Origin of the sequence: Acinetobacter sp. Colony158 (assembly GCF_019264745.1) — a bacterium.
GTDB lineage: Bacteria > Pseudomonadota > Gammaproteobacteria > Pseudomonadales > Moraxellaceae > Acinetobacter > Acinetobacter ursingii.
Genome location: NZ_CP078523.1, coordinates 1855271 through 1912632 on the forward strand (window position 1 = coordinate 1855271; position 57362 = coordinate 1912632).

The 57362-nt window shown below is 42.0% G+C and carries 61 protein-coding genes (1 of these 61 cut by a window edge); 40 read left to right on the forward strand and 21 right to left on the reverse strand.

Annotated features, from left to right (window positions below; all coding sequences use genetic code 11):
- Together JR005_RS14755 and gatC are read right to left on the reverse strand one after the other, a co-directional pair.
- Window positions 1–855: amidase (locus JR005_RS14755; RefSeq protein WP_267460104.1), on the reverse strand; the 855-nt coding region annotated here is incomplete at its 3' end.
- Between the two features lie 71 nt (window positions 856–926).
- A complete protein-coding gene (gatC, locus tag JR005_RS07665; RefSeq protein WP_004992579.1) occupies window positions 927–1238 on the reverse strand; it encodes an Asp-tRNA(Asn)/Glu-tRNA(Gln) amidotransferase subunit GatC in 312 nt (103 codons plus the stop codon).
- 131 nt (window positions 1239–1369) lie between these two features.
- On the opposite strand from gatC, the gene JR005_RS07670 reads away from it, so the two are divergent.
- The 6 genes from JR005_RS07670 to JR005_RS07695 all read left to right on the forward strand — a co-directional run bounded on the left by JR005_RS07670 (window position 1370) and on the right by JR005_RS07695 (window position 6179).
- Window positions 1370–2410, forward strand: coding sequence for a rod shape-determining protein (locus JR005_RS07670; RefSeq protein ID WP_004992581.1), 1041 nt, complete (start codon window positions 1370–1372; stop codon window positions 2408–2410).
- Window positions 2411–2430: 20 nt separating this feature from the next.
- Entirely contained in the window at window positions 2431–3288 is an 858-nt protein-coding gene (mreC, locus tag JR005_RS07675; RefSeq protein ID WP_004992584.1) for a rod shape-determining protein MreC, read from the forward strand.
- Complete coding sequence (mreD, locus tag JR005_RS07680) at window positions 3275–3766, forward strand: rod shape-determining protein MreD (RefSeq protein WP_004992586.1); 492 nt, start codon at window positions 3275–3277, stop codon at window positions 3764–3766. The genes mreC and mreD overlap by 14 nt, the downstream gene beginning before the upstream one ends.
- Entirely contained in the window at window positions 3754–4338 is a 585-nt protein-coding gene (locus JR005_RS07685) for a Maf-like protein (RefSeq protein ID WP_004992589.1), read from the forward strand. Before mreD ends, JR005_RS07685 begins: the two co-directional genes overlap by 13 nt.
- A gap of 70 nt (window positions 4339–4408) precedes the next feature.
- Window positions 4409–5863: a ribonuclease G gene (gene rng / locus JR005_RS07690; RefSeq protein ID WP_004992590.1), complete on the forward strand. Its 1455-nt coding sequence runs from the start codon at window positions 4409–4411 to the stop codon at window positions 5861–5863.
- Window positions 5864–6002: 139 nt separating this feature from the next.
- A complete protein-coding gene (locus JR005_RS07695; RefSeq protein WP_004992592.1) occupies window positions 6003–6179 on the forward strand; it encodes a PA1571 family protein in 177 nt (58 codons plus the stop codon).
- 38 nt (window positions 6180–6217) lie between these two features.
- Here the strand turns inward: JR005_RS07695 and JR005_RS07700 are convergent, their stop codons facing one another.
- Both JR005_RS07700 and JR005_RS07705 read right to left on the reverse strand, forming a co-directional pair.
- Window positions 6218–7615 (reverse strand): WS/DGAT/MGAT family O-acyltransferase, encoded by a 1398-nt coding sequence (locus JR005_RS07700; protein WP_218664826.1) that lies wholly within the window; start codon window positions 7613–7615, stop codon window positions 6218–6220.
- Between the two features lie 377 nt (window positions 7616–7992).
- Window positions 7993–8613, reverse strand: coding sequence for a phosphoadenosine phosphosulfate reductase family protein (locus JR005_RS07705; RefSeq protein ID WP_151832337.1), 621 nt, complete (start codon window positions 8611–8613; stop codon window positions 7993–7995).
- Between the two features lie 160 nt (window positions 8614–8773).
- Here JR005_RS07705 and thrH point away from each other — a divergent pair, with 160 nt between their 5' ends.
- Entirely contained in the window at window positions 8774–9391 is a 618-nt protein-coding gene (gene thrH, locus JR005_RS07710) for a bifunctional phosphoserine phosphatase/homoserine phosphotransferase ThrH (protein ID WP_004992598.1), read from the forward strand.
- Window positions 9392–9487: 96 nt separating this feature from the next.
- Here the strand turns inward: thrH and mnmC are convergent, their stop codons facing one another.
- The 4 genes from mnmC to JR005_RS07730 are packed head-to-tail and all read right to left on the reverse strand — an operon-like array spanning window position 9488 to window position 12831.
- The gene (mnmC, locus tag JR005_RS07715; RefSeq protein WP_218664827.1) at window positions 9488–11362 is read right to left on the reverse strand and encodes an FAD-dependent 5-carboxymethylaminomethyl-2-thiouridine(34) oxidoreductase MnmC; all 1875 of its coding nucleotides are present in this window, start codon (window positions 11360–11362) and stop codon (window positions 9488–9490) included.
- A 35-nt stretch (window positions 11363–11397) separates the two neighbouring features.
- Window positions 11398–11877 carry a hypothetical protein gene (locus tag JR005_RS07720; protein ID WP_218664828.1) on the reverse strand — a complete coding sequence of 160 codons (480 nt, stop codon included), beginning with the start codon at window positions 11875–11877 and terminating at the stop codon, window positions 11398–11400.
- Window positions 11878–11881: 4 nt separating this feature from the next.
- On the reverse strand, window positions 11882–12184 hold the full coding sequence (locus JR005_RS07725; RefSeq protein ID WP_004992606.1) for a YciI family protein: 303 nt from the start codon (window positions 12182–12184) through the stop codon (window positions 11882–11884).
- A 32-nt stretch (window positions 12185–12216) separates the two neighbouring features.
- Complete coding sequence (locus tag JR005_RS07730) at window positions 12217–12831, reverse strand: septation protein IspZ (RefSeq protein ID WP_004994898.1); 615 nt, start codon at window positions 12829–12831, stop codon at window positions 12217–12219.
- Between the two features lie 44 nt (window positions 12832–12875).
- Here JR005_RS07730 and JR005_RS07735 point away from each other — a divergent pair, with 44 nt between their 5' ends.
- Window positions 12876–13727 (forward strand): PHP domain-containing protein, encoded by an 852-nt coding sequence (locus tag JR005_RS07735; RefSeq protein ID WP_218664829.1) that lies wholly within the window; start codon window positions 12876–12878, stop codon window positions 13725–13727.
- A 4-nt stretch (window positions 13728–13731) separates the two neighbouring features.
- On the opposite strand, the gene JR005_RS07740 is transcribed toward JR005_RS07735, so the two are convergent.
- The gene (locus JR005_RS07740) at window positions 13732–14649 is read right to left on the reverse strand and encodes a LysR family transcriptional regulator (RefSeq protein WP_218664830.1); all 918 of its coding nucleotides are present in this window, start codon (window positions 14647–14649) and stop codon (window positions 13732–13734) included.
- Between the two features lie 105 nt (window positions 14650–14754).
- On the opposite strand from JR005_RS07740, the gene JR005_RS07745 reads away from it, so the two are divergent.
- The gene (locus tag JR005_RS07745; protein ID WP_218664831.1) at window positions 14755–15807 is read left to right on the forward strand and encodes an aldo/keto reductase; all 1053 of its coding nucleotides are present in this window, start codon (window positions 14755–14757) and stop codon (window positions 15805–15807) included.
- A gap of 54 nt (window positions 15808–15861) precedes the next feature.
- Here JR005_RS07745 and JR005_RS07750 read toward each other — a convergent pair whose 3' ends face one another.
- Window positions 15862–16773: a bestrophin family protein gene (locus JR005_RS07750; protein ID WP_004992618.1), complete on the reverse strand. Its 912-nt coding sequence runs from the start codon at window positions 16771–16773 to the stop codon at window positions 15862–15864.
- Window positions 16774–16847: 74 nt separating this feature from the next.
- The gene (radC, locus tag JR005_RS07755) at window positions 16848–17549 is read right to left on the reverse strand and encodes a RadC family protein (protein WP_218664832.1); all 702 of its coding nucleotides are present in this window, start codon (window positions 17547–17549) and stop codon (window positions 16848–16850) included.
- A 113-nt stretch (window positions 17550–17662) separates the two neighbouring features.
- On the opposite strand from radC, the gene coaBC reads away from it, so the two are divergent.
- Complete coding sequence (gene coaBC / locus JR005_RS07760) at window positions 17663–18919, forward strand: bifunctional phosphopantothenoylcysteine decarboxylase/phosphopantothenate--cysteine ligase CoaBC (protein ID WP_218664833.1); 1257 nt, start codon at window positions 17663–17665, stop codon at window positions 18917–18919.
- A gap of 119 nt (window positions 18920–19038) precedes the next feature.
- Complete coding sequence (gene cybC, locus JR005_RS07765) at window positions 19039–19425, forward strand: cytochrome b562 (protein WP_004994888.1); 387 nt, start codon at window positions 19039–19041, stop codon at window positions 19423–19425.
- Between the two features lie 60 nt (window positions 19426–19485).
- On the opposite strand, the gene secB is transcribed toward cybC, so the two are convergent.
- From secB to rsgA, 4 genes are all read right to left on the reverse strand, one after another.
- On the reverse strand, window positions 19486–19944 hold the full coding sequence (secB, locus tag JR005_RS07770; RefSeq protein ID WP_004992624.1) for a protein-export chaperone SecB: 459 nt from the start codon (window positions 19942–19944) through the stop codon (window positions 19486–19488).
- A 28-nt stretch (window positions 19945–19972) separates the two neighbouring features.
- Window positions 19973–20230 carry a glutaredoxin 3 gene (grxC, locus tag JR005_RS07775; protein WP_004992626.1) on the reverse strand — a complete coding sequence of 86 codons (258 nt, stop codon included), beginning with the start codon at window positions 20228–20230 and terminating at the stop codon, window positions 19973–19975.
- A gap of 10 nt (window positions 20231–20240) precedes the next feature.
- Entirely contained in the window at window positions 20241–20657 is a 417-nt protein-coding gene (locus JR005_RS07780; RefSeq protein WP_004992628.1) for a rhodanese-like domain-containing protein, read from the reverse strand.
- Window positions 20658–20749: 92 nt separating this feature from the next.
- Window positions 20750–21808, reverse strand: a complete 1059-nt coding sequence (rsgA, locus tag JR005_RS07785) for a ribosome small subunit-dependent GTPase A (protein WP_004992629.1) — start codon at window positions 21806–21808, stop codon at window positions 20750–20752.
- Window positions 21809–21929: 121 nt separating this feature from the next.
- Between rsgA and orn the strand changes: the two genes are divergently transcribed.
- A complete protein-coding gene (gene orn / locus JR005_RS07790) occupies window positions 21930–22481 on the forward strand; it encodes an oligoribonuclease (protein WP_004992630.1) in 552 nt (183 codons plus the stop codon).
- 108 nt (window positions 22482–22589) lie between these two features.
- Here orn and JR005_RS07795 read toward each other — a convergent pair whose 3' ends face one another.
- Window positions 22590–24116 carry a fumarate hydratase gene (locus JR005_RS07795; protein WP_004992634.1) on the reverse strand — a complete coding sequence of 509 codons (1527 nt, stop codon included), beginning with the start codon at window positions 24114–24116 and terminating at the stop codon, window positions 22590–22592.
- Window positions 24117–24273: 157 nt separating this feature from the next.
- Here JR005_RS07795 and JR005_RS07800 point away from each other — a divergent pair, with 157 nt between their 5' ends.
- Together JR005_RS07800 and JR005_RS07805 are read left to right on the forward strand one after the other, a co-directional pair.
- A complete protein-coding gene (locus JR005_RS07800) occupies window positions 24274–24882 on the forward strand; it encodes a class I SAM-dependent methyltransferase (protein WP_218664834.1) in 609 nt (202 codons plus the stop codon).
- 190 nt (window positions 24883–25072) lie between these two features.
- Window positions 25073–25699: a hydrolase gene (locus JR005_RS07805; RefSeq protein WP_228731796.1), complete on the forward strand. Its 627-nt coding sequence runs from the start codon at window positions 25073–25075 to the stop codon at window positions 25697–25699.
- Window positions 25700–25754: 55 nt separating this feature from the next.
- Here the strand turns inward: JR005_RS07805 and pta are convergent, their stop codons facing one another.
- The 3 genes from pta to JR005_RS07820 all read right to left on the reverse strand — a co-directional run bounded on the left by pta (window position 25755) and on the right by JR005_RS07820 (window position 30877).
- Entirely contained in the window at window positions 25755–27947 is a 2193-nt protein-coding gene (pta, locus tag JR005_RS07810) for a phosphate acetyltransferase (RefSeq protein ID WP_218664835.1), read from the reverse strand.
- Window positions 27948–28028: 81 nt separating this feature from the next.
- The gene (locus tag JR005_RS07815) at window positions 28029–29228 is read right to left on the reverse strand and encodes an acetate/propionate family kinase (protein WP_004992644.1); all 1200 of its coding nucleotides are present in this window, start codon (window positions 29226–29228) and stop codon (window positions 28029–28031) included.
- Between the two features lie 383 nt (window positions 29229–29611).
- Window positions 29612–30877, reverse strand: coding sequence for a glutamate-5-semialdehyde dehydrogenase (locus JR005_RS07820; RefSeq protein ID WP_004992646.1), 1266 nt, complete (start codon window positions 30875–30877; stop codon window positions 29612–29614).
- 340 nt (window positions 30878–31217) lie between these two features.
- Here JR005_RS07820 and JR005_RS07825 point away from each other — a divergent pair, with 340 nt between their 5' ends.
- Complete coding sequence (locus JR005_RS07825) at window positions 31218–32552, forward strand: alpha/beta fold hydrolase (RefSeq protein ID WP_004992654.1); 1335 nt, start codon at window positions 31218–31220, stop codon at window positions 32550–32552.
- Window positions 32553–32661: 109 nt separating this feature from the next.
- Here the strand turns inward: JR005_RS07825 and JR005_RS07830 are convergent, their stop codons facing one another.
- Window positions 32662–33519 carry a class I SAM-dependent methyltransferase gene (locus JR005_RS07830; protein ID WP_004992658.1) on the reverse strand — a complete coding sequence of 286 codons (858 nt, stop codon included), beginning with the start codon at window positions 33517–33519 and terminating at the stop codon, window positions 32662–32664.
- Between the two features lie 107 nt (window positions 33520–33626).
- A complete protein-coding gene (gene nagZ / locus JR005_RS07835; RefSeq protein WP_218664836.1) occupies window positions 33627–34646 on the reverse strand; it encodes a beta-N-acetylhexosaminidase in 1020 nt (339 codons plus the stop codon).
- A 194-nt stretch (window positions 34647–34840) separates the two neighbouring features.
- Here nagZ and JR005_RS07840 point away from each other — a divergent pair, with 194 nt between their 5' ends.
- The 25 genes from JR005_RS07840 to JR005_RS07960 form a co-directional block, all read left to right on the forward strand.
- Window positions 34841–37030 carry a carboxy terminal-processing peptidase gene (locus JR005_RS07840; RefSeq protein ID WP_151721107.1) on the forward strand — a complete coding sequence of 730 codons (2190 nt, stop codon included), beginning with the start codon at window positions 34841–34843 and terminating at the stop codon, window positions 37028–37030.
- A gap of 135 nt (window positions 37031–37165) precedes the next feature.
- Window positions 37166–38443 (forward strand): glycosyltransferase family 4 protein, encoded by a 1278-nt coding sequence (locus JR005_RS07845; RefSeq protein ID WP_218664837.1) that lies wholly within the window; start codon window positions 37166–37168, stop codon window positions 38441–38443.
- Window positions 38444–38472: 29 nt separating this feature from the next.
- Window positions 38473–39024, forward strand: a complete 552-nt coding sequence (locus tag JR005_RS07850) for a phosphatase PAP2 family protein (RefSeq protein ID WP_049174902.1) — start codon at window positions 38473–38475, stop codon at window positions 39022–39024.
- 104 nt (window positions 39025–39128) lie between these two features.
- Window positions 39129–39329 carry a Fe-S cluster assembly protein IscX gene (iscX, locus tag JR005_RS07855; RefSeq protein WP_049174904.1) on the forward strand — a complete coding sequence of 67 codons (201 nt, stop codon included), beginning with the start codon at window positions 39129–39131 and terminating at the stop codon, window positions 39327–39329.
- Window positions 39330–39440: 111 nt separating this feature from the next.
- Window positions 39441–39872 carry a nucleoside-diphosphate kinase gene (gene ndk, locus JR005_RS07860; protein ID WP_004994861.1) on the forward strand — a complete coding sequence of 144 codons (432 nt, stop codon included), beginning with the start codon at window positions 39441–39443 and terminating at the stop codon, window positions 39870–39872.
- A gap of 121 nt (window positions 39873–39993) precedes the next feature.
- Window positions 39994–41220 carry a 23S rRNA (adenine(2503)-C(2))-methyltransferase RlmN gene (gene rlmN, locus JR005_RS07865; RefSeq protein ID WP_049174906.1) on the forward strand — a complete coding sequence of 409 codons (1227 nt, stop codon included), beginning with the start codon at window positions 39994–39996 and terminating at the stop codon, window positions 41218–41220.
- A gap of 67 nt (window positions 41221–41287) precedes the next feature.
- Window positions 41288–42040, forward strand: coding sequence for a type IV pilus biogenesis/stability protein PilW (gene pilW / locus JR005_RS07870; RefSeq protein ID WP_004994852.1), 753 nt, complete (start codon window positions 41288–41290; stop codon window positions 42038–42040).
- Window positions 42031–42813 carry a helix-turn-helix domain-containing protein gene (locus tag JR005_RS07875; protein WP_004994849.1) on the forward strand — a complete coding sequence of 261 codons (783 nt, stop codon included), beginning with the start codon at window positions 42031–42033 and terminating at the stop codon, window positions 42811–42813. The genes pilW and JR005_RS07875 overlap by 10 nt, the downstream gene beginning before the upstream one ends.
- 24 nt (window positions 42814–42837) lie before the next feature.
- On the forward strand, window positions 42838–43956 hold the full coding sequence (gene ispG, locus JR005_RS07880) for a flavodoxin-dependent (E)-4-hydroxy-3-methylbut-2-enyl-diphosphate synthase (protein WP_004992682.1): 1119 nt from the start codon (window positions 42838–42840) through the stop codon (window positions 43954–43956).
- 3 nt (window positions 43957–43959) lie between these two features.
- The gene (hisS, locus tag JR005_RS07885; protein WP_218664838.1) at window positions 43960–45252 is read left to right on the forward strand and encodes a histidine--tRNA ligase; all 1293 of its coding nucleotides are present in this window, start codon (window positions 43960–43962) and stop codon (window positions 45250–45252) included.
- A 29-nt stretch (window positions 45253–45281) separates the two neighbouring features.
- Entirely contained in the window at window positions 45282–45983 is a 702-nt protein-coding gene (locus JR005_RS07890; RefSeq protein WP_004992686.1) for a YfgM family protein, read from the forward strand.
- Complete coding sequence (bamB, locus tag JR005_RS07895) at window positions 45983–47131, forward strand: outer membrane protein assembly factor BamB (protein ID WP_005002275.1); 1149 nt, start codon at window positions 45983–45985, stop codon at window positions 47129–47131. Before JR005_RS07890 ends, bamB begins: the two co-directional genes overlap by 1 nt.
- A 178-nt stretch (window positions 47132–47309) precedes the next feature.
- Window positions 47310–48719, forward strand: coding sequence for a ribosome biogenesis GTPase Der (gene der / locus JR005_RS07900; RefSeq protein ID WP_049174914.1), 1410 nt, complete (start codon window positions 47310–47312; stop codon window positions 48717–48719).
- A gap of 164 nt (window positions 48720–48883) precedes the next feature.
- Window positions 48884–49495: a beta-ketoacyl synthase chain length factor gene (locus tag JR005_RS07905; RefSeq protein ID WP_218664839.1), complete on the forward strand. Its 612-nt coding sequence runs from the start codon at window positions 48884–48886 to the stop codon at window positions 49493–49495.
- Window positions 49489–50286: a lysophospholipid acyltransferase family protein gene (locus JR005_RS07910; protein WP_005002279.1), complete on the forward strand. Its 798-nt coding sequence runs from the start codon at window positions 49489–49491 to the stop codon at window positions 50284–50286. The genes JR005_RS07905 and JR005_RS07910 overlap by 7 nt, the downstream gene beginning before the upstream one ends.
- Window positions 50283–50543: a phosphopantetheine-binding protein gene (locus JR005_RS07915; RefSeq protein WP_004992697.1), complete on the forward strand. Its 261-nt coding sequence runs from the start codon at window positions 50283–50285 to the stop codon at window positions 50541–50543. Before JR005_RS07910 ends, JR005_RS07915 begins: the two co-directional genes overlap by 4 nt.
- A gap of 9 nt (window positions 50544–50552) precedes the next feature.
- Window positions 50553–50798, forward strand: coding sequence for an acyl carrier protein (locus tag JR005_RS07920; protein ID WP_218664840.1), 246 nt, complete (start codon window positions 50553–50555; stop codon window positions 50796–50798).
- Complete coding sequence (locus JR005_RS07925) at window positions 50798–51361, forward strand: septation protein IspZ (RefSeq protein WP_218664841.1); 564 nt, start codon at window positions 50798–50800, stop codon at window positions 51359–51361. The genes JR005_RS07920 and JR005_RS07925 overlap by 1 nt, the downstream gene beginning before the upstream one ends.
- Window positions 51342–53018, forward strand: a complete 1677-nt coding sequence (locus tag JR005_RS07930) for an AMP-binding protein (RefSeq protein ID WP_218664842.1) — start codon at window positions 51342–51344, stop codon at window positions 53016–53018. Before JR005_RS07925 ends, JR005_RS07930 begins: the two co-directional genes overlap by 20 nt.
- The gene (locus JR005_RS07935; RefSeq protein ID WP_228731668.1) at window positions 53015–53755 is read left to right on the forward strand and encodes a glycosyltransferase family 2 protein; all 741 of its coding nucleotides are present in this window, start codon (window positions 53015–53017) and stop codon (window positions 53753–53755) included. The genes JR005_RS07930 and JR005_RS07935 overlap by 4 nt, the downstream gene beginning before the upstream one ends.
- 2 nt (window positions 53756–53757) lie before the next feature.
- Entirely contained in the window at window positions 53758–54681 is a 924-nt protein-coding gene (locus JR005_RS07940) for an acyltransferase (protein ID WP_218664843.1), read from the forward strand.
- Window position 54682: 1 nt separating this feature from the next.
- On the forward strand, window positions 54683–56269 hold the full coding sequence (locus JR005_RS07945; RefSeq protein WP_228731797.1) for an HAL/PAL/TAL family ammonia-lyase: 1587 nt from the start codon (window positions 54683–54685) through the stop codon (window positions 56267–56269).
- The gene (locus tag JR005_RS07950) at window positions 56259–56693 is read left to right on the forward strand and encodes an acyl-CoA thioesterase (RefSeq protein WP_004992712.1); all 435 of its coding nucleotides are present in this window, start codon (window positions 56259–56261) and stop codon (window positions 56691–56693) included. The genes JR005_RS07945 and JR005_RS07950 overlap by 11 nt, the downstream gene beginning before the upstream one ends.
- Window positions 56690–57349 (forward strand): LolA family protein, encoded by a 660-nt coding sequence (locus JR005_RS07955; RefSeq protein ID WP_218664844.1) that lies wholly within the window; start codon window positions 56690–56692, stop codon window positions 57347–57349. Before JR005_RS07950 ends, JR005_RS07955 begins: the two co-directional genes overlap by 4 nt.
- Window positions 57318–57362: the start of an MMPL family transporter gene (locus tag JR005_RS07960; RefSeq protein ID WP_218664845.1), read on the forward strand. It continues 2286 nt past the right edge of the window; the window shows 45 of its 2331 coding nt (coding positions 1–45); it begins with the start codon at window positions 57318–57320; its stop codon lies off the right edge, out of view. Before JR005_RS07955 ends, JR005_RS07960 begins: the two co-directional genes overlap by 32 nt.

A 57362-nucleotide genomic window follows, 5' to 3' on the forward strand; every position in this document is an offset into this window, starting at 1 on the left:
TGATTCTTCAACACGTGCTTTAACGTCAGCATCTAAACCTGCCACATTGAAGTATTGTTTTGGAATCCCAATACGCAAGCCTTTCAACGAGGTTGCATTTAGATTCGCAACGTAATCATCGACTTCTTTATCGACCGATGTGGAATCTTTGGCATCATGTCCTGCAATCACATTCATCAAATAGGCACAATCTTCAGCCGAACGTGCCATTGGCCCGCCTTGATCCAGTGAAGATGCATAGGCGATCATACCGAAGCGAGAGACACGACCATAAGTCGGTTTTAAGCCCGTTAAGCCGCAGAATGAAGCAGGTTGACGAATCGACCCGCCTGTATCTGTCCCTGTAGCAAAAGGTGCAAGATCAGCCGCCACTGCTGCTGCTGAACCGCCAGACGAACCACCAGGAACTCGATCCACCGCCCACGGGTTTTTGGTCGCACCGAAATAGGAGCTTTCTGAGGTTGAGCCCATGGCAAACTCATCCATATTCACTTTACCCAAAGTGACCAGACCTGCTGCTTTGGCTTTGGCAACCACAGTAGCATCATAAGGAGAGATAAAGTTATCCAGCATTTTTGAACCCGCAGTGGTTTTAATGCCTTGGGTACAGAAAATATCTTTATGTGCTAACGGAATGCCTGTTAATACGGTGGCATGACCTGCTTTGAATGCGGCATCCGCGGCATCGGCTTCAGCCAGTGCTTGTTCAGGTGTAACAGTCACATAACTTTGAATCTTTGTGTCAAGCTTGGCAATACGATCCAGATAATGTTGAGTCAATTCGCGTGAGGAAAATTTCGTCTGGCTTAAGCCTTCGGAAAGTTCACGAATAGATAAGCGATGTAAATCTGTCATAAGTAAAAATTCTATATCGTCAAATTCTAAAATTTAGGGAGATAAATCACAAAGAATTTATCTGTTTTTAACTATTCAATGACGCGTGGAACCAGATAAAGTCCGTCCTGCGTTTCAGGTGCAACTGCTTGATATTCATCGCGATGATTGCTTTCAGTGACCACATCGGCACGCAAGGGCTGCGGGTTGTCAAACGGACTTTTCAGAGGTTCAACACCCTCAGTATCAATGCTTTTTAGGCTGTCCATCATGTCTAAAATTTTATTTAGACTTTGAGCATAGTCGCTAGATTGCGTATCATTAAGCGACAATCGAGCAAGATTGGCGATTTGAGATACGGTTTGTGCATTTAAATCTGAATGCTGAGCATCCGATGTAGACATAACATCACCTAAGTCAGTATTAAAAATTTGCAAATAATGTGGCTTATAATAAGCGATTGACTTGTTCAAAGCATCACATTTAGTTAAAGTTGCCAACTTGCGTCCATATAAAGTTTAACTGAGAACGACCCGTGATTCTAAAACGACTAATTGGCTTGTTTTCGCCAGATCTAGCCATTGATTTAGGTACAGCAAATACACTGATTTATGCACCAGGCCGAGGTATTATATTAAATGAGCCGACTGTTGTGGCGATTCGTCACAGTGGTTCGCAGAAAATTGTAGCTGCGGTAGGTCTCGATGCTAAACAAATGTTAGGTCGTACACCAGCCAATATTTCCGCGATTCGTCCAATGAAAGACGGTGTGATTGCTGATTTCGAAGTCACCGAAACCATGTTGAACCAATTTATTGGTAAAGTACATGAAAAACGCTTATTTCCACCCGCACCACGTGTGGTGGTGTGTGTGCCATGCAAATCAACTTTAGTTGAACGCCGTGCCATCCGTGAGGCTGTATTTAATGCAGGTGCGCGTGATGTGCGTTTAATTGAAGAGCCGATGGCCGCTGCGATTGGTGCAGGTATGCCAGTTGAACAAGCGTGTGGTTCGATGGTGGTTGATGTGGGTGGCGGTACCACCGAGATTGCGATTATCTCACTACAAGGCTGTGTATATGCCGATTCACTACGTATTGGTGGTGATGTGTTCGATGAACAGATTATTCATTATGTGCGTAAGGCGCATGGCTGTGTGATTGGTGAAACGACGGCTGAAATTATCAAAAAAGAAGTGGGCATGGCTGTTTCAGATGGTCAGACCTTGGAAATAGAAGTTCGTGGTCGTAATTTGGCAGAAGGTGTACCTCGCTCAATTACCGTGACTTCTGATGAAGTCATGCAAGCGATTTCTGATCCACTTCAAAGCATTGTCAGTGCGGTGAAATCAGCACTTGAACAAACGCCACCTGAACTCTCTTCTGATATCGCAGAGCGCGGAATTGTCTTAACAGGCGGCGGTGCTTTATTGCGTAATCTGGATAAGTTACTTGCTCAGGAAACAGGCTTACCTGTGGTCGTTGCAGAAGATCCTCTGACTTGTGTGACACGTGGTGGCGGTAAAGTACTGGAGTTCTTTGATAACCCAAATCATGACATGCTCTTTGTTGGTTAATACTTTTTAAGGACGAGGCGGTGCAACCGAATCTTTTTTCAAGACAACCGCCATCTTTTCGCTCGTTTGTCATCGCGGTTATTACATGTCTGGTGTTGCTGTTTATTAACTGGCGTATGCCTCATGTTATCAAGCCTGCGAGGGATGTGACCTATGCTGCATATAACCCGATTTATGCACTAGCCAGCTATCCTGTACTGTCGCGAGAATGGCTCAACCAACAAACCAAGTCTGAAACCCAGTTACGTCGTGAAAATACAGCGATGCAGGCTGAGTTGCTTCAGGCACAGGTGCGCCTACAAAAATTATCTGAACTCTCTGCGGAAAATACCCGTTTGCGAGGGTTATTGGATACGCCTTTAATTATTGATGGGCGTATGGAAATTGCAGAAGTGATCGGGACAGATGCAGATCCATTGCGTCATATCATTATTATCAACCGCGGCGAGACCAATCAGATTAAAGTCGGTCAAACAGTTTTGGATGATAAGGGGATTATGGGGCAGGTCATTAATGTCTATCCACATAGTTCACGTATCATGCTGCTTTCAGATAAAGAACATTCACTTTCTGTGCGTCTGGAACGGACTGGGATGCGCGCCATCGTGTCTGGAACTGGCGATCTTGGACGTTTAAAAATGGAATATGTTCCCACAAGTGCCAATGTACAGATTGGGGATAAAGTCTATAGTTCGGGATTGGGCGAACATTTCCCCGCAGGTTATCTGGTGGGAACAGTCTCGTTGGTCCGTCGACATAATTCGGGTGAGTTCTCTGAAATTGATGTGACTCCTGCGGCGCAGTTGGCCAGTGGACATCATGTTGTGGTGTTATTTTCTGAATCCCTAGCGATGGAGCAACCGTATGCCAATCGCTAAGTTAAAATATGAAAAGCGTAAAGATCCTCTGATCATTATTATTATTTCAATAGTCATCAGTTCGATTTTAATGATTTATCCATTGTCCTATGATGTTTCGGGCTGGCGACCATTGGTGATGTTGATGGTCATGCTGTTCTGGGTGCTGTGTCAGCCAACGTGGTGTGGCGTCTGGTTCGCCTTTGCCACTGGATTATTTACCGATTTATTAATCGATTCGCCATTAGGACTCAATGCGCTGAGTTTTGTTCTGATCACGTTTATTGTGCGTTATTTCACTCGTGAAAGACGGATTTTAACGTTTATGAACTTATGGACGATTGTGATTTTAGCCTTGATTGCGCATTTGGTTTTTATGTGGATGGCGCAAATCATGGGAGGCTTCCATTTTTCCATTGCTCGCCATTGGCAACCGTTGATGACCAGTATTTTATGTTGGCCGATCATTTATTATTGTTTACATAAATGGCGCATTTAATTTTGGCGTCAAGCTCGGCCAGACGACAAGAGCTGCTTAGACAACTTGGTTTGAACTTTGATATTGTTCGTCCAGATATTGATGAATCTATACAGGACAATGAATCCGTTTCGAGTTATGTTGAACGTCTGGCACGAGAAAAAGCTCAAGTCATTTTTAGCCAGTGTCCAGATGCAGTGATATTAGCAGCGGATACAAGTTTGGGACTTGATGGTAAGATCATTGGAAAGCCAGAATCTAAAGCGCATGCTTTTGAAATCTGGACCGCATTGTCCGGTCGTCAGCACGATGTTTTTTCTGGAATTTGTGTAGCCACTGCAAGTGATTTTTTGAGTCAAGTTGTACAGACTCGAGTTGAATTTCAGCATTTAACTCAAGCAGATATGGAAAATTATTGGGCAACAGGGGAACCTGTGGGTAAAGCAGGCGCATATGCCATACAGGGAGCAGCTGCCCAATTTATTCCTCGAATTGAAGGCAGTTATAGCAATGTAGTGGGCTTGCCTTTATTCGAGACAATACAGTTATTAAAAAGAGTTAAGTTTATAGGGGAAAACGGCGGCTTTAATTAATCGATTAGATTGGACGCTTGATCTTCTTTAACTCTGGAACAAGAATTTTTATAACATTTTGAGTTTGAGTATGTCAGAAGAACTACTGATTAATGTCACGCCTATGGAGTGTCGGGTGGCATTAATCCAAAACGGAACAGTCAACGAATTATTTGTTGAGCGGACAGTCAAACGTGGCTTGGTCGGCAATATCTATACAGGAAAAGTGGTTCGTGTATTGCCGGGTATGCAGGCGGCTTTTGTCGATATTGGATTATCCCGAACTGCATTTCTACATATCAATGACATGGTTTGGCCACGTTCGCAGCCAATGCCAAATGTTTTTGAGCTTTTACATCCGGGGCAAATTCTCACTGTGCAAGTGATGAAAGATATGCTTGGTACTAAAGGCGCGCGTTTAAGTACTGATCTCTCCATTCCTTCACGCTATCTGGTTCTGATGCCTTATGGTAATCATATTGGGGTGTCACAGCGGATTGAATCGGAAGAAGAACGAGATCGTCTGCGTAGCATGATTGAGCGTATTCAAAAAGAACACAATTTGCCGGGGAGTGTGATTGTTCGAACGGCGGCTGATGGGATTGATGAAGCATCGATTGCGCAGGATATGTGTTATTTGGCGAAGCTATGGGAGTTTATTCAACGTAAGCAAAAAGGTGGTGTCGTTCCAAATCTAATTTTTGAAGAATTACCTTTACCACAGCGGGTAATCCGAGACTTAGCCAATGAAGAAACCTCAAAGGTATATGTAGATTCACGTGAAATTCATGCAAAACTGGTGGAATTTATCGATGAATTTGTCCCCAATATCAAAGATCGATTGATTCATTATCCCGGCGAGCGTCCATTATTCGATTTATATAATGTCGAAGAAGATATTCAAAAGGCTTTACAGACTCGGGTTGCCTTAAAGTCTGGCGGTTATTTGATGATCGATCAAACCGAAGCGATGACCACCATTGATGTTAATACCGGCTCTTATGTAGGCGGTCGTAGTCTCGAAGACACGGTTTTTAAAACCAATATGGAAGCGACACAGGTCATTGCACGTCAGTTACGACTTCGTAATCTGGGCGGTATTATTATCATTGATTTCATCGATATGCAAGAGGCCTTGCATCGTGAAGAAGTGATGCGTCAGCTCGAAAAAATGCTGGAACGTGACCATGCCAAAACCAAAATTACACAAGTGTCTGAGCTTGGTTTGGTAGAAATGACGCGCAAGCGTACGCGCGAATCTTTGGAGCATTTGCTGTGTGAGTCCTGCCCGACTTGTCAGGGGCGGGGTTATGTGAAGACAGCAGAAACAGTGTGTTACGAGATATTTCGAGAAATTTTAAGATATACCCGAGCATTTGAATCCAAGAGTGGCTTTACTGTCGTTGCGCATCCTGCGGTGATCGATCGCTTATTGACTGCGGAAGCTACTGCTGTCGCGGATTTGGAGCATTTTGTGAATCGTGTCATAAAATTTCAGGTCGAAAATTTATACACGCAAGAGCAATATGACATCATTTTAAGCTGAAATTGTAACAGGATTTCGCTTAATCCTTGTTACAACTGAAATTTTACTTTCGCCTGCGAATTTTAAATACTAGACATATCCAGTAGCCAAAGACAAATTCTCCCTTTTTAGACGTCTTAGCAAGTCGAGGTTCTCTAGCATGAATGTAAGTGAAAGATTACTTGGTCAAGGTTTAAAACATGTCATGGACAGCAGCAATGTTGTGAATACATGTTATATGGTGGACGATCAAGGTAAAGAAGTACAAATTACCACCGCGATGATCCGCTCAGTGTGTCATCAATTACTCAAACAATGTCGTACCATTAAAAAATAAGGGGCATATCAAGCCCCTTATTTTATTCTTGTGATGGCTTAACTGACTGCACTGACTTGAGTTTGACGTTGTTGCATACTTTCTTTTTCTGCAATTAGTTGTTCAAAACGAAGAATTTCATCTTCCAGATGTGTCAATAAATTTTGCATACGTGGCAACGCATTACGGCAAGCGGTTAAACCCACTTCAAGTTTATCCAGATAACTGGTCATGGTGATGTTTAGCGCTTGTCCATCAAGGACAATAGAAGCAGGGTAAAGTGCATCTAGTTTAGCGCCATTCCAGTAAAGTGGCTCACGTGGGCCAGGAACATTGGAAATGACCAGATTAAATGCCTGATGTTTTGGCATCATGCCAGATAAGATATTCAGTCCAGCAGGACCATAGACCACAGCACTATAGTTTAAAATCTGATCACTGGTCATGCGTTTAAAGCGCTGTTTGGCATTTTGTACGCTACGACGAATCGTTTGTAAGCGTTCTAAAGGATCATCTTTATGGGTCGCCAGATTTGCCAGAATCATGGTAATTCGATTACTGACGTCAGAGTCATCACTGCGTAACGAAGCTGGCACCATCGCAATTAATGGTTTATTTGGCAAGCTTTGATGGCTAATTAGATACTCGCGTAATGCACCAGAACACACCGCCAAAACGATATCATTGATGGTGACATCGAGTGCTTTGGCAATATGACGAAAGCGATCTAGTTCAAATGACTGTGCCGCAAAACGGCGTGAAGAACTGACACGTTGATTCAATATTGAACTCGGTGCCTGAAAGCTTGAAACATAATCAGGATTACGCCCAAAGTCTTTTAACAGTGTTTGAGAAAGTTCCTGCATCACGCGTGGTGTAGCTTGCAGTTGATCTTTCAAGCCCATTAACACTTTTTTGATTCGTCCCGGCTTGGACTCTTTTAAACGTTTTGCGCGTTTGCCTTCGACACACCAAGGGGGAACGATACTTTTTTCTGTTGGATCATCTGATAGTGATTTTTCAATCAAATGCATCCCTGCAACGCCATCCACCATGGCATGATGAATTTTGAAGTACATGGCAAAACGGTTGCCTTCAATCCCTTCGATAATATTGCATGTCCAGAGTGGTTTTGCCCGATCAATGAGGGTGCTATGTTCCTGAGAAATATAAATCAGTAACTCGCGAATACGTCCCGGGTGGGGTAAGGAGACATGTCGAAAGTGATGGTCCAGATCGAACTCTTCATCTTCATCCCAAAAGAGGCCGCTCAGTCGATTGTTAAATGGCGGGACAGGAATGGTTTTAGATTTGCGAATATCGTTGACCAGATCTTGCATAAATGTATCTGGGGCATTTTCTGGAATTTCAAATAAAAACAGACCGCCTACATGCATAGGCTGTTGTCTTTTTTCTAAGGATAAGAATATAAAGTCAATTGGGTGTAATGGGCGCATAGCTTGGATTGCCTCACTGCAATTATATCAATAACCCTTGATGAGCTACGTTTTTAGAATTATAGAACACGTGTCTATTAGAAGTGTATGACTAGTATATAAGCAAAAATGTACATAAAGCCAATAAAATGTGATGAATGTTGAGATAACACAGAAGCATTGATTTTACTCAATACTTGTTGTTTATAAATAGACTTATTCGTCCATTTGAAAATGAAGTCTCTATGGGGCATTGATTCATCGCTGTTAAGGTTTTCTTTCATTATCTCCTTTAAAAAAGAGATAAACATGACCTTTGAAAGCCATTGTTTGATTGAATCATTTGATCAATAAAAAAGGTAGCCATTTTCATAAGCTACCTTTTCAAAACTAAGCCATTAATGACTTAAGTGTAAGCCACATTCACGATGTTCTTCACCCTTGGTCGGGTCAAAATAATCTTCATTATCAGGAAGATTATGTTTTTGCATATATTCCCACAGGTCTTTCGATGTCCATTTGAGTAATGGTGCAACCTTAATCAGTCCATCTGGATTGATACTGACTGCGTCCATTTCCGCACGAACTGCGGTATCGGTGGCACGTAAAGCCGTAAACCAGACTTTCGGTGCAGTTTCGCGTAAAGCACGTTCAAATGGTTCTAGTTTGACTTCTGCGGTGAAAGCTTCATGCTTTGGATCATCTAGTGCAGGTACTGGGCCTTCCAAAGCTTCACGATGGGCGCGAGAGCGTTTCGGTAGATAGGTGAGTAGATTGAGATTGAGTAATTGCGTAATTTCATCCACATATTTATAGGTGGTTTCGGTGTTGTAGCCATTATCCATCCACACGACTTGGATGTCTGGTTTAACACGGGTCAGCATATGCAAAATCACGGCTTCAAACGGACGGAAATTCGTCGTCACAATGGCTTTTTCATTCAGGCTCAGCGCCCATTCAATCAACTTTTCAGCATCATTGCCTAATTCTGCATTGATACGTTCTAAATCTAAACTCATTCCAGTGTGCCTTATTAGATATCAACTGATTTTGCAGATTATTATAATCTAATTTGAAGCGTCAACCTGAATAATCGCTCAATTTGAGTTTAAAAGATTGTGTGTGCAGAAAAGTCTACATGTTAAACTAATGCCATTTTTAAAATCCGCTGGAGTGAGCATGGAAATCGTTTGTTTAGACTTGGAAGGTGTTTTGGTTCCTGAAATCTGGATTAATTTTGCAAAAAAAACAGGCATCAAAGAGCTTGAAGCCACTACGCGTGATATTCCAGACTACGATGTGCTCATGACACAGCGCTTAAATATTTTAAAACAACATGGTTTAGGTTTAAACGACATTCAGGCGGTGATTGCGGATATGGGGCCATTGCCTGGGGCGAAAGAGTTTGTGGAATGGGTACGTACTCATTTTCAATTGATCATTCTTTCCGATACCTTCTATGAATTTGCACATCCTTTGATGCAACAACTAGGTTGGCCTACGATTTTCTGTCATAAATTGGAAACAGATGATAAAGGTATGATCACGGCTTATAAACTGCGCCAACCAGATCAAAAACGTGAAGCTGTGAAAGCTTTGCATGGTCTGAATTTTCGTGTAATTGCAGCAGGTGATTCGTATAACGATACCACCATGTTAGGCGAAGCGGATCATGGTTTCTTGTTTGATGCGCCAGATAATGTGATTGCTGAATTTCCTCAATTCCCTGCGATTCATGGATATGATGCGTTAAAAGAAGCGATTCGTTCAGTTTCACAACGTGATATTCCTGCTTAATCGCTAAGTTATTTAAACAAAAGGCGCTTTAAGCGCCTTTTGTTTTTCAAGCAAGAATCATCAAAAAGAGTTACACGGTTTACTGGGTAAAATGGATCAAGCATTAAAATAAGGTTTCTTGGTTTTAACTTTTTTGAAGAAACGGCGCGGATTTAATTTTTGTAATAATGATGCTGGCACGGGACAGGCTTCATACAACATCAAGGCTGCCAATATTTCACTACACAATGGCGCAAATAAAAACCCTTTAGAACCTAAACCTGCAAAGGTAAAGATACGCGAGTTTTCCTGAACTTGTCCGAGTAATGGGAAATAATCAGCCGTTTGCGCTCGGATAGAGGCGCGTCCTTGCCAAACGGCAGGATCTGGCAAGTGTTGTGCATAAGTTGGATAGACGCTGCGGATTAAATGAAAGTTATGCACATGGTCTTCTAGGAGAACATCTTCATCCTCCCGATTTGGGTAAAACGATGCACCTAAAATCAAATGTTGAGCATCCAGTTGCATACAATAACCGCCATAGCTATACGCTTGGTCTTGAGCTAAAGGGTGTTCGCTATTGTTTAGCCAACTGACCTGACCACGAATCGGCTTTAGGTCAGGGTACTGTTCAAATAAGTCTGAACTGGCTTTAGCGCAACACACGACGACTTGATCTGACTCCGCTAAAACATGTTGATCTTGTATGAGTTGAACTATCGACCCGATTTCGATCAATTGTGTGACTTTGCCAATTTTCAGGTCAATATTGCGGTGTTTCAGGATTTGATCACGAAGCTGATGCGGAGAAACCGCGCCAGCCTGCGTCAGCTTTAAACTGGACAAGGTCGTGGCAATTTGACTCTGTTCAGGCGTTTGCGTTTGTAATAATCCAACTGGATATTGTTCTGCAAGATCGAGTAAGTCTTGTGGATTTTTTTGTGCCATTTGGTTGACTTGAATGGCACGAAAAGCTTCAAATTTTGGATAAAAATTTAAAGCATATTGCCATGTCAGGGTCATTAAATGCTCATGCGCTTGTTCAATCGGACAGAGTTTTGGATTAAGCAAGGCCAACGGATTGCCTGATCCACCTGAGAGGGGTTGCTTCTGCTCATAGATGGTGATGTGGTGTCCACGTTGAGCCAATGCCCATGCCACATTTAAACCTGCGATTCCCGCCCCAATAACCGCAATATTTTGAGGTTTAAAGACTTGTGTAGGCTGATCTATAGCAGATGATTCAGTTTTTTCTTCAGTCTGTTGCCAGATTGCTTTGAGCATTTCACGTTTATGACCAAACCCTTTGGGTCTGGAAATGGCAATGCCATGTTTTTTAAGGCCGCGCTTGAGTACACCTGCCACACTAAACGATGCAAAAGTTGTCCCAATATCAGAAAGCCTGACGATGTGATTGAGCACCTGTTCTTCCCAAAGCTCTGGATTACATGAGGGTGCAAAGCCATCCAGAAACCATGCATCAACCGCTTTGGTTTTTTCAATCATAGGGAAAACATCATGTGCATCACCTAGCCATAGATCCAGACTAAATCGTTCTTCAGGAAAACTTAAACGATGACAGCCTGCGATTGGAAGTGGATACTGTGCAATAAGTTGGTCGGCAAGAGGTTTGAGTTCAGGCCAAGCATTCAATGCACGAATCAAATCGGTTTTGCTTAAAGGATATTTTTCAACGCTGATGGCGTGTAAATGGCTCTGATTAGCTGGACGTACCTGTTGCCAGAGTTGCCACAATGTTAAAATATTTAAGCCTGTACCAAACCCTGTTTCACCGACACAGAAATACTGAAAGGGCTGTAATTGAGCTAATCGTGAACTGAGATCGTTGCCATTTAAAAAGACATGTCGGGTTTCAAGTAAGCCATTGGCTTTAGAGAAATAAACATCGCCAAACTGTCTGGAAATGGGAATATCAATGCCATCGACAGATTCCCAATCCAGTTCAGCCGTTTCAATACCAGAGCTTGTCACTGAAAAACCTTTAAAATCGTTTTAAAGGATGAATTTTACCACTGACGACGACGTTTGGTGTGAATATAACTGGCAATCAGAAAGCCCAGAAATACACCTACGCCCATGACTGCACCGCCGTACAAAAACATTTGCGCACTGCGTTCACTTTGTAAGACTTGAACTTGAACCAACAAATTATCATTTTTGAGTTGTAACTCTTGATTCTGAGTTAAAGCATCCAGATTGGCTTGTTCCAGTTGTTTGAGTCGTCCTGCCTGATCTTTAACCAATGCCTTGATTTTATTGTCCTGATCAGCTTTGGCTTTTGCAATTTGTTCGGCTGTTAACGGTTTGGTTTCTGCATTTGGGTCAGCCACAACAGCGCTATTGGCAGGCGCTGGTTTTGCAGTTGYRGTTGTCGTGGCGCTTGCTGCCACTGATGTTGGAGCTGCTGCGTTGGGTACAGCTTCAACAGCCCATGCCGTCGAACATAATAGTGATAAACCAATAAGCACTTTGGAAATGGTTGACATAATTTTACTCTTTCGGAAATGCTTTATTGAATGGTTTAACTTCAATGTTTGCATAGATCCCTTCAAGCAGGAAAGGCTCATCTTTGAGCCATGTATCCAGTGCTTCGCGGCTGTCAAAGTCTACAATAATGGTACTGCCATAAAAACCCGCTTGTGGATTGGTCGGATCTTTAGGCATTGCACCTGCCACAATCAGACGACCTTCATCATCCAGTTTTTGTAATCGTTCAAGATGTTGAGGGCGAACAGCTAAACGTTTTTCTACAGTTCCGTCATTGTCGGTACAGGTGACTACAAATAATGGCATAGGTCAATCTCAGAGTTTGATTTTAAAGCAATTTAAGCATCAGGTGATTTAAAGTATTTACGCAATACAACAAACTGAATAATGATAAAGGAAAACATGACGATCATGTCACCAAAAGCTGTAAATTCACCCCAATATTTGCCATGCATAAAAATAAAGGCAAAAAAGCAATGTAACAGCGACATCACCACAAACATGGCCGCCCAGGCAAAGTTTAAGTTTTTCCAGCCTTGTTCACTCAGTTCAAAAATCGGGCCAAATAAACGTTGGATCAGTGGTTTCTTATCTTTACTGAACATCGGTGAAAGTAAAAATGCCCCTGCAAAAATCAGATTTAAAATCACTGCTTTTAAACGGATATAGAAATCATCACTGAGCATCAAGGTAATACCGCCAAAAATGACGGTCATAAACAGCACAATCCATTGCTGTTTTTCCAGACGGAACTTTTGGGTAATGAACAAACCACCATAAATAACCAACATGGAAATAATCAGACCCGTTGTCGCGACGAGAATATTATTGTTATCGACACCACCTGCTGATCCAATCAATTGTAATAAGGGATGATGCGTATCTTTGGGATCAACGGTTTTGTATAAATAAAAGAAAATAATGAGGGGCACAAAGTCTAAAAGTGCTTTCATGTTAGAGTATCTAAACTGGATCAACGAAGTGGCATAGTATAAAGATGCAAGGCATAGATTTACATACACATAGCAATATTTCTGATGGAACTTTGTCACCAGATGCATTGGTCAAATCGGCAGTTGAATGTGGTATTCATACACTGGCCTTGACTGATCACGATACGATGGATGGTGTAGAGTTTGTTAGAAAAACTGCTCAACAGTATGATATTCATATCATTTCTGGTGTTGAAATCTCCAGTCAATGGTCACGCCCAGCCACGAAAAAGAGCTATGGGGTGCATATTGTCGCCTTAGATATGCAACAGCCAGAACCTTTACAAGATGCACTTACGATACAAAAAAAGATTCGTGCAGAACGTGCCAAACAAATTTGCCATTTACTTAAAAGTTGTATCGGACAGGATATTTATGAAGATGTGCTGACTTTGGTCGATGGAGAAGCAGATCGAATCACGCGAACGCATATTGCCAAAACCCTCGTGAACAAGGGTATTGTTTCACGTCCGCAGCAGGCTTTTGATCGGTTTTTAAAAGAAGGTAAACGCGCTTTTGTAAAATTTGATGGTTTGAGTCTGCAAGAGACCATTCAGATCATTCATCAGAGTGAAGGTTATGCAATATTGGCGCATCCGACGCGCTATGATTTATCGGCGACCAATGTCCGTTATTTGATTGAACTGTTTGCACAACTCAAAGGCGATGCGGTGGAATTACCACCGAGTGGTGAGCCCTTATCTACTCGTCAAATGGTCGATCGAATGATCGAACTGTTGGAATTAAAAGTTTCAATTGGCAGTGATTTTCATGGCGATAATATGCCGTGGATCAAACTTGGGCATACACCTGTGCCTAAAGCGGATCAACAGGGGATTTGGAATGTGTTTAGATAAAAGTTTAATTGGTTTTATCGTCATACCACGGATATTGATATTGAAAGTAATGGCTTAAGTATTCTAAGAAGAATTGGATTTTGGGTGGAACAAGTTTTCGATTTGGCCATACAGCATAAATCGAAGTAGATTCGACGGGATAATTGTGAAGGATCTGAACAAGTCTACCTGAGGCTAAATCATCAGCGATATGCCAGATCGAATGATTGGATATGCCTAATCCAGATAAGGATGCCTGTCTGATTGCTCCACCAGAGTTCGTTGTAAAATATCCATTGACACGGATAGTTTGATATTCAGCATTTTCATCAAGCAACTGCCAATGATCCGTTAAACCATTTTCATGCTGTTGTAACAGACATCGGTGCAATGTCAATTCAGATGGGGTCTGAGGACAACCATATTTTTGCAGATAATCTGGAGATGCACACAATAAGCGTTTATTTAAAGTTAATGGTTTTGCAATTAAGCTCGAATCTCTCAACTGACCAATTCTAATCGCCAAATCCATACCATATTTGATGAGATCAATATTTTGGTCATTTAAATCCAGATAAATTTTTAGCTCAGGATGCAAAAGAGAAAACTCAGCAATAATAGCCGTTAAAATTTTCGTTCCAAAGGTTGAAGATGTTGTAATTCTGAGTGTTCCATTGAGAGTATGGTCTTTGACTTTTAACGACTGTTGTACATTTAAAAAATCAGAAATCCAAGGGCGACCGTGCTCAATGAGTATTTTTCCTTCTTCCGTCAGGTTTAATTTTCTTGTGCTTCGGTGAAATAAACGTAACTGTAGATTGTTTTCTAATCGCTGAATCCTTTGGCTGGCAACAGATACCGAAATATTGGCTTCTTGTGCAGCTTTACTGATGGAGCCAAGATCTGCAACCCGAATAAAAAATTGAAAATCTTCTGTATTCATGATCAATAAAATCAGAAAAGTATTTTCTCATTATCGTGGTTTTTTTGAAAATGTCATTGCGCTATTGTGAATTTAACAAGATAAAACACGAGGCTGGAGTGAGTAATGAATTATCATTTTTTAGGAAACTCAGGTTTAAAAGTCTCTGAGTTTGGTTTTGGTGCAGGGACTTTAGGCGGCAAAGGTCAACTTTTTTCTGCTTGGGGACAACCGAGTCAAACCGAAGCTAATCGTATGATCCAAATGTGTCTGGATGCTGGAATTAATTTTTTTGATACTGCTGATGTCTATTCCGATGGCGAGTCTGAGACAATGTTGGGCAAGGCTTTAGCCTTAGATAGAAAAGACACGATTATTTCTACCAAAATCGGTATTCGAAGCTCAGATGCGTTAAATGCGGCAGGTTTTAGCCGCAACTATTTGCAATATGCCGTAGAGCAGTCTTTAAAGCGCTTGGGTACAGATTATATTGATGTGTTGCAACTCCATCAGTTTGATAGCTTTACTTCATTGCATCAACTGATGAAAACACTGGATGAATTGGTTCGAAGTGGAAAAGTACGTTATATCGGCGTTTCAAATTTTTCAGGTTGGCAATTAATGAAGGCACAAGCGATTGCCGATCATTATGGTTATGAAAAGTTTGTGGTCAATCAGGTTTACTACTCATTGATCGGTCGGGATTATGAATGGGAGTTAATGCCTTTAAATGATGATCAACAAATTGCTGCTGTGGTCTGGAGTCCATTAGGCTGGGGGCGTTTGACAGGGAAATTTGATCGACAACATCCGATCCCTGCTGAAAGTCGCTTGCATGATACTGCCCAATTTGCTCCTCCTGTCAACGAAGATCATTTATACCAAGTGATTGATGCTTTGAAAGAAATTTCGGAACAAACAGGCTATACCATTCCTCAAATTTCTTTGCAGTGGTTATTACAAAGACCCACTGTGGCGAGTGTGCTGATTGGCGCTCGAAATGAAACACAACTTCAAGATAATCTAAAGGCCAAAGATATTTATTTATCCCATGAACATGTTGAAAAATTGAATCAAGCAAGTGCGATTTATCCAGCTTATCCTTATTATCCGTACTGGAATGGACAATTTACAGAGCGCTTTAAACCAATTGTTGACTCTCAATTTATTCGTCACTGATCTGAAGCATTTTCTATAAGATCTATGCGCGAGATTATAAGAAGAGGCTAGAGGTTATAACAAATTATGATCTTGTGCTTGAATAGGCGGTGGGGTTGGTCTGCCTAAAGTTCCTAATAACTCAATTTCGATGAGCCGCACCATCGAGTCGAGTGGAAGGTCATTACTTTGTGTGCCAAAGGGTTCTTCAATTTCAGAACTTAAAGCATCCAGCCCTAAAAAAGTATAGGTTAAAATCCCGACCAGTAATGGCGTCCCTAAACCCAGAATAGGCCCCACGCTAAAAGGCAACATAAAACAGAAAAAGAATACGGTACGATTCAGCAAAACCGAGTAAGCAAAAGGAATAGGAGTGTTGGCAATACGGTCGCAACCGGTCTGTACTAGACTGAGTTCGGTGACATAGCGATTTAACTGCGTGTAAATAATGTCACTGATCTCACCTTCTTTGAGCGATTGCATTAACTCCCATTGAATCAGGCTTAAAGTGTATTGTGGCGCATTATGTTGTTGATAGAGCTGCGTCAGGGCTTGTTGACTCATTCCTGTGGTTTCTGTCAGCTCAGTCGGATGGGCGGTTTGATGACGCAGGCGATCGCGAAGTGTATTGGCAAAAACAATCACATGTTGTATGACTTTTTCACGACGACCTTGTGGCAAAATACGACAGTCCCGATCAAAATGACGCGCATTGGCGATCAAAGCTCCCCAGAGTTTACGGCCTTCCCACCAGCGATCATAACAGGCACTATTTTTAAAGCCTAAAAAAATGGAAAGTACGACGCCAATGAGGGTAAAACCGACAAGGGGAAGTTCTGGGAAATGATAAATCTGAGTATATTCAAGCCCACCGACAATCGCAGAGAGCAGCATCACCACGCCGAGAGCAGGTAAAATTTTGGGTAAAATCGTTCCGCGCCAAGAAAACAGTAACTTTATGAGATCGGTTTGGTCGCGTACAATCATGATTCAACGGGCAAGGATTTTTTTATGATCTTTACCAGTTGGTCAGACTTTGTCAATACAATTGCCACATGATTTTATAAATTGAGCAGTCGCTGTTCAGCAAATGAAAAAGTTGCCTGTTTAGCCACAATAATATGATCAATCAACTTGATCTCGACACATTCACAAGCCTGTTTTAACTGTTGGGTCATTTCAATATCTTCGACCGAAGGCTGTACTTCACCAAAGGGATGGTTATGTGCAATCACGATAAAACTAGCATGTTGTTGAATGGCATAACGCAAGGTTTGTTTGATTGAAACACTGCAAAAATTGGTAGAGCCAAAAAACAGTTTCTTGAAATGTAACTTGCGTAACTGACTGTCCAGACACAGGACAGCAAATACTTCCTGCGTTTCACCTTGTAACTCATAACGTAAATAATCGAGTACCAGTTGAGATGAATCCAGATTTAAATGATCTTGATGAAAATGATTATTCAAATAACGCCTGCCTAACTCCTTGACTGCCATTAATTGTGAATATTTGGTCGCGCCCATTCCATGAAACTGACACAGCTCTTCCTGTGAAGCGTCAAATACAGGATTAAGTCCCCCAAAATGCTGAATCAGGAGTCTAGCCAGTTCAACCGCAGAGTGCTGTCTGGAGCCTGAACGTAAGAAAATCGCCAGTAATTCTGCATCTGATAAACTGCTTGCGCCTTGTTCTAGCAGGCGTTCACGTGGGCGTTCTTGTTGTGGCCACGCTTTGATCGATTGTTTAATAGAATGATTCATTATAAATATCACTTATTGCCATTATTTTAATTCTGATTTCATAGCCAATCACTTGGGTATGCGCGTATTTAATGCTATTGTGAGCGCCACTGCAACATAAAGGTAAGCTGTTTGTGAGCTTTGATTTAAGTGTTATTCCTCATAAAAACATCATCCTAGCGGTTACTGGCGGCATAGCAGCCTACAAAAGTGCGATTATCGTTCGTCGGCTAAAAGATTATGGATTTAATGTGCGTGTGGTGATGACCCACGGCGCACAAGCATTTATTACCCCCTTAACTTTTCAGGCACTTTCAGGTAATCCTGTACATACCGAATTACTAGATCCTGAAGCAGAAGCGGGCATGGGGCATATCGAGTTGGCGCGTTGGGCAGACTTGGTTTTGGTTGCGCCAGCAAGCTGCGATACTTTGGCAAAATTTGCGCACGGTTTAGCAGACGATTTACTCAGCACCTTGTATTTGGCGACTAAAGCGCCTATTTGGGTCGCGCCTGCCATGAATCAGCAAATGTGGGCAGCAAAAGCCACACAGCGTAATTTACAAACATTGGTGGAAGATGGCATTCATGTGATTATGCCTGATGCAGGTTCGCAGGCCTGTGGAGATGTTGGTCTAGGGCGTATGCCTGAACCTGAGCAATTGGCTTATCAGGTGCGCGAATATTTTCATAAAGCCCAACGTGCCATAGCAGAAAAATTTGGATTATTGGCGGGTAAGCATGTGGTGGTGACCGCAGGGCCTACACGCGAAGCGATTGATCCTGTGCGTTATATATCCAATCATAGTACGGGGAAAATGGGCTTTTCGCTTGCGGCGGCTTGCTATGCAGCAGGCGCTAAAGTGACCTTAATTGCAGGTCCTGTAACACTGGATACACCAAATGGTGTGCAACGTGTCAATGTTGCTTCAGCTGTGCAAATGCTGGATGCGAGTATGCAAACGCTAGATGAAGGCTGTGATATTTTTATCGCAACGGCAGCAGTGGCAGATTACCGCGTTGCTCAAGTGGCAGATCAAAAAATTAAAAAAGCAGGCGATGAGTTAGCAGTTTCTCTGATTAAAAATCCAGATATTGTTGCCACGATTGCACAGCAAGAACAGCGCCCATTTATGGTGGGTTTTGCCGCAGAAACACAAAATGTTGAAGAATATGCAGCAGGCAAACTGGTGGCGAAAAAACTGGATATGATCGCTTGTAACGATGTCTCACGTAAAGATATTGGTTTTGCTTCAGATGAAAATGCCATGACGGTGTTTTTTGCACAAAGTTATCATATGAAGAAACGTGAGCTGGAAAAAGCTTCTAAACAGGAAATTTCGCAGCAATTGGTCGAAGCTATTGCAGATGCTTTAAAACGCAAAATTTAAACCGCCTGTGTTTATACAGCTAAATTTGAGACAAAGCTCCAACAAAAGGCGCTTTTTCTTTTTTTGAAACTTGGTTATGTTTGAGCAGTCAAATGATTGACTAAACAGGGAATGCACCGATGAAGACAGTATGGTTCAGTGCATTGTTTCTAAGTTGTTTTGGATTGAGCCACCTTGCGACGGCAGCCACTTTACATGACAACATGGTAACAATTGCAACTGCTTATGCAGATTTTAATAAATCGACTAATGCCAACGATGCCAGTTCTGCACTGACAAAAATGCGAATGGCTGCGCTTGATTCTAAAGCATCGAAACCCAATAAATTAAAAAATCAGCCAGATCATAGCGCTGATGTTAAAGCCTATCGGGCTGGACTTGATCAATTGGTCGCTGAAATTGATAAGACGTCTGGATTGGTCAAAGCCAATCAATTGGCTCAGGCGAAAGTAGAAGGCAAAAACCTGCTTAATATTCGCAATGAAAATCATAAAAAATTTAAATAAAGCCTGACCGAATATTAGACATAAAAAAACCACCAAACGGTGGTTTTTTTATTTGGGCGATTAGGCCTGACCTTCAGCAACGGTTGCCTGAGCACGTTGCATATTGGCTTCAAATTCAGCATCAAAGTTGATAGGAGTCAACAGTAATTGAGGGAAACTGCCTTTTGTCACCATATCATTGACTGCTTCACGCAAAAACGGGAACAGAATGTTCGGGCAGTAAGCACCTAGAATGTATGGAAGGCGTTCTTCTTCAATATTTTCAATCAGGAAAATACCTGCTTGAGTGACATCTACAATAAACGCTGTCTCGCCATCATTATTGGCTTGAACCACTACTTTTAATGACACTTCAAAATGTGTTGGATCAACTTTTTCAGCAGCAGATGAGAGGTTGATATTCAACTCTGGTTGCCATTGTTTAGTAAAAACTTGCGCCCCAGGAACTTCAAATGAAATGTCTTTGGTATAAAGACGTTCTAAAGCGAGTTGTGGTTGAGTTTGTTGTTCTTCACTCATTCTTTTTTCCTTTACAATTTAAGCGAGTTTAGGCCAGTAACGGGTCGAGTTTACCATCACGCTCTAAAGCATAAAGCTGGTCAAAACCACCAATAAACTGATCATTAATAAAAATTTGAGGCACAGTGCGATGATTGGTGCGTTGCATCAATTCAACACGTACTTCTGGTGCTTCATTGGATAAATTAATTTCTTTATACTCAACGCCTTTACGCTCAAGAAGCTGTTTTGCACGCACACAATACGGACACATTGTGGTCGAGTAAATCGTGATATTTGCAGACATAAAGTTCTCCTTAAGCTTTGGTTTTGCTTTTCACCAGTGGCAGGTTTTGTGCTTTCCAGTTACTAATTCCGCCATCAAGACGATAACTGTCAGCATGACCAACTTTTTGCAGGGCACTACCTGCAACCTGACCTAAATTACAAATGAACACCAATGGGCGATCACTTGATTTTAACTCATCAATATGGCTAGTCAGTTGGCTGTATGGAATGTTACGACTACCGCTGATATGACCTTCACGAAAATCACCCGCATCACGTAGATCAATCAGTTGAGCATTTTTCGCTTTAACTAAAATACCAAGTGATTGTGGGGAAATCTTACGACCATTACGTTGCCCTTCAAAGACAAAGAACAGCACAATTAAAACAGCCAAGATTCCAAACAAAAAGGGGTGATTCCCCATAAACTCTAACCAGCGTTCCACAAGTCACCTAATTCAGCTTAAAATTGACGTAGAGTATAGCTCATATACATGGTGATCAAAATCACCAGTTCAAGGGTAATTTTGATAGAAAATTAACTTTTTTGTTGCGCATCCTGAATTTCTTCATTTAAACGCAAATAACTTTCAAGTCTGCGCGGTAAAATTTCACCCGCGACAACCGCATTTTTGAGTGCGCACTGTTTTTCATGCGTATGCGTACAATTACGGAATTGGCAATGTCCCAAGTGCGCTGCAATTTCTGGGAAGCCTTCACGAATTTTATCGGCATTTAAATGCCAAAGCCCAAATTCACGTATCCCAGGAGAATCAATCAACGCACCATTTTGACCAAAACTGATCAACCGAGTGGACGTGGTGGTGTGTTGTCCCAATGCCGAGTTCTCTGAAATGATATTGGTTTTTTGTTCTGCATCTGGCACGATGGCATTGATGAGTGAACTTTTACCCACACCAGACTGCCCAACAAATGCCACGGTTTCACCATCGAGTCGTTCACGTAACGCTGATAAATCACCTTTGGCCTGACAAATCAGACTTTCATAACCCAGCGCCTTATATTCATCGAGCAAGGTCAAAATTGGATCATGGTCTTGTAGTAAATCAGATTTATTGAGTACCAACAGCGCAGGGATATTGGCGTCTGCACAGGCGACTAAATATCGATCAATCAGACTCGGTGCAGGTTCTGGCAATGGCGCAAAGACAATCACAATCAGACTGATATTGGCCGCCACAGGTTTGACTTTATGGTAGCGATCAGGACGAGTGAGTAAGGATTGGCGTGGATGAATGGCAGTAATAATGCCTAAACCTGTATTGGGATCGGCCTGCCATTTGACTCGATCACCTGTGACCAAGAGTTCAAGATTGGTGCGCGTATGACAACGCCAGACACTGCCGATTTCTATGGGTTTCCAAAAAGGTTCTGGTTCACCCTCAGCAACTACGGGTTTTTCAGGATGAGGCTCGGGTACTGATAAAGCCTGTACTTCAAGTTGGCGACCATAGTGCTGCACAACCAAGCCTTCCAGATCATGAGAAGTCTCGATTTCCTCTTGGCGTGCCTTATGCTGTTTGTCTATGCGGCGTTGCTGTTGTTCAGTTAAACGCCGTTTACGAATTAGAGCCATTCATTCCTAAAACCCACTGTTTGAGGTGGCAAAAATAGCATGAACTGGCTATGGAATTACAGCCAAGATGTAATTAATTTGCTACTATTGATGTTTTTCAAGCCTTTAAGATTCCATATTCATGAGCAGCACATTAGATACACGGTTAATCTGGATTGACCTCGAAATGACTGGTTTAGATACAGACAATGACCAGATTATTGAAGTTGCAACGATTATTACAGATGATCATTTAAATATTTTGGCAGAAGGTCCAGTTTTGGCGGTGCATCAGCCAGATCGTATTTTAAATGCTATGGATGAATGGAATACACGTCAACATGGACAGTCCGGCTTGATTGAACGTGTGCGTCGTAGCAAATTAACCGCTCAGGATGCAGAGCAGCAAACGCTTGAATTTTTAAAAAAATGGGTCAGCCCAAAAAGCTCGCCCATGTGTGGTAATTCGATCTGTCAGGATCGCCGTTTCTTGCATCGTTTGATGCCTGAACTCGAACAATTTTTTCATTACCGTAATTTGGACGTGTCGAGTGTGAAAGAACTGGCTAAACGCTGGCGTCCAGAAATCATGAGCGGCTTGAAAAAGAATGCTTCGCATTTAGCGATGGATGATATTCGTGATTCGATCGCCGAGCTGAAATATTATCGTGAATACTTTTTTATTAAGAACTAATCAATTAGAAAATAAAACGATACGTTAATGATTTTGTATAGATTGGATAAAATTTACTGACAAAAAAAGCACCCCGAAAGGTGCTTTCTTTATATCTTAGATAAGTATTTAAACTGCCGCAGCATCAGTAACTGGAATTTTACCAATCTTGGCTTGCCAGATTTTAGGCGCAATCGCATGAATGGATGTACCATTCACATCAACAGCCACTGAAACAGGCATGTCTTCAACCACAAATTTGTAGATCGCTTCCATACCTAAGTCAGCAAAGGCAACCACTTCAGCTTCACGCACCGCTTTAGACACCAGATAAGCTGCACCACCGACTGCCATGAGGTAAGTCGCTTTATTGTCCTTAATGGCTTCAATCGCCGTTGGACCACGATCTGCTTTACCAATCATGCCGAACAGGCCAGTGTGTTCAAGTACTTTACGGGTGAACTTATCCATACGGGTTGCGGTTGTCGGACCAGCAGGGCCAACCACTTCATCGCCTACTGGATCAACTGGACCCACGTAATAGATAAATTTACCTTTAAGATCAACAGGTAATTCTTCGCCGTTGTCGATCATATCGACCATACGTTTATGTGCTGCATCACGACCTGTATACATGGTACCACTCAGCAATAAGGTATCACCCGGCTGCCATGAGTTCATTTCTTCCTGAGTAATGGTATCTAAATTCACACGTTTAGATTTAGATGAATCCCATGTTACAGCAGGATAATCTTCAAGTTTTGGTGCCTGAATATGAGCAACACCAGAACCATCTAGTTGGAAATGTGCATGACGAGTCGCCGCACAATTTGGAATCATACCGACAGGTTTGCTCGCAGCATGGCAAGGATAATCCTTGATTTTAATATCCAGTACTGTGGTTAAACCACCAAGACCTTGCGCGCCAATTCCGAGTGCATTGACTTTCTCAAAGATCTCGATACGAAGTTCTTCCATTTTGCTTTGAGGGCCGCGACGAAGCAATTCGTCCATGTTGATTTCTTCCATCAATGCTTCTTTGGCAAGCATCATGGCTTTTTCAGCAGTACCGCCAATCCCGATCCCGAGCATGCCCGGTGGACACCAGCCTGCACCCATGGTTGGAACAGTTTTCAGTACCCAATCCACAATCGAATCAGATGGATTTAACATCGCAAGTTTCGATTTATTTTCTGAACCGCCACCTTTGGCTGCAACCGTAATATCTACTTTATTACCCGGAACGAGTTTATAGTGGATCACCGCAGGGGTGTTGTCTTTGGTATTTTTACGACCAAAAGCAGGATCAGCTAAAACAGAAGCACGAAGTACATTAGAGTTCTCTAAATAACCCTGACGTACACCTTCATTAATGGCATCATCCAAGCTCATGCTAAGATCAAATTTAACGTCTAAGCCCACTTCAAGGAAAACGTTGACGATCCCCGTATCCTGACAGATTGGGCGATGACCCTCTGCGCACATACGCGAGTTAATCAGGATTTGTGCAATCGCGTCTTTAGCAGCTTGGTTTTCTTCACGATCATAGGCACGACTCATGGCTTGAATAAAGTCTTGCGGGTGATAGTAAGAAATGAATTGAAGGGCATCCTTGACCGAAGTGATCAAGTCATCTTGTTTGATAATTGTGGTCATATCAAAAATCTCTTGAGCGGGCAGTTAGCTAGCGGCAAAGATTATATGACAAAATGACACTGCTGTGGGCGGTTTTGCCGAGATTTTGGTCGAAGGTCTAAGCTTTTAAAATCAGATTAAAATACCCATCAAAATGATGAAAAAAGAGTGAAAATAAATGAATAATGAGCGTTTAGCCCAAAAAATCATTCAAATTTATCAAAAATATGGACGCGACTGGACAGAGCTTCGCGGTGATTATCTCTATGAAAAAGCTTGGCTAGATCGTTTTTTGGCATTATTACCATCCACTGATGCAAACGTATTGGATTTAGGTTGTGGTTCAGGTCAACCGATTGCAGCGTATCTCATCGAAAATGGCTGTCAGGTGACAGGGGTAGATCGCTCAGAGGTGATGTTGGAAATGGCGCGGGAATCTTTTCCTGAACAGACATGGATCAATGCCGATATGCGACATTTTCGTTTTGATCAACAGTTTGATGGCATTTTGGCATGGGATAGTTTTTTCCATCTCACTCCAGATGATCAACGTGAAATGTTTGCACAGTTTTCAGCGCATGCAAAGCACGGAGCCGCCCTGATGTTTACCAGTGGTCCGAGTCATGGTGAGGCGATTGGAGAGATGTTTGGAGAGCCTTTGTACCATGCCAGTTTGGATGCCGAAGAATACCGCGCATTATTGGCTCAATATGGTTTTGATGTAGTTAAAATGGTTGCAGAAGATGCTGAATGCACAGGGCATACCGTTTGGCTGGCAAAAAAATGAAATATATTCCATGATGAATTAATGACCATGTAGGCGAATATTGCATCCATAAAAATATAGTTTTATCTACATTACAAAATGAAAAACTATGTCCTAAAAATAGTCATATTCTTTACAGGGTTGTCGGCATAAGATGAGAATGATTTCTATCACAAAGATCAAAAAGGAATAAAAAATGACCAGTTAAGCCATTCGTGATCCAAAGCAAGATCATCTATTAACACCTCAAAATTCAGCTTTTATTTGTATCGATTATCAACCAGTACAAGTTAACTCGATTGCTTCGATGGATCGTCAACTTTTAATCAATAATATTGTCGGCAGTGCCAAAGCTGCGATTGTTTATGGCTTACCGATTATTCATTCAACGGTAAATGTCAAAACAGGTTTAAACAAACCACCGATTCCTCAGTTACGTAAAGTGTTGGCAGATTATCCAACTTATGACCGTACTTCTATTAACTCTTGGGAAGATGTCGAGTTTAAAGAAGCTGTTAAGGCTACGGGTCGCAAAAAACTGATTATGACTGCGCTTTGGACAGAAGCTTGTTTAACCTTTCCAGCACTCGATGCGCTACAGGAAGGCTACGAAGTCTATGTGGTTGCTGATGCAGTAGGTGGAACCTCATTGGCTGCTCACGAGGCTGCATTACGCCGTATTGAACAGGCGGGCGGTAAATTAATTAGTGTGGCGCAATTATTCTGTGAATTACAACGTGACTGGCAACGTAAAGAAACAGTGCCTGATTTTATCAAATTATTCATTGAAACTGGCGGTACAGCAGGTATCCAGTTCTCTTATGATGCCAGTGAATAAAGATCAATTAAACTAAAATCATAATTTGGTTTTCATAAAAAAAGTCCCTGAAATGTCAAGGGACTTTTTTTATAGGGTTATCAATTAAGATGCTTTTGTAGCTGCTTTTTGCTTCACCCTGTTGTTCAGCCTGAATGGCGGTGAGTGCAATGGTAAACACAATATCATCGACCAACGCACCACGTGACAAATCATTCACTGGTTTATTTAGACCCTGTAACATCGGGCCAACACTGACTACATTGGCAGAGCGTTGAACTGCTTTATAAGTGGTATTTCCTGTATTTAAATCAGGGAAAATAAAGACATTGGCTCGACCTGCAACTTGAGAATCTGGTGCTTTTTGACGTCCGACACTTTCGACCGATGCGGCATCATATTGTAATGGCCCATCAATCAATAAATCTGGACGACGTTGTTTTGCAATTTGAGTCGCTTCAGCTACTTTCTCAACATCTGCGCCTGTTCCAGAAGTGCCTGTTGAGTAACTGATCATGGCAATACGTGGTTCAATACCAAAAGCTTTCGCCGAGTCCGCAGACTGAATCGCAATTTCAGCCAATTGTTGCGCATCGGGATCAGGATTAATCGCGCAGTCACCATACACATAGACTTCATCGGGTAACAACATAAAGAAAATGGATGAAACCAGTGAATATTCGGGCGCAGTTTTAATCAACTGAAATGCAGGACGAACAGTATTGGCTGTGGTGTGAATGGCACCTGAAACCAAACCATCGACTTGATCTAATGCCAGCATCATCGTGCCAAGAACCACCGTATCTTGAAGTTGCTCTTTGGCTTGTAATTCGTTTAGTTTGCCTTTGCGTAATTCGACCATTGGTGTGACATATTGGTCTCGAATGGTATCTGGATCAATAATCTCCAGATCATCTGGAAGCTCAATGCCACGCGCTTTAGCCACATCCACCACAGATTCTGGCTTCGCGAGTAGGATACAATGTGCCAATCCACGTGACTGACAAATGGCAGCGGCCTGTACGGTACGCGGCTCATCGCCTTCGGGGAGTACAATTCGCTTTTTAGCCGCAATCGATTTTTGTACCAATTCATGACGAAAGGCAGAAGGGGATAAGCGAGGTCTGAGGTTACCATTGACTTGAGTTTTGAGCCATTCGGTATCGATATGGCTCGAAACGAAACGAGTGACTTGTTCGGCACGTTCAGTATCATCAACTGGAATTTCATTACCAAAATCTGCCAGACGTTGTGCGGTTTCCAGTGTGTTGAGTTGGGTATGTAAAATAGGTAAGCCGCGTTTAATCGCATGTTGGCAAAAATCCAGAATTTGGGTGGCTGGCGCTGTACGTTCGGTCAGCACCAGACCTGCCAAAGGAATCCCATTACTGGTTGCCAGACTACTTGCCAAAAGAACATCTGTACGTTCGGAAGCACTGATAATCAGTTCGCCGGCGACAAATTTATTGAGTTCATATTCAATGCTTGAAGCAATTAAACTGGAATGCAAAATGCGTCGTTGCTTGGCTTCACCCAAATGAACCCACTCACCATCAATCACCGAAGCAATATCTAATGTACGTGGCACACTTAAGGTATTGCTAAAAGGCACCATGCCGATAATCGGCAGTTCTTTGGTACCTAAATGACGATTATATTTTTGTAGTTCCAGACTAAATTTTTCAATTTCAGCACTCAGGCGCAGCGAAGGGTCGATGGTAAGTGGAATTTGAGCTGATTCTTCAGGCAAACCGCGTGTACGCATAAAGAGTACGCCAGCGGTGCGATTTGAATTGACGCCACCAAACTGACGTAAATGTGATTCGATTCTTTCCGCGGTTTTTCGTGGATTTTGAATATCTGCGGTACTGACCAAAATCACTTTGGCATCGAGTGCTTGTGCAAGCGCTGCATTCAATTCACTGGCAAAATGATCTTGTCCGTTGGGCAGTAAACCTTCAACAATAATTACATCCTGCTGAGCCGCAATGGTACGATGCAGGCTAACGGCTTCTTCAAGTAAATCATCCATTTCACCTGCTGAAATATATTGCAGCAGCTTTTCGTGAGAAATTGACTGGACAGTATCACGTTGAAATAAATGATGAAAGAGAGATGTAGTGCGATCAAACTGATTCTGATTTTCCTGAGAAAATGGTTTTAAAAACCCAGCCTTAATGCCGTTGCAATCCAACGCATACACCATCCCCAAACAGGCTGAGGTTAAACCAACACCTTCAGCGGTTGGAATCATTAAAATTGTATTCATAATGACCTTAAATAAAATTATATTTTTAACATTTGTATTTGGCTTATTGAGAGGACTGATCTCTCAATAAGCTCTGCACGATTAACCAATCACAACGTCAAGCTTTTTTGCCTGTTGCACCACTTGCTCAGTTTCTTTGGCAATACGTCCTTCTTCATCTGTAGGAATCACCCAGATTTGTGGTCCTTGACCTACATCAATCCGGCCCTCTGTACCACGTTGTAGTGTATTGTTTTGATCTTTATCTAGTTTAAAACCAAAATGAGGTAGATATATCATGGTTTTTTCGCGGATATAGGCTGAGTTTTCCCCAATCCCACCTGTAAAAATCAGACCATCGATTTTGGGTAAACCGCAGCTTAAACCAGCTAATGACTTGGCTAAACGGTAACTGAATACTTCAATGGCAAGTCTTGCATCTTCGTTGCCATTTTCTGAGGCTTCGATCAATGTGCGCATGTCATTAGATAAATTATCAGATAAACCTAACAACCCACTTTCTTTGTTGAGCATTTTATCAATCTTGTCGATATCCCAACCTAAGTTGTTGGCAATAAAACTATGAATACTTGGATCGACATCACCACTACGGGTTCCCATCACGATCCCTTCAAGTGGGGTTAAACCCATCGAGGTATCAATACTTTCACCATTCCAGATGGCACAGGTCGAGCTACCATTGCCTAAATGTGCACTTAACCAGCCGCCTTGTCGGAATTGTCCAGCCAGTTCACTGGCGCGATCAGATACATACGCATGGCTTGTACCATGAAAGCCATAGCGGCGGACATAGTGTTCCGTGTAAAAGAATTTCGGCAAGGCATAGCGATAAGCATGTTCAGGCATTGTTTGATGAAATGCGGTATCGAATACAGCCACTTGGGGTAATTCGGGAAACAAACGCATAGTGGCATCAATACCAACCAAATGTGCAGGGTTATGTAAGGGTGCTAATGGCGTTGCAGCAACAATACGTTCAATAATTTCTGGGGTGAGTAATTCCGCTTTGGTTAATGTTCCACCATGGACCACACGATGTCCTATTGCCTGCGGCTTATAGTTGGCTAAGCGTGCCAACAATGTTTCAAGTGCTTTTTCATGGTCAGCGTGTGGAATGGATAATTCAAGGGGCTCACCGCCGACGGTAATCCCTTTAATACGAGCTTCTGCTGTGCCTAGATTTTCAGCCAAACCGTAAATACGGTTTTCACGACGATCTGAAACCAAAGCATATTTGATAGAGGAAGAACCACAGTTAATCACTAAAACGGATGTAGACACGGTATTGCACCCAAAATATTTTAAATTGTTTCCTTAATATATTGATTTTCAAATCTGATTTTGTCAGTCCGAATATCAATATGACATGTTGTAACATGTGTCGTTTTTCTGTCCAAGCTAGACTTTAGCCGATTAGACTTAAGCACTATCGAACAATCTTTAATTTATCGTTAGCATTCATGGGTTAAAACCAACGAATAACCAACCTAAACGAATTTTCTTTTAAACCCAATATAACGTTGAACCGCTATTTTTTATAGTTTGATCATGTTGCAATTTATTTAATAAAAATGTTTCTATTTTTAAAAAATAACTTCATGATTCAATGCTGAATCATTTTCTGGCTCTGTCGACTGAACGACAAAACCAGAAGACATATTATTTTATTGACGAATTTGACCGTCACCAAATACGATCCATTTTTGTGAGGTCAAGCCTTCTAAACCCACTGGACCGCGCGCATGGATTTTATCGGTCGAGATGCCAATTTCGGCGCCTAAACCATATTCAAAACCATCGGCAAAGCGTGTAGAAGCATTAATCATCACAGAGCTTGAATCTACTTCAGCCAAAAACTTGCGAACTAATGAATAGTTTTCAGTAATGATTGCATCGGTATGGTGAGAACCATATTGGTTAATATGTTGAATCGCTTCCTCAATACCCGATACCACTTTAATCGCAAGGATGGGCGCTAGATATTCGGTATACCAGTCTTCTTCAGTGGCGACTTTGACGCTTTCACCGAGGATGCGGCGAGTTTGGTCACAACCTCGAAGCTCGACATGTTTTTCAGCATACAGTTCAGCAATACGCGGTAAAAACTCTTCTGCGATATTTTCATCGACCAACAACGTTTCCATGGCATTACAAACACCATAACGATGAGTCTTCGCATTAAGCGCAATTGGGAGAGCTTTATGTAGATCAGCTTCAGCTTCTACAAAAACATGACAATTGCCATCTAAATGTTTAATAACAGGAATACGTGCTTCAAGGGTAATTCGTTCTATCAGACCTTTACCGCCACGTGGAATAATCACATCGACATATTCGCTCATGGTAATCAGTTGACCAACTGCGGCACGATCAGAGGTTGCAATCACTTGGACGGCATGCTCAGGTAAGCCCACTTTTTTAAGCCCATACTGAATGGCTTCGGCGATGGCTTTATTGGACTCAAGCGCTTCTGAACCGCCACGTAAAATAATGGCATTGCCAGATTTTAGCGCTAAGGATGCTGCTTCAAGTGTGACATTTGGCCGTGATTCATAAATCATGCCGACAACGCCTAAAGGCACACGCATCTTACCGAGTTGAATACCTGTAGGGCGATATGACATATCAGTAATTTCACCGATTGGATCTTTAAGCGCAATCACATCTTTTAAGCCTTGTAACATGCCTTTAAAGCGTGAGGGGTTAAGTTCTAAACGATCAAGTAGAGCACTATCCAGGTTGTTTTCGTGCGCTTTTTGCATGTCAATCGCATTCGCCGCTAAAATTTGCGGTTGACGATCTTCTAGCGCAGTGAAAATGGCTGAAAGCGCATTGTTTTTCGTTAAGGTCGATGCGCTGGCCAACAAGCGGGAAGCCTGACGCGCATTTTGACCTACTGTTTGCATATAGTGTTCAATTGAATCGTGCATAGCAGTCTTTGATCGGTTAAAAATCCATAAAGGTACATTGCATAGTAACAGGCTATGACCAGATTGGTATAGTCATCATAATGCGGTAAAGATGAGCTAGTGCGTGATTTAGTAGAAAACTGTGAAATTGTTACGCGACTTTAAATATTTTGAAACTTGAAAAAGATCGAAACTAGATGAGTGGTTATAGAAAGGGTTGCTTAAAAAAGTCACATCTGTATAGAATGAAACAATAAGGCTATTGACGTTATACAAAAAAATTGAGTAAGGATGCATAGCCATTGTGTCGCATGGAACGGAGCCTGCATAGATAAAAAACAACGCAGGCAGGAGGCAGGAAATGAATTCCATTATCCAGATGGACGCGGATCTTCACCAAGCGGGTTCACCTTTTGGTTTTTTTGATCTTTATCATAAAGATATTTTTAAGCAATCTGCTCGTGAAACATGGATTGATGGCTGGAAAGTCGAATTCATGGCCATGGCTGATGTGCGTACAATTCATCAGACTCCCATAGTAATTGTGGGCGGGGCATTTCAAAATTTCAACTCTTATAAATATTGTGTTGAACAACTGTTTGCCTGCGGACCTGTCATTTTAATTGATTTACCTTCAATGGGTGCGAATCAGCAGATTACCAACCGTGATACAGGTGTTTCTGCGGGAATGCTTGAATTATCGGATTTATCCAGAATGCTTGGTATATGGCTGGATATCGTCGGTATTTCCAAAGTCTCTATGATGGGCATGTCATTAGGCTCAGTGGTTGCTTCTTCATTTGCGCACCAACGTCCTGAACTGGTTGACCGTATGGTCCTAATGGGAGTGATGCAAAAGACCCGTAAAAGCTGGCGCATGATCTTGGAAGAGTCACTGAAGTTGATGCAAGAAGATCGGATGGAAGAATTTGGTCAAGCCGTGATTTTGTATCTGGTAAATCATGCCAAACTTGACAAGACTCGCATGTCACCTACAGCTAAGCGTTTGTTCTTCCGTCAAATGGCTGAATTTACCAAAACTGAGCGTTTGCGTTATGAGATCAACTGTAATCGGCTATTGCGTTTAAAAGATGTGCCGATTCCACAGTGCAAAACGCTGGTTGCCGCTGGGCAGTATGATAGTTTCACCTTGCCTTTTGAAAATGCAAATTTTGCTTTGCAATGTCCTGATATGCAGTTTGCCTTGATCGCCAATGCGGATCATGTGCCGCAGCTTCAACGCCGTAAAGAAACCATGCATTTGTTTGCAACCTATTTAAATGGTGAATCGATTCAGGGTTTGGATGGCATTATTCCGATGACCCGTGAACAAATCAAACATATGGATCGTCGTGGTGAAGAGCGCATTGAAGTCATGCAACCACATACGCAACTGACCCATCGTTATTTGCCTGAGCAGTTCAAAGTAATGATTAGTGATTTAAGTTTCTTTGGTGTACTTTTACAACTGAATCAGCCGAATGAAGCGAATCGTGTCGAAAGTTATCCACGAGATTTGGCTCTTCATTTAGAAGATGAAGAAGGTATGTTTAGTATCGAATGTCTGATTTTTCAGGTCGATACAGCAGGGGTAAGAGCGATCTTTAAACACGGTAGTTTTGCGGTTGCAGATCGTTTGCTGCGCTATGTGGCGCGACAAAAAGAACATCAACTTCAGTACGCTGAGGTGGTGTAACGCGATTAAAGATATCTGAGAAGCCGTATCTTGCCGCGTTATTTGGGGATAAAAAACAGCATCTTTGATGCTGTTTTTTATTGTGTAAACTTTGCTTTATCTATCGATTCTAAGAGTGTTTCTTATTGATAGCATGAATCGTCCAAACTAGATCGCCTAAGTGTTCCTGTTTATTCTGCTGTTGTACGGTGTCTGAATCAAAATAATCTTTTGGTTGTGTCACTTTTACCTGATCAAAACCATTTTCCATAAAAAAAGTTTCAACATCGGCTGGGGTAGTAAAATGAAAGCTAAAGGCGCTGCGTGACATCCATTTGAGAAGTTTGCTGCTACTCCAGATAATATTTGCCAACTTGTTTTTGACTGGTTCTGGGTACAAGTCGGTGAGATAATGTAATTCTTTAAATGGCTGACCATATTCAGCAATCGACTGAATTAATTGAGCTAACAAAGGTTTATCAAAATAATTAATCAGCCCTTCACTGATCACCACCAGAGGAAACGAGGGGTCAAATAAGTCAAATGCTTGTTTAAATTCTGCGGTAAATAAATCAACAGACAGCATTTCGGGTGCATTGGCTTCAATCTGTTGCAATGCAGCTTGTTTGGTTTGTGCCATGTCTGGTAAATCTAGTTCACGGTAAGTGATCTCTGGATAATGTTGTCTAAACCACCAACCTCGCGGTGAAAGACCACTGGCGATTTCCAAAACCTGTAACTGAGGATGATGCTCAATGAGCGTCGTAAGCTGATCATCCAGTAAGGTGTGTCGTTGTTTGAGAGTACTTCGCATACTGCCACCGACATATTTCTCTGCCCAACTTTCCAATGGGTGAACCAGTGCAGCTAAAGACTTGCCCTTTTTGGTGGCAAAGACCTGATGTGAGATCCCCATTTGATACCAGATGTAACCTGTGTAATGAGCGGTAAAAGAGATATGTCGATGTTTTGAAAGTGGTTGGGTCATATTCCTGAGCCTGTTATTTTATTTATCATCCATGCATAATTTTAGACATCATGAATATACCCGTATATTCATGATGTAAAAGCGACTTTATTATAACCTTCAATGCCTTAAAAGCTATCTTTGAATTTTTCGATCTGTGTTTTATGAGATTGCCAGACATCTCCTAATTTAAGCGTATTGCCAATCTTTAATTCAGGAATCTTGCCTCGCATACGTTCCAAGCGTTGCTGATGTGGTAAAGCTAGATGTTCAATCGAATCGAGTGCCAAACAAGCCGATGAGCGGTCATTGCATACCAATCCCATGTCACAGCCTGCGGAAAGTGCCGCCTGTAAACGTGCATCAGCTCCACCAGCAACACAAGCTGCTTGCATGCTCAGGTCATCTGAAAATAACACGCCATCAAAACTTAACTGCTTACGCAAAATTTCCTGAACCCAAAATGGTGAAAACCCAGCAGGATTAGGATCGACCTGTTCATAAATCACATGGGCAGGCATGAGTGCATCCAGTTGTGGCATCAATTGGATAAATGTTTGCATGTCTTTTTGATAGATTTCATCGTAACTACGATGGTCAATCGCTGCGGCAACATGCGAGTCTGCCTGCACGGAGCCATGACCAGGGAAATGTTTGCCCGTATTCGCCATACCTGCTTGTTGCATACCTTTCATAAAGGCTGATGCTAATGGCACAATATCCTGCGGATTTTTGGCAAAACCACGATCACCAATCACATCACTTAGGTCATTGATATCCAAAACGGGTGCAAAGCTAAAATCAATACCAACCGCTAAAACCTCAGTTGCCATGAGCCAGCCACATTGCTCAGCCAATTGAATCGCTTGTTCTGGTTGGTGTTGATATAACTCACCAAAACGCCCCATTGCAGGTAATAAGGTAAATCCTGTTTTTAAACGCTGGACACGCCCACCTTCCTGATCGACAGCAATTAATATCTCTGGACGGATTTGGCGCATGTGATCTGTTAATGCACGCACTTGTTGTGGCGATTCAATATTTCGTGCAAATAAAATCACGCCACCGACTTGCGGAGCGCGTAAGAGTTCAATATCTTCTTGTGTAAGTTCTGTGCCAGCAATGTCTAGCATCAAAGCGCCGATCATAAAGGTTGCTCGTCTAATTTTTGGATAAAACAATAGCGGAATTTTGCAATGATTTGCTACATTCTGCCAGCATAGAATATGATAAAACTACACGACATACACAAATTAAGTTGGTTAAGATGTTGAATCTGTGACATTCGGGGTCGATGGCACAGCGGGTAATATTGGAAAATCCAAGGAAGTATTAAAAATTTATGAAACTTCAAACGATAGCTTGTGCAGTTGCAGTCGCGACTGGTGGATTGTTCTTCACACATGCGATAAACGAAGCAATTGCGGCAACTGATACTGCACCTGCGGCCATCTCTCAAACTATTCAACCGACTCAGGAACAAGCACTGGTTTCTCGCCAGTTAGCGACATTGGTCGACCGTCAGCATTATTTAAATATGCGTCTGGATGCCAATACCTCTAATCGTATCCTAGATATGTATCTGGATAGTCTGGATCCTGATCATTCATTATTCTTGGCGTCTGAAGTACAGGACTATAAAACAAAATATGGCTCGACTTTTGGTGCGGCGCTGAAAGCGGGCAATTTGACAGGTCCATATGCGATACATGATCAATATCGTAAACGCCTACGTGCCTTTTATGAGTACATGTTATCTGAACTGAAAAAGCCACAAAATTTGCATCAGCCGAATGTTTTCATTGATACTGATCGTGAGAAAGCAGCCTATTTTAAAAATACCGCTGAACAGCAAGATTACTGGCGTAAAATGTTGGTGTCGCAGCTGATTAACCTCACCATTAGCAAAGAAGAAGATCTGGCTAAACAAAAAGCCTTGAAAGACAATCCAGAGCTGGCGAATGGTCAGGATTTAACCAGTCCAGAAGATTTAACACCTGTTCAAACACTCACAAAACGTTATACCCGTCAGCTTGAGCGTATTAGTCGCGTGAAGAGTGATGATGTGTTAGACAAAACCTTAAACGCCATGATGGCAACTTATGATCCGCACAGTAATTATTATCCGCCGATTGATGCGATGGAGTTGAATCGCCAAACTACTTTACAGCTAGAAGGAATTGGAGTTTCGATCCGTCCTGAACGCGGTAATGAAGACTATATTAAAATCGAAACCATTGTAGAAGGTGGCCCAGCAAGTAAGTCAGGTCAGGTCAAATCTGGCGATCGCATTGTTGGGGTTGCTCAGGATGGCGACAAAATGGTCGATGTGGTCGGCTGGTCGAGTGCTGAGATTGTCGGGTTGATTCGTGGTAAACGCGGAACTAAAGTCACGATCAAGTTACTCGGGCCGGGTGCCTCCATGAGTCAGGCGCGAACTGTAAGTTTGGTGCGTGATGTGATTCAGGAAGAAGATGCAGGTGTTCGTTCACGTACCGTTGATATTATGCGTGATGGCAAAAAGCATACCTTTGGTGTGATTGAAATTCCTTCGTTCTACTTAAACTATCGTGCGCGCCGTGCGGGAACTGAATATCGTTCAGTGTCTGAAGATACCAACAATGCTTTAAAATCTCTTTCTGCTAAAAAAGTAGATGGTATTTTGATTGATTTGCGCAATAACCCAGGCGGTTCACTTGAAGAAGTGGCACGTATGCTCGGACAGGTCATCAAATCTGGGCCAGTCGTGCAAATTCGTGATGGTAATGGCAACGTGAGTGTGTTTGAAGATAACGATGGCGGTGCACAAACTTACGCAGGCCCATTGGCAATTTTAGTAAATCTGGCTTCAGCTTCTGCCAGCGAAATCTACTCGGCTGCCATTCAGGATTATGAGCGCGGGATCGTGATTGGAAGTACCACCACAGGTAAGGGGACAGCCCAAGTTCAACTTGATACCTTGGCACATGGTCAGGCGACTTTAACGCAACGTAAGTTCTATCGTATTACAGGTGGAAGTACTCAAAATAAAGGCGTTATTCCAGACATCAAGCTCGTGGATATTTATGATGAGGAGTTTGGTGAACGTAAAGCTAAAAATGCATTGAAGTGGGATACCATTCCAACGGCTCCATTTAAGCGTGAAGGTTCAATCCAGCCTTACGTAGAAAAGCTGTCTCAGGAATCTAAAGCCCGTGTTGCGGTTGATCCTCAATTTAAATATCTTGAGGCGCGCCGTGCGATCGCGGATGAAACCAAAGATCAAAAACGTATTGTGTTAGATATTGATCAGCGTAAGGCGGAAATTTTAAGACTGGAAAAACAAACACTTGATGCTGAAAATCAGCGTCGTGCAGCGACAGGATTAAAACCTTTTAGTAATTGGGAAAGTTATCAGGCATCACTGGATGCATTGAGCGAATCTCGTGCCAAAATGAAGATCAATGCACGTCCGCCGTTACCAGAGGAAGAAACCTTTGTGAATGAAGCGGCGAATGTATTATTAGATTATGCCAAATTACAAAAGCATTGATTGATTTTGAGTGAGCAAAAAAGCATATTTCGATATGCTTTTTTTGTGTCAAAAAACTGTCATCTGGATATCATCAAAATGTAAAAACGATTGTCTAATATTTGAGCTATGAAAATAAATCAAATGGATAGTTGTATGCAAGGTTCATTCGCTACAACGCTGCTAAAACAAGAAAATTTCCCAGACAGTTTTAAATTCTATTTTAAAAACAGACATGCGCAAATTCAACAAAATTGGCATGAACTGGATAAATTGGTACGTCCCAAACTCAAAATTGCCATTGTCACTGAGACATGGCCACCCGAAATTAATGGCGTGGCTTTGTCTTTATTGCAACTGTGTAAGGGTTTACAGCAGCAGGGACACAAAATTTTACTAGTACGACCACAGCAAAGTCTGAAATGCGAAGAATTTTCACCCAATAAAGAGTGTCTGGTGATCGCACAAACTTTACCCAAGTATCCTGGTTTGCAGTTTGGCTGGCCTCAATATTTGAAGGTAAGTAAGGCTTTAGCTGGATTTTCACCAGATGTGGTGCATATCGTGACAGAGGGACCGCTGGGTCTGACGGCACTGCAAGCAGCAAAGGCTCGAAATATTCCTGTGTCTAGCGGGTTTCATTCGCCTTTTCAGGATTTTAGTCGATTTTTTGATCTGGCCTTTTTGCTCAAACCGATTCAGGGCTATTTACGCTGGTTTCATAACAGCACGGATATGACCTGTGTGCCGAGTAAGGATACTGAAAAAGCCTTGCGTGGTTTCGGGATTACCTGTCCTTTAAGTATCGTAGGGCGGGGTGTGGATACTGAAAGATTTTCTCCGCAGTATCGTTGTCAGAAATTAAGAGAAAGTTGGCATGCTGGCGATGACACGACCGTCATGTTGTATGTCGGACGTTTATCTCCCGAAAAAGAAATCCAGCTATTAATTCAAAGTTATGCAGCCATGCAACGGATGCAGCATCTAAAATTTAAACTGGTGATTGTGGGGGACGGACCAGATCGCACACGTCTGGAACAGATGGCAGAGAATTGTGAGGTTGTTTTTACAGGAAGTTTAACTGGCAAGAATCTTGCAACTGCTTATGCAAGTGCTGATGTCTTTGTGTTTGCGAGTCAGGTAGAAACTTTTGGTAACGTGGTCCTTGAGGCAATGGCAAGTGGGTTGCCTGTAGTGGCTTATGATTATGCCTGTGCCAGTCAGTATGTAGAACATGGGGTAAGTGGTTGGCTGAGTCCCTTGGGTCAAGTCAATACATTTATTCAAACTTTATATCAATTGCCTGCAAGATCACAGTTAAAACAGATGGGAATACATGCACTTAAGCATGTTAAACAAAGCGGTTGGCAACAACCTGTATATCAAATGGAACAAGCCTTATATCAGGTGGTCAAAGAGTTCTACCGAGTATAAATCTCCGTTTAAGTGAGAGGAGTGTCACCATGAATTTTAAAAACGCTAAAATTAGAATACTAGATTTAGATTTAAAAGGTTGTTTGTACCTGAATCATTTTTCGCATTCACAGCGAATTGCGCATTTCTTTAAAATCATCAGTCGGCTGGGTGATGGTCTATTTTGGTACGTCATGCTGTTTATGGTTTGGCTATCTCAAGGGTTGTTTTATGGTCTACAAATCATTTACTTATTGTTAGGTGGTTCTGTAGGAACTGGAATTTATAAATTTCTAAAACATAAAACCACACGCCCGCGCCCTTATCAGGTGCATCAGGTCATTGTACTGGGTGAACGCCCACTGGATCATTTTAGTTTTCCATCAGGTCATACCTTACATGCGGTTATGGCGAGTATTGCATTAGGCTATATCCAGCCAATTTTGATCGTCATCATGTTGCCATTTACCATTTTGGTGGCTTTGTCTCGCATGGTATTGGGATTACATTATCCAAGTGATGTGATTGTGGGGGCTGTGATTGGGACTGTGGTTGGTTGCGGAATTATTTTTGCAGCACCTTTGATGAATATTCATTTATAAGTTTGCATGTGCATTGTCCTTTAATAAATCCAACAGTTCACATGTTCGCTTTGCCTGAAATTTGCTAAAGTAGCCTTTATTTGATTGATGCAACAGGACAGACCATGGGCTTACGCTGGACGGATACTATTGATATCGCAATTGAACTGAGTGACGCACACCCAGATGTAGATCCACAATGGATCCGTTTTACTGATTTACACGCATGGATTTGTGCTTTGCCAGATTTCTCTGATGATCCTGCAAAATCGACTGAAGGGTTGTTGGAAGCCATTCAAATGGCATGGATTGACGAAGTTCGCTAAAAAATCATCGGAAATTGATAACTTTTACACAATCAAGGCTGATTATTACCGTTGACCTCGGTATAATGCGCCCAATTTTTTACGTTTAAAATTTTAAGCGAGGAGCCACTCATGGCAATCGAACGTACTTTATCAATCATCAAACCAGATGCTGTTGGTAAAAACCACATTGGCGAAATCATTGCACGTTTTGAAAAAGCGGGTTTAAAACCAGTTGCGATCAAATATAAGCATTTGTCTCAAGCAGAAGCTGAAGGCTTCTATGCAGAGCACAAAGAGCGCGGTTTCTTTGCTGACCTAGTGGCATTTATGACTTCTGGTCCAGTGGTTGTTTCTGCACTTGAAGGCGAAAATGCAGTTCTTGCACACCGTGAAATTTTGGGCGCAACGAATCCGAAAGAAGCGGCACCAGGTACAATCCGCGCTGACTTCGCAACCAGCATCGATGAAAATGCTGCACATGGTTCTGACTCTGTAGCATCTGCTGAGCGTGAAATTGCGTATTTCTTCGCTGCTGAAGAGATCTTCCCACGCACTCGTTAATCGAGAGCATCCAAACCAGATAAGTGGTATTATACTTATCTGGTTTTTTATTTTTCTCTGAATAAATTTGCTGAAATATTAGGCAATATTTCTTCGTCACTTCTATGGTTTAGGTAATCTCATGGCTTCTGTAATAGATCTCCCAGCACCAACAGAACATGCACAGCCTGCTGATGCGGTGCAAAATGCTGTCCGTGCCAAAGTTAATCTATTGGGTATGTCTCGCGCAGAACTAGAAGGATTTTTTGAACAATTAGGAGAGAAAAAGTTTCGTGCAGGGCAAGTGATGAAGTGGATTCATCAGTATTTTGTCACTGATTTTGCTGAAATGACCAATATTTCAGGTAAATTGCGCACCAAACTTGAACAGGTCTGTGAAATTACAGCACCTGAAGTCGTACATCGTCACTACTCTAAAGATGGAACCCGTAAATGGGTGTTCCGTGTGGGTGATGGTGCAGGTTCGTTAGTTGAAACCGTATTGATTCCTGCTGAAGACAAGACTGGGTCACGTAAAACACTGTGTATTTCATCACAAGTGGGTTGTGCACTGGATTGTTCATTTTGTTCTACGGGTAAGCAGGGTTTCCAACGTGATTTAAATCCTGATGAAATTATTGGACAACTTTGGGTCGCCAATCAGTCTTATATGGAAGATGTGCCTGTAGCGGAACGTAGTCGTTCTGTCACAAATGTCGTGATGATGGGCATGGGTGAGCCATTGTTAAATTACGATGCAGTCCTGAGTTCGATGCAATTGATGCTAGATGACTTTGCTTATGGGATGTCCAAGCGCCGTGTAACGTTATCTACCTCAGGCGTGGTTCCCAAGATTGATCAACTGGCACAGGATATTGATGTCGCACTGGCAATTTCCTTGCATGCACCTAATGACGAGTTGCGTAATGAGTTAGTTCCAATCAATAAAAAATATCCACTTGAGCAATTGATTGCTGCTTGTCAGCGTTATCTGGCCAAAGGTGGTAATGAAAGTACGCGTAAACATGTCACGATTGAATATGTGATGCTCGATGGTGTCAATGATCACCCAGAACATGCACAACAAATGATTAAACTATTAAAAAATTTACCAAGTAAAATAAATTTGATTCCATTTAATCCATTTCCGCATGCGCCATATGGTCGTTCTAGCCGAAATCGGATTATTGCCTTTCAAAAAACTTTGTCTGATGCTGGATTTGTGTGTACGATTCGACAGACACGTGGCGATGATATTGATGCGGCATGTGGTCAACTGGTAGGACAGGTCGCGGATCGTACCCGTCGTGCTGAACAATGGAAAAAGAAAGTCGCAGAGCGACAAGAGATTATTCGTTCACAGGGATAATATATTGGGGGTAGAGTTGTTGAGTAGATTCACTTCACGTTCCACAGTCTGGATTTCAGCATGTTTAATGGCGTTGCTGTTAACGGGATGCCAATCTCAAAAAACAACCAAAGACCCTAAAAAAGCGGTGCAGGTTCGTACACAACTTGCAGCTGAATATATCAAGTCTGGTGATCTGGATGCTGCTAAACGCGCATTGGATCAAGCTTTGGAAGTGAATTCGCGTGACTCCATGGCCAATATGATGATGGGTGTACTCTTACAACAAGAAGGTAGTGCAACAAATCTCGAGAAAGCAGACACGTATTTTAAACGTGCAATCTCGGAAGAACCTACCAATGCACAAGCTCGTAATAATTATGGTACGTACTTATACCAATTGAAACGTTATAATGACGCGATTGAACAATTTACGATTGCAGGGGCAACACTTGGGTATGATCAGCGTTATCGTGCCCTTGAAAATCTGGGGCGTATCTACGTATTGCTTGGCGATCGTGTGAATGCTGAAAAGTCATTCAAACAAGCTTTACAGGCAAACCGCGACTCTTATGTATCTATGTTAGAGTTGTCAGAGATTTTTTATTTGCAACAGCAAATGCCAGCGGCGACTCAAATGTATGAACAATATGTGCGTACAGTGGGGCAAACCAATCAGGGTGCACGTGCGCTTTGGGTGGGGATTCGTGTTGCACGAGCCAATGGTGATCGAATGGGAATGCAGGCATTGATCAATCAACTGCGTGCTTTATTCCCAGATAGTTCAGAATATAAACGTTATTTGCAATTACAGTATAGTACTGAGGCCGTATGGAAATAAATCCTAATTCACAGCAGCCAACTGGCTCAAGTTCACCTACTTCAGCATTAGGAAATGTTCAACGTCCAGGTGAGTACTTACGTCAGATTCGTCTTGCGCAGAAGCTTGAGTTAAATGATGTGGCATCTGATTTAAATATGCCACTTAAAACCTTAACTGCTTTAGAGCAAGATGACTATAAAAGCCTGCCAGAGCCTGCATTTATCAAAGGCTATTATCGCTCTTATGCGAAATACTTAAAGACGGATGCAACTGCGATTATTCAGCGCTTCGATGAAATTTATGCGAACGATACCGGTTTATTACCGAATCATGCTTTAACCAATTCGCCGATTAAAATCATGGGGAAACTCCCAGGTTCAAAAAGTGATCGCAATAGAAAGTGGTTAAAACGTAGTCTGATTCTGATTTTAGCCCTGATTGTAATTGGCGTCATTGTGACGATGCTGCAAAATTGGTCTGCCAAGAAAACGAATACGGTCGCACCGCAAAATTCGAATGTTGAAGTCTTGCCATTAAATAATGGAGCAGCAACTTCTGGAGATGAGTTGGTGCTTAATTTTAATCGTCCAACTTCGATACATATTGTTGATTCGACGGGTAAAGTGTTGGCAACCGGTCGTCAGGCATCAACTTTAACTTTAAATGGCCAATCACCGTTTCAAATTCGTCTGGATGATGCAACTGCTGTGTCATTAAGTCTAAACCAAGAACCGATTTCATTGTCTCCATATACGGTAAATGGAAAAGCAGATTTCCGTTTATCTCGTTAATGAAGATTAAATGAGAGTGAAACCATGATCGAAAATCCAATCAAGCGTCGCCCAACACGAAAAATTCGTGTGGGTTCAGTCTATGTCGGTGGTGATGCCCCGATTAGCGTGCAAAGCATGACCAATACTGAAACCTGTGATGTCGATGCGACAGTTGCGCAAATTCAACGTTGCGCTGATGCAGGCGCGGATATCATGCGCGTGTCTGTTCCATCGATGGAAGCGGCGGAGGCTTTTGGAGCAATTCGTAAGCGCGTTACGGTTCCTTTGGTTGCCGACATTCACTTCGATCATAGAATTGCACTGGCTGTGGCAGACTATGGTGCAGATTGTCTAAGGATTAATCCGGGGAATATTGGTTCAGATCAAAAAGTACGTGAAGTCGTAGCAGCAGCGCGTCACCATGGTATTTCGATTCGTATTGGGGTCAATGCGGGTTCTTTAGAAAAAGATTTGCAGAAAAAATATGGCGAACCGACTGGTCAAGCCTTGCTTGAATCTGCACTACGTCATATTGATATTTTAGATCGACTGGATTTTCACGAATTTAAAGTCAGCGTTAAAGCATCTAACGTATTTTTGACCATGGATGCCTATCGTTTATTATCCCAACAGATTGATAACCCATTACATCTAGGGGTGACTGAGGCAGGGATTTACCGTACAGGTACAGTGAAGTCAGCGATTGCATTGGGTGGTTTGCTGATGGAAGGCATTGGCGATACCATGCGTATTTCACTGGCAGCAGAACCCGAAGACGAAATTAAAATCGGCTTTGATATTTTAAAATCATTGGGATTACGTTCTAACGGCATTAACTTTATTGCTTGCCCAAGCTGTTCACGTCAGGAATTTAACGTGATTAAAGTCATGCAGATGCTAGAAGAACGTCTGGAAGATATACGTACACCCATGGATGTTTCCGTGATTGGCTGTAAGGTCAATGGGCCTGGTGAGGCTAAAGAAGCTGATATTGGAGTTGTTGGAGCATCTCCTCGTTCATTGGTCTATCGTAATGGTGAAAAAAGCCATTTAATTGATACCGATCAACTGGTTGAGGAAATCGAATCAATGGTGCGTGATCGTGTAAAAGCGATTGAAGAAGCAAAATCTAAAGAAATTATTCGTACAAGTTTTGAGTAAGTCATGAGTTCAATTGTTGCAATCAAGGGTTTTAACGATATTCTTCCGAGCCAAACCGCTGCATGGAGACGTTTAGAACAACATCTGGCATCGTTAATGGATACTTATGGCTATCAACAAATTCGGTTACCAATTGTTGAGCAAACAGGTTTATTTAAACGTGCGATTGGTGATGCGACGGATATTGTTGAAAAAGAAATGTATACCTTTTTTGACAAGGGAACGCCGCCAGACTCATTAACTTTACGTCCTGAAGGTACGGCTGGTTGTGTTCGTGCGTTGCTAGAGCATAATTTATTACGTGGGGCTACACCACGTGTCTGGTATCTTGGGCCGATGTTCCGTTATGAAAAACCACAAAAAGGGCGTTATCGTCAATTCCATCAGTTTGGTGTGGAAACCTTTGGTGTGGCAACCCCTGATATTGATGCTGAAGTGATTTTACTGACTGCGCGTTTATGGAAACGTCTAGGAATGGCGGATAAAGTCCAGCTTGAACTGAATACTTTAGGCGAAATAGACGAACGGGCAGAATATCGTGCAGCTTTGGTTGAGTTTTTGACTCAGCATATAGATGCTTTGGATGAAGATTCACAGCGCCGTTTAACCACAAATCCTCTGCGAATTTTAGATTCAAAAATTGAATCGACCCAGAAAATTTTAGAAAATGCGCCGAAATTGCATGACTTCATTCAAGAAGACAGCATGAATCATTTTAAGCAACTGCAACAGTATTTAACGGATGCAGGTATTTCTTTTGTGATCAACCAAAAGCTGGTACGTGGTCTGGATTATTACAACAAAACTGTTTTTGAGTGGACGACTACAGCATTGGGTTCACAGGGCACCGTTTGTGCAGGTGGACGCTATGATGGTTTAGTGGGGCAGTTGAAAGGGAAAGCGGATCAATCTGTTCCTGCTGTTGGTTTTGCGATGGGAATGGAGCGTTTATTGCTGCTTCTTGAGCAGATTGAACAAGCGCAGGTTGTCCGTGATTGTGATGTGTTTTTAGTGGCTGAACCTGCTTATCAGGGTCGTGCACTGATTTTGGCAGAACAATTACGTGATCAGCTTGAAACAAGCAATAGTTCACTGCGTATCAAAACTGGTTCACAGGGCAGCATGAAAAGCCAGATGAAAAAAGCCGATCAGTCTGGCGCTGTCTATGCCATGATTTTGGGTGAGCGTGAATGGAATGCGGGTGAGTTGACCATAAAAGAGTTGGCAACTGCTGAACAATCCACTGTCGCGATCGAGCAACTGGTTTCATTTTTAACTGAAAAATTGGCAAAATAAGCGAAAAAGCTGAAGGGAAAGGAACGTAGATGAGTGCGTTAACTGAAGAAGAACAACTGGATAATCTAAAGTCGTTCGGTAAAAAATATGGCTCTGCCATCATTAGCGGTATTTTGATTGCGCTCATCGCCTTTTTTGGATGGCAATATTGGCAGAAAAAAACACTGGCTGAAAATCAGGTGCGTACTGCAAAAGTGCAACAACTTATGGATCAGGCACAAGGCGCTGAATCAAATCCAGATGCACTTAGTAACTTATATGCCTCAGCAGATAAAATTACCAAAGATGCGCCAGATTCAGTACAAGCCATTCAAACTGAACTGATGTTGGCAAAAGTGGCGTATGACAAAGCCGATTATGCCGCAGCAGAAAAGTCATTGAAGAAAGTTGAAAACTCAAAACTTAATGATGATGGTCTATTGCAACTGGTTAAACTTCGTTTGGCATATGCCCAACTTGCACAAAATAAATATGACGATGCCTTAAAAACATTGGCATTGGTCACAGATCCTGCATTTAAGGCCACGGCTGAAGAAGCGCGTGGTGACATTTATGTCGCGAAGAAAGATATTGCTTCTGCGAAAAAAGCCTATCAAAGTGCGTGGGATGATTTGGCAAAGCGTAAGCAAGAGCGCCAAATTTTACAAATTAAACTCGAAAGTGTTGGCGTTTTAGTAGATGATCCTGAGATTGAACGCCCGATTATAGACACACAGGTGGATAAGTCTTAATGGATAGAAAATTTACACTCCCGTTTGCGCTTGCTTTGGTTGCAGCAGCTTTAGTTGGTTGCTCCACGAATAAACTTAAAGTAGAAGAACCGAAACCAAATCCTTTGCCAAAATTAGCACAGGCCAAAACACTGGTTCCCGTTTTTTCACAAAGCGTTTCTTCAACAGACAAAGCCGATCCACTACGTTTACAGCTTGACTCTGATAATGGTGTGAATTTTATTGTCGATCCAAAAGGTGAAGTTGCTGCCTATCGTGGTAAACAGCGTCTATGGGAAACTCGTGTGAATAAACACGGATTGACTTCAGGTGTCGAAGCCAAAGAAGGCGTGGTCTTAGTGGGTAGTGCCAAAGGTGAGTTGTTTGCACTGGATGAAAGTACAGGTCAAAAAAAATGGCAGGCACAATTAAGTGGTGCTTTGCTGAGTCCATCTTTAATCAAAGATGGACGTGCAGTGACCATTGCCAATGACGGTACAGTCTTTGCGCACGATTTACAGACTGGACAGCAGCTTTGGGCGTATAAAATGCCAAATGTACAATTTAGCTTGCGTGGACAGCCTTCCCCAGTGATGCTGGACGATCATACCGTGATCGTGGCATCTGCTAATGCTTATGTGTACGGCATTGATGTGATCAGTGGTGTACCACGCTTCCAGCGTCGTGTTGCAGTCAGTGAAGGTCGCTCAGATGTACAACGTCTGATTGATATTGATGGTGATCCAGTAGTCGTGGGGCAGTTTTTGGTCACCACCAGTTATCAGGGACAAATCACTGTAATTGATGTCGCTGCACAGCAAGTGGTTTGGAGTGAAGACGCCAGCAGCAATAAACGTGCTGAGGTCAGTAACGACAAAGTATTTGTAGCACAAACTGATGGTAAGCTTGTGGCATATAACCTGACCACAGGCGAAAAAGCGTGGGAAAGTGATGCTTTGATGCATCGTCAGTTGAGTAACCCAGTGGTATTAGGTTCTGATCTGGTGGTCGGTGATTTAGATGGTTATTTGCACCTGATTGATCCAAACAATGGACAACTTGTGGGTCGTTCCAAAACCAGTGGTGAAGTGCGAACTTTACGTGTAGTGGATAATCAGCTTTATGTTTCCACACGCAAAGGTGAATTTACTGTTTGGCAAAACCGTTAATTTTAGACGGGCTTGTGTTAAACTAGTCATTCGCGAATTCTTTGCTTCAAATTCGTCGGGGTGTTTGAGTATATAATATTCAAAGCCCCGTTGTTTTTTATTCAGGTCTATGACCTAAAATCTTCCTTATTATTTCCTTGTTCATGCCAAATGGCTGATCTTGAATGTAGGTTACTTTATGAAACCCGTTATTGCGCTCATTGGTCGTCCCAACGTCGGAAAATCAACGCTATTTAACCAGATTACCAAGAGTCGTGATGCACTTGTTGCCGATTTTGCGGGGCTTACGCGTGACCGTAAATATGGTGATGCCGTTTACCAAAATAAATCCTTTATTGTGGTAGATACAGGCGGTATCGGCGAAAGCGAAGCGGGGATCGATGCTTACATGGCGGAACAGTCAAAAACTGCCATCAATGAAGCTGACATTATTATTTTTGTGGTGGACGCTCGTGCAGGCTTACTTGCTTCAGATGAACAAATTGCCCGTGAAATACGCAGTCTGGGTAAGAAAATTTATTTAGTTGCCAATAAAGTGGATGGTGTACACGCTGAAGCAGCCGTAGTCGAGTTTTATAAGCTAGGCTTTGGTGAACCGATTCATGTTGCAGCGAGCCATGGTCGCGGTGTGGCACAGATGCTTGAAGATGTGCTTGAAGATGTTCCTGAAGATGAAAATCAAGAAGAACATGACAAAAATACAGGACTAAGACTCGCGATTATTGGTCGTCCAAATGTCGGTAAATCAACACTCGTCAACCGTTTGTTAGGCGAAGAACGTGTTGTGGCATTTGATGAGCCTGGAACGACACGTGATTCGATTTATATCCCCTATGAGCGTGATGGTCGCCAATATACCTTGATCGATACCGCAGGGGTGCGTCGTAAAGGTAAAGTGGATGAAATGATTGAAAAATTTTCAATCGTAAAGACACTTCAGGCGATTAAAGATGCGCATGTGATTGTTGTGGTTTTGGATGCTCGTGAAGGTGTGGTTGAGCAAGATCTACATCTGATTGGCTATGCGCTTGAAGCGGGTCGTGCCATGGTGGTTGCCATTAATAAATGGGACAACATGACTGAGTATGATCGCAAGCAATGTAAACTGGATGTTGATCGTCGTTTTGATTTTATTCCGTGGGCAAAAGTACATCTGATTTCTGCCTTGCATGGTACAGGCGTAGGTGAGTTATATCCATCGATTCACCGTGCTTATGATTCTTCGCATTTAAAAGTTTCACCTGCGAAATTAACTCAAATTTTAAATGATGCAACAGATGCGCATCAACCGCCGATGATTAGCGGTAAGCGTATTAAAATGCGTTATGCGCATATGGGTGGACAAAATCCTCCGACGATTGTCATTCATGGTAATAAAGTCGATAAAACCCCAGCGGATTATCGTCGTTATCTGGAAAATGTGTTTCGTAAAGTTTATAAGCTTGAAGGTACGCCTGTACGAATTGACTTTAAGACCTCAGAAAATCCATTTGAAGGACGTAAGTCGCAAATCGATGAACGCGTCGCTGCGCGTAAACGTCGTTATATTCAAAAATTTAAGAAAGCTGAGAAAAAATTTAAGCGTTAAATTGTCTTTAATAAAAAACCCCGATCCCATTTCGGGGTTTTTGCATTTATAGACACTGCATCTTGTTGTTATTTCAGTTAAAATGTAATTTTTTGTTAATTTGAAGACTGGTGCTATAATTTTGCACCAATTTCTAACACCTTTGCCATGGGCTCGCATTCAGCATGATCAGATTTCATCTTTCTGCGCTTCGACTGTGTTGTACACAACATGACTGTACGGCATTAGAGTCTTTGCCTGCAATGCAGCGCAGACGACTTTCGCCTTTGGCAAAATTGGCGATAAATGCCGCCATGCAAACTCTGGCGCAGCAATCTGCTGACTATATTGTATGGGCTTCTCAGTATGGCGATGAAGCCAAAACATTGGGTATTTTACAAGATGTATTGACCCATCAAACGCCATCACCTACACAGTTTTCAACTTCGGTTCATAATGCCATTGCGGGTCTTTATTCTATTTTGTGTAAAGACGAGACCATTTCGACCAGTTTAAGTTGCGGCTGGTCAGAAGCAATCATCGAAGCCTATGCGATTTTAAAAACTCAGCCTCAGATTAAAACCGTTTTAGTGGTTTATTATGACGCGCCATTACCTGAAATTTATCAGGATCGACAACCTTTTGAGCCATTTGCACTATCGACTTTACTGAGCTTGGAACATGCCAATGTCGAATTGAACGCAGTTGAGCAGACTCAGGATATTGATGCGCTCAGTTTTTATTCCTTCTGGCAAGATCAGCATCAAACAGCATGGCTAGGATGGCAAAAATGTTAAATCGGGCATTATTAAACAATAAGATCAATTATATTTGGCGTGTTGCAGCAACCGGTTTTAGTTTTGCCAGTTTTGGTATTGGGGGCGTGGCAATCGCGACTGTGGTTGCACCTTTGGTAAATTTAACTGCACAGGATCAGGCGACTCGTCGACAACGTGCTCAACAGGTGATTCGTACCAGTTTTAAAGGCTTTACCGAAATGATGGTCAAGTTGGGCATCATGACTTATTCGGTGGAAGGTCTGGAAAAATTACAGCAAAGCCGACAAGAATTAGTGATTGCCAATCATCCGACTTTGATCGATGTGGTGATCCTCATTGGACTCATGCAACAAGCCAATTGCGTAGTAAAGCAGTCGCTCTGGTCAAATCCATTTACACGAGGTCCTGTGCGCAGCGCAGGTTACGTTTTAAATGCAGGATCTAATCAATTTATCCATGATTGCGTGACAAGCTTACAGCAAGATAATGCGCCATCGCTCATCATTTTTCCTGAGGGAACGAGGACACAAAAAGATGAACAGATTAATGAGTTTCAGCGTGGTGCTGCCAATATTGCAATTCGTGCCGATGTACCGATTCGACCTGTGTTGATTCGTTGCACACCCACGACGTTAACCAAAAATGAAAAGTGGTATCACATTCCTGCGAAGCCCTTTCATATTGAGATTAAAATTTTGGATGCCATCCATATTTCAGAGGTACTTTCTGATTTGACGGTCAGTCCTAAAAATGTCCGTGCCCTCAATCAGTATTTACAGCAATTTTTTAAGCAAGAGTTATCTAAATGAGCAATTTGGCCAACGAATTAAAACAAATGATTATTGATGTTTTAGCACTTGAAGACATCACCGTTCAGGATATTGATGATCAGGCACCATTATTTGGAGAAGGACTAGGGCTAGATTCAATAGACGCTTTGGAGTTAGGGCTTGCCCTCAAAAAACGTTACAACATTCATTTAAATGCTGAATCGGATGAAACCAAACAGCATTTTCGCTCAATTCAAAGTCTAGTGACTTTGGTTGAAGCTCAACAAGAAGTATAAGAGGTAGCTATGTTAAGTCAGGAACACATTCTTTCGACCTTACGTGAATGGATGCAGGATTTATTTGAAATTGAGCCTGAAACAATCCAATTAGAATCCCATCTATATTCGGATCTGGATGTTGATAGTATTGATGCAGTGGATCTAATCGTCAAAATTAAAGAATTGACAGGGAAGCAGGTCAAACCTGAAGACTTTAAAAATGTCAGAACAGTACACGATGTTGTGACTGTTATTCAGAATATGACCGCTTAATGAATCACTTTTTGAAATGGATAACAGCGATTTTTTTCATCGCGTATCCTTTTATTGTGGGTTGGAGTTTATCCAACGGTCATTTTTTTGCCGTCAGTATATTGTTGGTGATAGTGGGGATGTCACGCCTTGTGTTTAAATCCAATGCATTATTATGGCCACTTTCTATGTTTGCCATTTTATGTGGTGGTTTAAGCGTGATGTTGAATGATCATGCATGGCTTAAATTTTATCCAGTTCTGATGAGTCTGGGAGCTTTGGGTATATTTGTATCGACCTTATGGCGACCACCTTCCATGATTGAGCGTTTCGCACGCATCATGCAGCCCGATTTACCTGAGTCGGGAGTACAATGGACGCGAAAAGTCACCATAGTCTGGTGTGGTTTTTTTATATTCAATGCTGTTATGGCTTGGTGTACGATTGTTTATGCACCGACCCAGATTTGGGTGTTATATAACGGCTTTATTTCTTATGTCCTCATGGGCATTCTTTTACTTGGTGAATTTATTTTAAGAAAACGCCATCAGCGTTTGAACAATAATGATGAACAATTCCTTTAATCCATTTATTCAGTCACAACAGACTTTAGCGATTACCTTTGACCAACAGCAAATTTCTTTTGCTGAATTTTGGCAAGATGTGTCACAGCAGGCGCAATTATTTTCTTTGCGACCTGAATGCATATGGGCGCTTTGGCATCAAGACAGCTATGAGTTTCTGGTGTTATTGTTTGCAGCACTTCAAGCAAAGAAAAGGATTGTGTTGCCTCCACATCGGGTCGCACAGCTTGAACAAAATTTAGCTTCACAACATATTTATTTTTTATCACGCCAAACTTTTACTGACGTGAACTCGAATTTCGTACTTGATTTGAGTCAAACTTTTCTTGATCAAGCGCAGATCGATTTTTACACTTCTGGTTCAACCGGTGAACCGAAACGGATTGAACGCACTTTAGCGCAATTGTTTAAGGAAGTGCAGGGACTCGATCAGACATTTTGCTTAACTGAACAAGTCATTGCATTGGCGACGGTCAGTCATCAGCATATTTATGGTTTATTGTTTAAACTGCTCTGGCCATTATTTACGGGACGAAGTTTTTATATCCCGCAATTGGCTTTCCCAGAAGATGTGATTGCGATCCAAAAGCAGTTTGCTGAATTTAGACTGCAAAACTATGTGATTTCTAGTCCAGCTTTACTCAAACGTTGGACGTTAGATCTAAAACTCGTAGATAGTCAGGCGGTATTTTCTTCTGGCGGAAAATTGGAAAAAGGTGTTCGACTCTTACTCAATTATACGATTACTGAGATTTTAGGAAGTTCAGAGACGGGTGGAATTGCCTATCGAACTGAAGATGAAAGTGCATGGCAAGCCTTTGCAGATGTGAATATTGACATCCAGCAACAGCTTTTAAATGTACAAACGGAACACGCCTTTTGTTCTGACTGGATTGAAACTGGGGATCTGGCAGAATGGGAAAATGCCAATAACCCAAAAACTGGATTTAAATTATTGGGTCGTGCCGACCGTTTGATCAAGCTGGAAGAAAAACGTCTGAGTTTGGATGCGATTGAACAAACGATTCAAACCTTAGCAGCGGTAAAGCAATGTCATGCTTTATTGATCGAGCAGGAACAGCGTCAGTTTTTGGCGTGTATTGTGGTTTTGCACGATGCTGCACGTCAAAAGTTACAATTCATAGGTAAACACGCATTTGTATCTGAAATAAAACAACAATTACGTAGTGGCTTGGAAAATATCGCGATTCCACGTTTATGGCGATTTTTGACAGAACTACCCCAAAACACGCAGTCAAAATTGGATAAACATTATTTAAAAAGTTTGTTTGAGCCAATGCTGCAACCTGTGGTTTTGTCGCAGTTACAAGCAAGTGAATGCTATCAACTGAAACTGGAATTTACGCCCGAACTGCTGTGTTTTAAAGGGCATTTTCCAAATCAGCCGATCTATCCTGGTGTGGGGCAAATTGGATTTATTCAGACATGTGCCAGACAAATCTGGGGGGATTTACACTGGTGCAATGGTTATGAACAACTTAAATTTCAACATTTAATCCAGCCTTATCATATTATTGAGTTAAAACTGACGCGCAAACAGCATAAAGTGAGTTTTGAGCTATCTGATGTACAGCAAACTTTGGCATCAGGCCGTTTGTTATTTGCATTGAAAGATTCGGATGAGGAAACACTATGATGCAAAGTTATGGTTTTGTTATTCCTGTGTTTAATCATCCGCATTATCTTGATGAATTAATGGCAGCTCTAAGTCAGTATAATTTACCTGTGATTGTGGTGAATGATGGTAGTCATGATGAATGTACCATGCGATTGAGGGCATTGGATAAGGCTTATGCGCAGCTTCATTTAATTGAGCATGATCATAATCAGGGCAAAGGTCAGGCAGTCATTACTGGATTGAACTATGCAGGGCAAATGGGACTTAGCCATGCTTTGCAGATAGATGCGGATGGTCAACATCAATGGACAGATATCGATAAGTTTTTGCAGTTATCGCAGCAGCATCCTGATGCAGTTGTGATTGGTCAACCTGTATTTGATTTATCCGTCCCCAAAAAACGCTTGTATGGGCGATATGTCACGCATGTCTGGGTTTGGATTAATAGTTTGTCTTTTGATATTAAAGACAGTATGTGTGGTTTTCGGATCTATCCTTTAGCACCAACATTAAAAATTTTAAAACAAGCAAAGTTCCAACCACGTATGGGCTTCGACAGTGAAATTTTAGTCCGTCTAAAGTGGGAAAATGCCAAATTTATAAATGTCCCAACGCCTGTGATTTATCCTGAACATGGGATTTCTCATTTTCATGTCTGGCGCGATAATTTGGGAATGAGTCAGGCACATGCGCGGTTATTTGCTGGTATGTTATGGCGTTTACCCAAACTCATTAAACAAAAAATACAAGGCTAAACATGCAGCGCCAATCTTCGAACTGGAGCGATCGTAAAGAGCGAGGTGGACTGGGGCTACTCACGTTAGTGCTCTATTTTTATCGTTTGGGTGGGCGTTGGTTATGTAAGGTCGTATTGTACTTTATTATTCTGTGGTATTGGCTGTTTGCGGTTTCTGCACGGCAGGCATCACTTGATTATTTGCGTCAATTACATGTATTCGCAGGTGGTCATTCTCCATTTTCGGCTTTACCGTCTTGGGCAAATAGCTATCAGCATTTTATCCAGTTCGGAATCAGTATTTTAGATAAAATGGAAGGCTGGCTCGGAAATATCCCTGAACAACAGTTACAGTTGTTCGGTCATCAGCATTTTCAGCAGGCTTACCAGAAAGGTGCATTATTAGTCGTATCGCATTTTGGCAATATTGAACTGTTACGTGCTGTTAAATCTGAGCATCCGCAGAAAATTAATGTATTGGTCTATCAAAAACACGCCACACAATTTAATGCTTTTCTGAAAAAACTCAATGATCAGGCGGACGTGAATCTGATTTCTGTCGATGAATTGGGACTAGAAACAGCCATTTTATTAGAAGAAAAAATGCAACAAGGTGAATGGGTGATTGTCGCGGCAGATCGTGCGCCTGTGCAGTCTAGTCGTGTTCAACAAATTGAGTTTCTTGGTAAAGATGCACTATGGCCACAGGGTGCGTGGATACTGGCAAGTTTACTCAAAGTGCCTGTTTTGGCGGTGTTTTGTTATCGACAGCAGCAACATTTTGAAGTGCATATTCATAAAATTGCAGATGTCATCGATTTACCACGAAAGACCCGTATGCAAGCCATGCAAACCGTGACCCGACAATATGTGGCTTTGCTTGAGCAGCATTGCTTACGCGCACCGTATCAATGGTTTAATTTTTATCATTTTTGGACGAAGTAAATTGAATAACAGTATATTAAATACGGGCATAGAACAATTCATTACCGTAGGGATAGAGCCATTAACTATTGAAGATGTGGTGCGTGTTGCACATGGGTATTGTCAGGTTTCATTACCACAACAACAAACGTGGCGTGATTTTATTCAAAAAGGCGCTGACTTTCTGGATGAATTATTAGAGCAGGAAGGTGTTATTTACGGGGTTACAACGGGTTATGGAGATTCTTGTTTAGTTGAAGTGCCTGCGCATCAGGTGAATGAACTGCCTTTACATCTTTCTCGTTTTCATGGCTGTGGCTTAGGTAAAAATTTGGAATTGGTGACTGCGCGCGCTGTAGTCGTTACGCGATTATGTTCTTTGGCAAGAGGTTATTCTGGGGTTTCACTGGCGTTACTAGAGCGTCTAGTCTGGTTACTCAATCAAAATGTAATTCCTGTGATTCCATCCGAAGGTTCTGTGGGTGCGAGTGGTGATTTAACCCCGCTTTCTTATATTGCGGGGGTATTGGTCGGTGAGCGAGAGGTCTATTACCAAGGTCAAATTGTACCTGTCCAACAGGTGTATAAAGCAAAAGGTATTGAACCTTTGATTTTGCGTCCTAAAGAGGGACTGGCTTTGATGAATGGAACAGCCGTCATGACAGCAATGGCATGTTTAAATTATAAACGTGCTGAGCAAGTTGCCCATGCTGCAACATTGATTACTGCTTTAAATGTTTTGGCATTAGAAGGCAATCCAACACATTTTGATGAAGTGCTGTTTGCCCAAAAACCACATGCAGGACAGCAAAAAGTTGCAGCACAATTACGTGACTGGCTAGAAAGCGAAGTGCAAACCGCCCATCAAAGTCCGCGTTTGCAGGATCGTTATTCTCTTCGTTGTGCGCCACATATCATTGGCGTTTTTGAAGATTCTAAAGTTTGGTTACGTCAATTTATTGAAAATGAATTGAATTCGAGTAATGACAATCCTTTGATTGATCCGATTAACTTGCGTGTTTTGCATGGTGGGCATTTTTATGGTGGACATATTGCCCAAGCGATGGATAGTTTAAAAATCATGATTGCCAATATTGCCGATTTATTGGATCGGCAATTAGCGCAATTGGTCGATCATAAAATGAATCATGGCTTACCGCGTAATTTAACAGGTGCAACAGCAGACCGCTTACCTTTAAATCATGGTTTTAAAGCGGTACAAATTGGGGTATCGGCATGGACAGCCGAAGCATTGAAACAAACCTTATCGGCCTCCATTTTTTCGCGTTCAACGGAATGTCACAATCAGGATAAAGTCAGCATGGGCACAATTGCGGCACGAGATGCCGAACGTGTGATTGTATTAACTGAACAAGTGGTCGCTGCCTTATGTTGTGCCAGTGTGCAGGCCATTCATCTAAAAGGCTTAAACCAACAGCTTTCGCCAGTGCTGCGAGCATTTATGGACTGGACCTTACACAGTTTTGCATTGGTGGTGGAAGACCGACCATTACAAACTGAATTACAACAAATAATGGATCGTTTTGCCAACTTTGAACTGTCTAATACGGATTGGATGCTGCAACAGGAGCAAGCTTATGCAAGCTGAAGTCGTTATTGAGGTTCCTTTTCATGATGTCGATATTATGAATGTGGTTTGGCATGGACATTATCTGAAATATTTTGAAATCGCGCGCTGTAAGCTTTTGGATCAGTTTCATTATAACTATATGCAAATGCAGGCTTCAGGTTATGCGTGGCCTGTGATTGAAAGCCATGTACGCTATGTACAAGGTATTCAGTTTGAGCAAAAAATTCGGATACGTGCGATTTTAAAAGAGTGGGAAAATCGTTTAAAAATTGATTATGTAATTTTTGATGAAGCGACTGGAAAACGACTGACCAAAGGTTATACCACGCAGGTCGCCGTTGAAATTCAAACACGGGAAATGTGTTTTCAGTCTCCGCAAGTATTATTTGATTGTCTGAATGCATGGTCTGAGTTTCAACCCGCGCAGGAGCAAAAACCATGATGGCTGCTATTCTAAATGAACATAAAAAAAGATTTAATTTTGTTCTACTCACAACTTTCGTATTTTGGGTTTTAAGTCTTTCGGTTACTGTGCAGGCAGCTTCGCCACAAGCTGAACAGATTTTTAAACAGCTTTCACAAACCACGCTGGTACGAGCCAAATTTGAACAGCAAAAAAAACTGGTATCTCTCCAAAAAACTTTTGTTTCCAACGGTGATGTGGTTTTTGCTAAAAGTAATGGTGTGTTGTGGCAGTTACAGCGTCCAGTCCAAGCAGACCTTGTGGTAACACCTAAAAAACTGGTTCAGAAAACAGCAAAAACCATGAGTCAGCTAGATGTTGGTAAGTCGCCGTATGGTTCAGTGGCGACTTTATTTTTGCAATTGATGTCGGGCAATTCAGCACTTTTAGATCAACATTTTACCGTCAATAAAACCAGTATCACCACCCAAGGTTGGTCAATCAGTTTGCGTCCTAAAAGTAGCTTATTTAAAAAGTTATTTGTACAGGTCGATGTACAGGGACAACAATATGTCAATCAAATTGTGATTGCAGAGCAAGGTCGTAATATAACCACGATTCATTTTAGTCAGCAACATTCACAACCAGCGGCACTCACGACTGATGAACAAGCACTTTTCCAATTGGCAAAATAAATGTAGCGTGGTT

What these genes read in the sequence shown, in the direction of transcription:
- gatC (WP_004992579.1), bottom strand. Translation starts at nt 1,238, where the DNA reads ATGTCTACATCGGATGCTCAGCATTCAGATTTAAATGCACAAACCGTA.
- mreD (WP_004992586.1), top strand. Translation starts at nt 3,275, where the DNA reads ATGCCAATCGCTAAGTTAAAATATGAAAAGCGTAAAGATCCTCTGATC.
- JR005_RS07685 (WP_004992589.1), top strand. Translation starts at nt 3,754, where the DNA reads ATGGCGCATTTAATTTTGGCGTCAAGCTCGGCCAGACGACAAGAGCTG.
- rng (WP_004992590.1), top strand. Translation starts at nt 4,409, where the DNA reads ATGTCAGAAGAACTACTGATTAATGTCACGCCTATGGAGTGTCGGGTG.
- JR005_RS07695 (WP_004992592.1), top strand. Translation starts at nt 6,003, where the DNA reads ATGAATGTAAGTGAAAGATTACTTGGTCAAGGTTTAAAACATGTCATG.
- JR005_RS07700 (WP_218664826.1), bottom strand. Translation starts at nt 7,615, where the DNA reads ATGCGCCCATTACACCCAATTGACTTTATATTCTTATCCTTAGAAAAA.
- JR005_RS07705 (WP_151832337.1), bottom strand. Translation starts at nt 8,613, where the DNA reads ATGAGTTTAGATTTAGAACGTATCAATGCAGAATTAGGCAATGATGCT.
- thrH (WP_004992598.1), top strand. Translation starts at nt 8,774, where the DNA reads ATGGAAATCGTTTGTTTAGACTTGGAAGGTGTTTTGGTTCCTGAAATC.
- JR005_RS07725 (WP_004992606.1), bottom strand. Translation starts at nt 12,184, where the DNA reads ATGCCATTATTTGTAGTCACCTGTACCGACAATGACGGAACTGTAGAA.
- JR005_RS07730 (WP_004994898.1), bottom strand. Translation starts at nt 12,831, where the DNA reads ATGAAAGCACTTTTAGACTTTGTGCCCCTCATTATTTTCTTTTATTTA.
- JR005_RS07735 (WP_218664829.1), top strand. Translation starts at nt 12,876, where the DNA reads ATGCAAGGCATAGATTTACATACACATAGCAATATTTCTGATGGAACT.
- JR005_RS07740 (WP_218664830.1), bottom strand. Translation starts at nt 14,649, where the DNA reads ATGAATACAGAAGATTTTCAATTTTTTATTCGGGTTGCAGATCTTGGC.
- JR005_RS07745 (WP_218664831.1), top strand. Translation starts at nt 14,755, where the DNA reads ATGAATTATCATTTTTTAGGAAACTCAGGTTTAAAAGTCTCTGAGTTT.
- JR005_RS07750 (WP_004992618.1), bottom strand. Translation starts at nt 16,773, where the DNA reads ATGATTGTACGCGACCAAACCGATCTCATAAAGTTACTGTTTTCTTGG.
- radC (WP_218664832.1), bottom strand. Translation starts at nt 17,549, where the DNA reads ATGAATCATTCTATTAAACAATCGATCAAAGCGTGGCCACAACAAGAA.
- cybC (WP_004994888.1), top strand. Translation starts at nt 19,039, where the DNA reads ATGAAGACAGTATGGTTCAGTGCATTGTTTCTAAGTTGTTTTGGATTG.
- secB (WP_004992624.1), bottom strand. Translation starts at nt 19,944, where the DNA reads ATGAGTGAAGAACAACAAACTCAACCACAACTCGCTTTAGAACGTCTT.
- grxC (WP_004992626.1), bottom strand. Translation starts at nt 20,230, where the DNA reads ATGTCTGCAAATATCACGATTTACTCGACCACAATGTGTCCGTATTGT.
- rsgA (WP_004992629.1), bottom strand. Translation starts at nt 21,808, where the DNA reads ATGGCTCTAATTCGTAAACGGCGTTTAACTGAACAACAGCAACGCCGC.
- orn (WP_004992630.1), top strand. Translation starts at nt 21,930, where the DNA reads ATGAGCAGCACATTAGATACACGGTTAATCTGGATTGACCTCGAAATG.
- JR005_RS07795 (WP_004992634.1), bottom strand. Translation starts at nt 24,116, where the DNA reads ATGACCACAATTATCAAACAAGATGACTTGATCACTTCGGTCAAGGAT.
- JR005_RS07800 (WP_218664834.1), top strand. Translation starts at nt 24,274, where the DNA reads ATGAATAATGAGCGTTTAGCCCAAAAAATCATTCAAATTTATCAAAAA.
- pta (WP_218664835.1), bottom strand. Translation starts at nt 27,947, where the DNA reads ATGAATACAATTTTAATGATTCCAACCGCTGAAGGTGTTGGTTTAACC.
- JR005_RS07820 (WP_004992646.1), bottom strand. Translation starts at nt 30,877, where the DNA reads ATGCACGATTCAATTGAACACTATATGCAAACAGTAGGTCAAAATGCG.
- JR005_RS07825 (WP_004992654.1), top strand. Translation starts at nt 31,218, where the DNA reads ATGAATTCCATTATCCAGATGGACGCGGATCTTCACCAAGCGGGTTCA.
- JR005_RS07830 (WP_004992658.1), bottom strand. Translation starts at nt 33,519, where the DNA reads ATGACCCAACCACTTTCAAAACATCGACATATCTCTTTTACCGCTCAT.
- nagZ (WP_218664836.1), bottom strand. Translation starts at nt 34,646, where the DNA reads ATGATCGGCGCTTTGATGCTAGACATTGCTGGCACAGAACTTACACAA.
- JR005_RS07840 (WP_151721107.1), top strand. Translation starts at nt 34,841, where the DNA reads ATGAAACTTCAAACGATAGCTTGTGCAGTTGCAGTCGCGACTGGTGGA.
- JR005_RS07845 (WP_218664837.1), top strand. Translation starts at nt 37,166, where the DNA reads ATGCAAGGTTCATTCGCTACAACGCTGCTAAAACAAGAAAATTTCCCA.
- JR005_RS07850 (WP_049174902.1), top strand. Translation starts at nt 38,473, where the DNA reads ATGAATTTTAAAAACGCTAAAATTAGAATACTAGATTTAGATTTAAAA.
- iscX (WP_049174904.1), top strand. Translation starts at nt 39,129, where the DNA reads ATGGGCTTACGCTGGACGGATACTATTGATATCGCAATTGAACTGAGT.
- ndk (WP_004994861.1), top strand. Translation starts at nt 39,441, where the DNA reads ATGGCAATCGAACGTACTTTATCAATCATCAAACCAGATGCTGTTGGT.
- rlmN (WP_049174906.1), top strand. Translation starts at nt 39,994, where the DNA reads ATGGCTTCTGTAATAGATCTCCCAGCACCAACAGAACATGCACAGCCT.
- pilW (WP_004994852.1), top strand. Translation starts at nt 41,288, where the DNA reads ATGGCGTTGCTGTTAACGGGATGCCAATCTCAAAAAACAACCAAAGAC.
- JR005_RS07875 (WP_004994849.1), top strand. Translation starts at nt 42,031, where the DNA reads ATGGAAATAAATCCTAATTCACAGCAGCCAACTGGCTCAAGTTCACCT.
- ispG (WP_004992682.1), top strand. Translation starts at nt 42,838, where the DNA reads ATGATCGAAAATCCAATCAAGCGTCGCCCAACACGAAAAATTCGTGTG.
- hisS (WP_218664838.1), top strand. Translation starts at nt 43,960, where the DNA reads ATGAGTTCAATTGTTGCAATCAAGGGTTTTAACGATATTCTTCCGAGC.
- JR005_RS07890 (WP_004992686.1), top strand. Translation starts at nt 45,282, where the DNA reads ATGAGTGCGTTAACTGAAGAAGAACAACTGGATAATCTAAAGTCGTTC.
- bamB (WP_005002275.1), top strand. Translation starts at nt 45,983, where the DNA reads ATGGATAGAAAATTTACACTCCCGTTTGCGCTTGCTTTGGTTGCAGCA.
- der (WP_049174914.1), top strand. Translation starts at nt 47,310, where the DNA reads ATGAAACCCGTTATTGCGCTCATTGGTCGTCCCAACGTCGGAAAATCA.
- JR005_RS07905 (WP_218664839.1), top strand. Translation starts at nt 48,884, where the DNA reads ATGATCAGATTTCATCTTTCTGCGCTTCGACTGTGTTGTACACAACAT.
- JR005_RS07910 (WP_005002279.1), top strand. Translation starts at nt 49,489, where the DNA reads ATGTTAAATCGGGCATTATTAAACAATAAGATCAATTATATTTGGCGT.
- JR005_RS07915 (WP_004992697.1), top strand. Translation starts at nt 50,283, where the DNA reads ATGAGCAATTTGGCCAACGAATTAAAACAAATGATTATTGATGTTTTA.
- JR005_RS07920 (WP_218664840.1), top strand. Translation starts at nt 50,553, where the DNA reads ATGTTAAGTCAGGAACACATTCTTTCGACCTTACGTGAATGGATGCAG.
- JR005_RS07925 (WP_218664841.1), top strand. Translation starts at nt 50,798, where the DNA reads ATGAATCACTTTTTGAAATGGATAACAGCGATTTTTTTCATCGCGTAT.
- JR005_RS07930 (WP_218664842.1), top strand. Translation starts at nt 51,342, where the DNA reads ATGATGAACAATTCCTTTAATCCATTTATTCAGTCACAACAGACTTTA.
- JR005_RS07935 (WP_228731668.1), top strand. Translation starts at nt 53,015, where the DNA reads ATGATGCAAAGTTATGGTTTTGTTATTCCTGTGTTTAATCATCCGCAT.
- JR005_RS07940 (WP_218664843.1), top strand. Translation starts at nt 53,758, where the DNA reads ATGCAGCGCCAATCTTCGAACTGGAGCGATCGTAAAGAGCGAGGTGGA.
- JR005_RS07950 (WP_004992712.1), top strand. Translation starts at nt 56,259, where the DNA reads ATGCAAGCTGAAGTCGTTATTGAGGTTCCTTTTCATGATGTCGATATT.
- JR005_RS07955 (WP_218664844.1), top strand. Translation starts at nt 56,690, where the DNA reads ATGATGGCTGCTATTCTAAATGAACATAAAAAAAGATTTAATTTTGTT.